The sequence below is a fragment of the Legionella stuttgartensis genome (genome assembly GCF_977063405.2).
This window is the reverse complement of sequence record NZ_CDRUHA020000093.1, coordinates 403,700-461,370: the sequence shown is the minus strand read 5'-3', so window position 1 is coordinate 461,370 and position 57,671 is coordinate 403,700. Positions and strand designations below refer to the sequence as shown.

The window sequence follows — 57,671 nt, the reverse complement described above, 5'->3', positions numbered from 1 at the left end:
TAAAGGTCGTGTGCCTCTCATTAAGAGATGTGTTTCACTTCCTAGACTGTTTAATACTCCTGCTAGTTCCACTCCGATGTATCCACTACCAATGATTGCTACTTTTTCAGGTTGCTTGGTCAAGGCAAAGAAACCATCCGAATCAATTGCATGTTGAACGCCATGAATTACTGGTAGGGAAGGCTCGCCACCTGTTGCTATGATGATATGTTGCGCCTGATACAGTGTGTCATTTACCTGGACTGAGTGCGTATCGTGAAAAGTGCCAGCACCTTGAAGCAAAGTGATGTTATATTGGGTAAAACGTTTTGCGTAATTTTCCCTGAGTCGCTCTATATAGGCATTCCGTTTATTAACTAGAGTGTTCCAATCAAGTGTTGTGGCTGTTAGGGAAAAACCATATTCAGGTGCATGATGGATCATTTCATTAATCATCGACGCATTAAACATAATTTTTTTGGGGACACAACCTAAATTGACGCAGGTACCCCCTAAATAACTAGGCTCTACTACAGCAACCTTGGCTCCATATTTGGCAGCTCGCACAGCACTGGCGATTCCGCCACTGCCCCCACCGAGAACGATAAGATCAAATTGTTGGTTTTTCATAGACAATTTTTGAAAAATAAGTTTATATTATCAGGAACCGTCCAACCAACCAATATAAAATTCCCAATAAATATTTGCCTCATGGGGATGTTTTCCTAGTGTTTGTTTTTTCTGCCTATATTTAAACTGATTTGTATAAGTAAGTACTACAAATACAGCGTTCGATACTGAATTATCTTTTTTTAAAAAATTTGTAATCAATTATTTCGGATCTCTTCCTTGAGCATGATCAGGATTAGGTTTAGGAGATTTTGAGTTGCAACTGAAGCTTATCCTAGTTTTTCCTGCAATAGGATCGGAGATTTTGATCAATGATCTTTAATAAGGAGATTAATATGCCAGCACCTGTCATTAAGATTCGACGTGTCGTGGTTTTAGGAGATAGTTTATCGGATAGAAGTACATTTGATAAACGCATGCTTTTCGGTTTTATGCCTTTGGGTGATCTTTATGGGGTTGGTTTTGATGCACCACGAGGTCGGTTCACTAATGGATTTGTTTGGGGAGACTACTATGTTACAGCGATTATCGGGCAATTTGAGATAGATGAAGCACGAAGAAAACTTAACCTTGCGCACGATGCTCGTGGAAATGCAGATGTTGCAGATGCTATTTTAACGAATGATTTACATTTACGGAAAAAAAATCAAAAAGCATTTAGTTTAAATAATGACAAACATATTTTATATAAAGGATCTCGATTTGCCAGATTTTATTGTGAAGCAGGATTAACATCCTATGATTACAAGTCACAATTCACCCTTAATCCTAAAGAAGAAGTCGCTCGATTAATCGTGGCTCATTTAGAAGAGAAACGAAAACTACTCATTGCAGACGATAAAAAATATAAAGTTAGTGCCCAAGAAAAAGCCGAAACGTTAATCATTGAATGGTCTGGTGCGAATGATTTAATTACGGTGAATTCTGAACCGACTTTTCTTGAAGTAGATAATGCAATCAATGCCCGAATAGAAAATCTTGAGATTTTGATTCAACAGGGTTATCGAAATTTTGTTTTATTGAATCTTCCAGATCTCTCTTTAACACCAAGATTTAAAAATAAAAGTGTTAAGGAACAAGAAAATGCCGCCAAGTGCTCGGTGTATTTTAATAAACAATTGGCAGCTAAAGTACAGCAAATTATTGAAAAATATAAGGACTTAAATACGGCTTTGAATCTTTCGGTTTTTGATGTCAGTACGCAATTTGAAAAAATTTATACTCATTGTGAAGAGTATGGTTTCGAGAAAAGTAAATTAGAAGCACCTTATATTGAGTCTGAGCAATTTAAACAAAGCCAAAAAAATCCGATGCATCAAAAAGAACATATTTCCCCAGCAGATGGTTATATGTTTTGGGATGACATACATCCTACGATGGATACTCATACTTGGTTAGCAGTGCAATTTAAAGAGGCATACAGAACGATTTTTCAATTTATTCCTCCTGAACCTGTACGAAAATGCTGTAAAGATGCGGAAGATGCCTCACATCAATTTTCATCTGGATCTTATACGCATTTACCTCCGGATGTAGTAAAAATAATAAATAACCTTCATCGAAGTGCAATTAGCTTGGGGCAATCGTTTTGTGCATCACGTCGTGCACGAGGCGAGCTATTAAAGCAGTTTATTTTTAATTTACAGTGTCAAAGTGGGAATTTACAAGAGATAGATGCTTATATTAAAACATTTACTCAAGATCCTGAGAATATGAAAATAATAAAGCACAATAGCTCTTTTTTTGATTTTTTTGCATGTAAAAAACCGATTTATCCAGAAGATTATATTAGTGAACTAGGTAAGGTGGTTGTAGAAAATATGAGTCTCAAGCTGCCCGCAATATGATTAAAACATAAATTTTGGCCCCGGGTGCGTGTAGCGAAACCCGGGTTATGTTTCGCTACACCAAGGGTATGATTCTTTATTCTGCGCTTATTTTAAATTCCACATCAACATTGCCACGAATTGCATTAGAATAAGGACAAACTCCGTGAGCTTTGGCTACTAATTCTTCCGCTTCTTTTTGATTTAAGCCGGTAATGTGAGTATGCATTTCTACTCCAAGCTTATATCCTTTTTCAGGTGTGGGGTATAAAGATACTTGAGAAAGAATGGAGACATCTTGCAGAGGAATTTTCTGTAAACTAGCAACATGGCGCATAGCACTCTCAAAACATGCGGCATAACCTGCGGCAAATAATTCTTCTGGATTTGTGCCACCGCCTTGACCACCTAATTCCACTGGTTTGGCGAGGTCAAGTCGCAATAATCCGTCGGAGGTTTCTATATGACCATTTCGGCCGCCGTGCGTTCGTGCTGTTGCAGTATATAGTGCTTTCATATTTTAGTCCTTTAATGATATCTGATCAAAGTTAGAGTTGATTTATGAATTTGTCAATCAGGAAACTTTATATATTTTATTGCATTCTTGATTGGGTACTGTGGGACTTTTTACTCCATAAAACAACCCTTTATCCATATAATTACATACTTGTTTGGTATTTAACTGATTAAGGCATTGGGATAGTGTTTTGTGGCAATGTGGAAAAATAGCCCCAGGAGAGTTAATCGCCTGATATTGTTGGTTTTTCCAACTGCTTTTGTCACTTGTATAATAAGTAGTAAAATTATTTATTTTCAGATTATTGTCCAAGCTAAATATTTTTATCGCTGGGTAATTGTGATGGATGCGGCTGACAGCAGGAGTTGAATAAGCATATATATTACTGCCATCATTTAGATGGATTTTTCTGAATCCATCCATATGTGTATGAGAGGTGAGTAGAGTAATTTCTCCATATGATTTTTTGTTGTTGTTTAATATTTTTATAAATTCTTTCAAGTAAGTCTCATGCCAAATAGGTTCCCCACGATATGAAATTCCTGGTGGTTCATGCATAGCAATTAACAGTTGTTTGGCATGATGTTTTTTTAATTGTTGATTCAGCCAAGCGAGTTGAATTAACGCATCATGCTCCTGATTAGGATACTTAGTAAGGATGGGTGTTCTTGTCCATTGAGTTGCATTTAAAGCAATCAACATAATTTTTTTATTCCCAGGCAGTACATAGCTCGAATAATATCCATCTTGATGCATATGACTGTCATCAATAATTAAGTCTTTACAGTGCGCACAAGCCCCATCCCAGTCCGTAGCAAAATTTAATGGAGAAACGCCATTTGATTCGAAGGGTTGGTAATTACCAAGTAACGAGTCGTTGTTCCCTGTAATATAAAAAATAGGTTTCAGTTCCTTATCGTTTTCATATAATGCATCAAATACAGTTTTTTCAAACTCTCCTTTTTTAGGAGTATTAAATAAAGAGTGAGTGGGTAAATCGCCTAAGAAAAGAATGAAGTCTACTTTTTTGCTGAGTTTTTCATATTCCTTCATGGTAATTTTTAGAAATTCTGTACCGGTATCCTCTCCATCACGAGATTGATTAGTACTGCCGTAATGAATATCACTAATCGTTAAAAAACTTGGAGCTGCAAATACAGAATGAAAGAAGCAAAAAATCAGTAGAATAATTTGAACTAATGAATTCAATTGAATCTCCATTGCTATTTATTCAGGGATATTGTGTATATTAAATCATTTAGGCTGAGTGAGGGTAACGAAACTCAGAAATTTTTGATTTTCCCGAGTTTCGTTGCATGCCATCCGGATGCATTCCTAGGCAGCTTCGCGGATACTCCATACTCTTTGTATTTGATTGGGCGTATCGGGTGCTTGTACCCACAGTAGGGCAGGGCTACCCGAAGGATTAATCGGTAGCGTCTTGGAAGACAACATGACTGCAAAAGGATATTTTTTTACTACAGATTGCAGGATTGCCCATACTTTCCCTGGATCCGCTTGGTTATCGTTTACGATGAGTTCATTGCCTCGATATATTATGTTAACAGGTTGCCCTCTCAGCGCTGTTCGTATTGCGGACTCCAAACGTCTCCATCGAGCTTGATGTACCTTTTGTTTTTCAGCTTGGGTAGGATTCAGTTGGAAACTAATGCGTTGATGTGGTGAAAAAACTCGACTCAAACGACTGCTTTCAGGGTTTTTCTGTAGAAAGTAAGTAATAATTGCATCCAAAACCGGGCGTCCGGGTCCGGAGGCTTTTCCTGGTTGTCTGTTCACATACATTGCAAAAGCCAAAGTATGGCCACTGGCCGTATATAAATATCCTGAAAGACTGTTTATTCCTGTCATGGTACCGGTTTTAGCACGCACAAAACCTTGTTGTATGGGAATACGAAATCTTTTTTGCAAGGTTCCATCTCGTCCAGAAATGGGTAAAGCGGATATGTATTCATACGATAAAGGAAAACGCTGATATAAAAATTTTAATAATGCAATGGTTTGCTCAGGGGTTACTAAACTGTATCGTGATAGGCCTGAGCCATCAGTAAAAATCGCATTCGAAAAATCAATTCCAGTTTGTGATTGTAAAAAGTTTTTGATCAAGGGTTCAGCTCCTCGCCAGTTGACTGGAGCACCTTTGAGCTTTTCAGCAGCATGTAAATAAAGACTATCTGCATAGAGATTATCAGAGGGTTTTAAGGTGTCTGCCATTAATTGTGATACGGGTTTAGAGTGTTGGGTCGCAATTAATAAAGAACCTGCTGGAGTTTTACCTAACTGTACTTGACCATTGAGTTGGATATTAGCTTTGATCAATTGGCTTTTGATCATTGCTTGAGCATACATTAATGGGTTTTTTATAGCCAAACGTTGTTGTACTGCCCATTGTCCTACCCCGACGCAACCACGAACTGTTAAATGATTGTCTTGATCCAAACTAAAACCTACTCCACAGCCTTGAGCGCTGGCTTTAGTTGTCGCCTGGTTATTTAATGTAATAGCGCCACCTCCATCGTCTGCTTCAACGATCGCTGGATCTCCTACCTGAGCACCAGGGTTTACCGTAACGGTTAAACGATTGGAATCAACCATAACAGGGGCATTGGGGGCACCATAGCTGTAAGATAAATCTGCTGTTAACCAACCTGGTGGATAAGGGTCGACTCCAGCAAAACTGCTATCGATGTATACGTTACCCTGGATGGTATTGATATTCCATTCTTTTAATGAGGAAAGTAGTGTATTTAAATCATTGCGGGTAAATGAAGGGTCTCCGCTTAATTGCACATAAACGTTACCTTGGAGTACGCCTTGTTGTATGTTACCCGCACTCACATTCAATTGGTTTTTAAAACGATAATCTGGTCCAAGAACCATTAAAGCGGCTGCTTCCGAAAAAAGTTTCATATTACTTGCAGGGATATACAACCGTTCTGTATTACGGCGATATAAAGTTTGACCGGAAGTCAGGTCAAGAACGACAATTCCGAGATTAACATTCGGGTTAATGCGGTTAATTAACTTATCTACTTCGCTTTGGATACTGGCACCTTCTGATAGTGCTGATAATGCCAATAAAAACGTGCCAGTTAAGGTCCTTTTCATCGATATCGTTCCTTTTGCTTTACCATATGCTTAATAGAGAATTGATAAACATGTCTAATCATATCGCAAGCCCAATCGCTCCAAAAGTCCTGCAAGAGTATCATTATCAAAAAATTTAACTTGCAGCCATCCGCCATCACCATTATCGTTTATTATTTGAACAGGGGCCCCCACTTGCTCTGCCAATATGGCTTGTAATCGCTCAATGTCTCGATCTTTTTTAGCGTTTTGGGGAGGAGAACCTTCTTTGCTTTTTTGCGTTTTAACTGCCTGTTCTAACTGTCTCACAGACCATTCTTGCTCTATAGTTTGTTGGGCTAAATATTCTTGTTGCGTTGGGCTCAGCCCTACGAGAACTCGCGCATGCCCCAAAGATAAGGTTTTATTCCGAATTAAATTTTTTATTTGTTCACTTAAACTGAGTAGACGAATAATATTGGCAATATGGCTACGCGATTTTCCTACCAAAGTGGCTATTTCATCTTGATGATAATTAAACTCATCAATCAAACGTCGATAAGCGCTTGCTTCTTCAATCAAATTTAAATCTTCTCGTTGAATATTTTCAATCAGAGTGAGAGCGCATGCTTGTTTGTCACTATAATTTCCTATCAGACAAGGCACTGTTTGCAATCCTGCTATTTTTGCAGCACGCCATCGCCTTTCACCAGCAATGATTTCATAACGCTGTTTTGCGATTGGTCTTACGATTAAGGGTTCTATCAAACCTTGTGAGGCAATTGATTGGGCGAGTTCTTTTAATGCGATGTCATTAAAATCTTGTCTGGGTTGATAGTGTCCCGCTTGAATGTTTTCTATAGGTACGTGCTGAAATTCAACGTGCATCGAAAATAGTATTAGATGAGATTGTTATAAATTGTTTCATATTTTCGGAGGAATGGAAATAGGACTGGGTGTAACATAACCCAGATTTCACTGTGCGTTAACCCAGGCTAAGCTCCTATTTATAGCAAGCCATATATTATGGCTGAAATTGAGATGATACCCATGATCGTTGTAAATATATTGCTTACAACATGTGTGCGATATTTTTTCATTGCGGGAATTTTGGCCGTTGCATACATAGGCATAACAAATAACAGGATAGCAATAACTGGCCCACCTAGAGTTTCTATCATTTTTAAGATGTTGGGATTGATTGTTGCTACAATCCAGCAGGTAATTACCATAAAAATTTCTATGATGCGCTGCAATCTACATTGACTTATCTCTTTTCCAGCTTGTTTTAACAAATTGACGATAATACTGCTCAAACCTTCTTTTGCGCCTAAATAATGACCAAAAAACGATTTGGAAATTGCAATAAACGCAATAATAGGAGCAATACAAGCAATTAGAGGGGTTTTAAAATGATTGGCAAGATAAGAGAGGATCGATATATTTTGTTGTTTCGCTTGCAAAAGGTCCTGAGGTGAGAGACTAAAAACACAACTAAATACGAAGAACATCACTGAAAACACCATGAGTAAATGGCTGTAGCGCATGATCGAGAGACTATTAGTGTCTGCATTAATTCCATGTTCCTTTTTTTGATTAACCGCAAAAGATGAAATAATTGGTGAGTGATTAAAAGAAAAGACCATGACTGGAATGACCAACCAGAGCGTCATTAACAGACCATGTCCCCCATTGGCATGTAATGAATTGCTTTGTTGTAAAATATCACTATTCCAGTTGGGTATTAAATAAATAGACAAAAATAATAATATTGTTGCAAAAGGGTAAACCAATACGGACATTGATTTAACAATTATTTCTTGTCCAAAACGGACAATAGCCATGAGTGCCAGGATAAGGATTATGGCTAAAAGTGCTCTTGGCGGAGGGGACATGCCTAACTGATTCACCAGAAAACTTTCAGTAGTATTAGTAATTGCCACACTGTACATTAATAAAATGGGGTAAATTGCAAAAAAATACAAACCCGTCAATATTCTTCCTGCAAAAGTACCAAAGTGCTCTTCAACCACATCGGTAATGTCATTTTGTGTCGAGGATCCGGATAAGACGAAACGGCATAGAGCCCGATGTGAAAAATAAGTCATGGGGAAGGCAAGGATGGCCATTATCACTAAGGGCCAGATCCCATTAAGCCCGGCATCTATGGGAAGGAAAAGGGTTCCGGCGCCTACTGCAGTACCGTAAAGACTTAACATCCACACGGTATCATGTTTGGTCCATGAATACTTTTTATTAACTGCTAAGGGTGAAAGTATTGCTGCAGCTTCATTTGATGACATTAAAAAAATCCTTTATACCGAACACTGTGTTCAATATTAACACTGTGAAGCTAATATTTCAACAGAAGCTTCTTCATGCTACGGATGTTTCTGCATTTAATATTCTAGTTTTGTCCCATAAAGTCGGTCTCCTGCATCACCCAATCCTGGAATAATATAGCCTTTCTCATTGAGTTGTTGGTCTATTGCTGCAGTGTAAATGGGAATTTCTGGATGCTCTTCATGAAATGCTGAAATTCCTTCAGGAGAGGCTAACAGACAGAGAAATTTGATTGATTTAGGATTGATTGCCTTAATTTCTTTAACTGCGGCAATTGCTGAGTTTCCAGTAGCCAACATGGGATCAACTACAATCACATCACGATCTCGAGTATGTTCTGGAAGTTTAATATAGTACTCAATGGCTTCCAGCGTTTTGGGATCTCGATATAATCCAATATGCCCAATTCGTGCAGTAGGCACCAGTTGCAACATCCCATCAACTAAACCATTACCCGCACGCAAAATCGAAACAAAAACTAATTTTTTACCTTTTAAAACAGGTGATCGCATCATGGCTAGAGGCGTCTCGATCTCTTCATATTCTATTTCTAAATCACGGGTGATTTCATAAGCGAGTAACATGCTGATTTCATGCATCAACGTACGAAATTTGACAGTACTGGTATCTTTTCGGCGCATAATTGTTAATTTATGCTGGATTAATGGGTGCCTCACTACAACTATATGTTGATCGTTCATTCTAACTCCAAACTGCGGTTTTATGTGAAAAATTTGTAGCTTGGGTTAGGCGAAGCGGAACCCCGGAAATCTGTGGTAGGAAATCCGGGTTATGCTTTGCACCTTCACCCAGGCTACCATACATCCAAGCTACAATTGTCTTAATTTAAAAAACGGTACCATCACTAATGATTTGGATAGGTGGAATACCTTGAGGACGCTTTTGTTTCGCAATTCGTCGTCCGGCCTCCCAGGTTCCTCCTTGCAAAATTTTAGCCAAAGGGAGTTCATGGGCATTCTTTTGCAATTTTTTTCTGATCAAAATAGCTAATTCATCCAAGAGTGAAATGGTTAATGCTCGCCACTCCACTATCATTTCTGCATCAGGTGGCAGTGCTTTGTTTAGAACTTCTTTGTTTTTAATTTGCAATAAACCACAATCGATGAGTAAACCACCATTTCGATACTCAGGTAAACCAGTGAGTTCCTCCAAATGAGTGACTGTAATTCCCGCTTGTTCTAAGGGTTCAATCAAGGAATAAGTAAGCCACTGGGATAATTTATGAAATGGAATGTATTCCGATCCAGGTTCATTTGTTTTTAGAGCATTATATTGCCACACATCTCCAAGAGGGACTCCATCGAATGAAAGCCTGGCTGGCCATACTTCATTGAATGTATTGAGTACTTCATGAAAAATTTGAGCGGCCGTCAGTTTGTTATTTACTGCTAAAGAACTTATATAAGTATAAAAGTTACCTAAGCGATTTTCAGCTCCAAAATGATGTTGATCCTGTTGTATTAATGCGCCAAGCCGATTGAGTAAGGCAACTCTTCCGGAAAGACCTTCTAGTGGATTATCGGGAGTCACTTGGAAACCATGACGCAACTCATCTTCATTAAATGCCAATAAACGCTCTGCATCCACTCTTAACGGTTCAGTTGGGTTGGCACTGAAAATACCTTCTTGGTAAAGAGATAAACTGGCTAAGGCTAAGCCTTCTGAGCGTGAATATTCGATACCTGTCTTGGGTTCTTTATAGCGCCAATGTTGGCCGGCACCGGCATCTAGAAAGACACTGAGAATAACCAACTCATAAAGTATTTTTCCGTGTTTCTCCGCAGGCAAGGTATTTAATTGTTCTTGCATTTTTTGTATTCGATTAATACCTCCTGCTTCAAAATGACGCCAACGACTGTGATAAGGAATATCAAGATTTGGATAATTATCTTGAATAACCTCAATAACAAAAGAAGCGGTACGGGTCATTTTTTCCGGGTCTAAGGAGAAATAAACGGATTTGTCTTCTTTCACACGCTCTAAAATCGCTAGCGAGCGCGCACGTATGGTTCGTGGATCCTTTAAGGTAGCTAACACGTGTGCAGTTTCTTGTTCATTACTCATTAAGGTCACGTCCTCTAGTTCTTGCTAATTCATTAATATCCACGATCCTATCCGGTGAATAATAACCCGCCGCACGTTTGGCATTCATTTCTACTTGTGCATCAGGAGGAACGAGTTCATCAGGAATGGTTACTCGCTCTACAACCTGAATTCCAGATTTGAGTAAGGCATCATATTTCATATTGGACATGGAAACGAAACGATGAATTTTGGTGATGCCAAGCCAATGCAAAACATCGGACATTAATTCTTGAAAACGCATGTCTTGAACGCCCGCCACACATTCCGTTCGTTCAAAGTATTTAGCAGCGGTATCGCCACCTTGTTGTCTTTTGCGCGCGTTATAAACTAAAAATTTGGTTACTTCACCGAGCGCTCTTCCTTCTTTGCGATTATAAACAATCAAGCCCGCGCCGCCGTTTTGTGCCGATTCAATCGACAATTCGATTCCATGTGTCAAATAGGGTCTACAGGTGCAAATATCCGATCCAAATACATCAGAGCCATTACATTCATCATGAATTCGACAGGTAAGCTCAATTTTCGGATCGTGAATGGTGGTTACATCACCAAAAAAATAGGCAGTCATTCCACCTATAGGTGGTAGAAAAACATCATAATCAGAACGTGTTACCAACTCGGGAAACATCCCTGCTGTTTGCTCAAATAGAGTGCGACGTAAAAGTGACTCTGAAACCCCAAAACGCTCCGCAATTCCGGGTAAATACCACACTGGTTCCAGCGCGACTTTAGTAACCGCTACGTCGCCAGATTCTTTTAATATTTTTCCATCGGGTTTAAGCCGACCTTTTTGAATGGCTGTATGCAATTCTGGAATATTGATATGCGCTTTAGTGACGGCAATTGTAGGGCGAATGTCATATCCTGCATGAATTTCTTCTGCGAAAACACTGGCTACAAGATGTCCCCAAGGATCAAGCGAGACGATTTTCTGAGTATCGCTCCATTGTGGATGCGGGCCTATAGCTACGGGTGGTGTTGTGTCAGTAAGATCGGGTACATGCTCGGGGTCCAATACTCCCGCAGCGACAGCAAGTGCTCGATAAACTGAATATGAACCGGAGTGGGTACCAACCGCATTGCGATTTTTTATATTAGTGAGGGACGCTATTACTGGACCTCGTTCTTTAGGATTTTCTGCGCCCCATTTTATTTTTAAGGGTGCAGCAGTATGTCCGGAAGGATGTGACGATAAAACAATATGTCCTTTGGATTTTTTCTTGGACTCATCTTGAACCATAATGCTAATCCTTTAAATGATAACTACTCGATAAATTATCATAACAGAAGAAATTAATTGGTAGAAAGCACTATTTTCCTTATTGAATAGAGAAACTTGAGTCATTGTACTGGGTTAAGATTCTCGTTATTATGGTTTGTTTTTTATTAATTCCTCTAAAATAACACTAAGTTACGCGCCCGGGATTTATTTCACTATATCCAGGATGCAATTTTTTGATTTTTACTTGAAACGATTATTGTTAGGAAATACAACATTATGACTACCTTAATTCTTTGTTTGTTCATTGCCATATTAATGCCTTATCTTCTCAAGATTATTGTCGCCAATTTTATGCAAAAAGAAGGGAAATACGATAATCATTATCCAAGAGCTCAACAGGCAAGATTACAAGGAATGGGGGCAAGAGCTGTTGCCGCTCATCAAAACAGTTTTGAATCATTAATCGTATTTGCTACTGCTGCATTAACCGCAATGGCGACAAATCATATCGGCACAACGATTCAGATTTTGGCGATTGTTTATATTATCTCCCGAGTTATTTATTGTTATTTTTATTTAATGGATAAGGCTTCGTTAAGATCGCTCACCTGGTTTATTGGTTTTCTTTCGTGCTTAATTATTTTGGGACTATGTATGGTGTGATTTTGTTATACTATGGGCTTCATTCGGCTAGGGGCCATTAATTAAGAAAGTTGAAAAGGGTTTGTTGATGCACAAAGAAAATGATGTTCAGCAGGTTTCATTACAGCCATTGCTGGTTTTTGTGGTTTTAATGCTTATGGTATTGATGCAGATGACTACCGATCAGTATATTCCTTCATTACCTGCAATTACCAAGATTTTTAACAGTAATGAAGCATCTATTCAATTAACCTTATCTCTTTTTATGCTCGGCTTGAGCATTTCTCATGTGTTTTACGGCCCTTTATCCGATAAAATTGGTCGTAAACCACCGCTTATGTTTGGTGTCGGTCTCAGTATTTTAGGTAGTTTAATTTGTTTTCTTGCGCCTTCGGTTTTGGTTTTGATTATTGGCCGCTTTATTCAGGGATTTGGTATTGGATGTTGTGGTTCAGTAGGCCGTTCTTTAGTACGTGATCTCTTTACTGATAGAGTCTTATCCAAAATTGGTTCATATGTAGGTATTGTGAGTGTTTTTATTATGGTTGCTTCCCCGGTTCTTGGAGGTTATATCCAGGAACATTTTGGTTGGCGTACCAATTTTTTATTTTTGTTAGTATTTGGAATTGTTATATGGATCTTAGCTTTGTGTACTCTTCCTGAAACAAATAAAAACCTTAATCCTGATGCAACCAAATTAAGGGTAATGCGCGACAATTATTTTACCTTATTAAAATCCAAAGTTTTTTTAGGTTATGCATTATGCGCTTGTTTTGCTTGTGCCGGTTTAATTGGCTATCTCGCGATCGCTCCGTTTCTTTTTCAGGATACATTGGGACTTAGTCCCATAGAGTTTGGTCAATTGACTATTTTTATTGCCGGTGCAATTTGTATTAGTGGGATAATTAATAGCCAATTGGTGATGAGCAAAGGAGTATCCTACATGGTATTTATCGGGAGTGTGTTTATGGTGATTGGTGGTTTGACCATGCTCTTTCTCGCTCTTTCAGGAATACAGAATGTGCTCTCCATTATGATTCCAGTGGCATTGTTTAGCATGGGGATGGGATTTACATTTATCAATGCATTTGCTGGTGCGTTCCATCCATTTCCTCAAATGGCTGGAACAGTGGGTGCCTTGTATGCGTGCATGCAAGACTTAAGCGCTGCGTTATCTAGTGGTATTATCGCTCTGGGTAAATGGTATGGGCAATCTTCATTGGCTATAATTTTACTTATTTTAGGGTTAGGTTCTTTGGCTTCGTGGTATTATCTGGCCTCACAAGAGCATTAAGAGGTGTTGTTTATGAAAATTACTGAGACAGAATTAAAAAATATTATATCTAAACTATCAGGTGCAAAAGCAGAAGAAATTCATGATGATACGGCATTAATTGAGGACCTGCATTTAGATTCATTGAAAATAGTAGAGTTATTGGCCATTCTTAGTGAAGAATATAATTTAACAGTGACCGAAGAAGATGCAATGAATTTTCATACTTATAAAGATTTATTTGACTTTACTCAGGCGTAACGATACGCCATCCGGAAAGTAGTGCTTCCAATTCACCTTAAGTTTTCTACTTCATCCACGGAGCCCTAAGTGCTGCGACTTGTTCGCAGCATCCAGGAAAAACACCTGGGTACGGCAAATGCGTGCACCCAGGCTTCTATTTAAGGATTTAGAACTGAATCCAAGGTGTTTTCCTCATTCTGCTTCATTAAGTAGGTGAGTAGCATGCAAACGACGACCATTCCTACTAGAGCTGCTCCTCTAAAAAAAGAAAGATTCTGGCCGGAAGATACTGATTTTAATTGTGCTTTTTCGGCAGATAATTTACCAATTTTATACCACTCATGTTCGGGCGAGAATAATATAGAGTTGGGCTCAATTTTTTGATAGCGGTTGAGTAAATTAAGCCATTGCTCTTTGTGCTTTTTTTCATAAATTTGAGCATCCACTTTATTAAGTTGAGTATTACTTTTTAGAGATTCGGATTCTTGCAAAAACCCACTACATTTTTGATGTAATTCACGGATTGGTTGTGCAAATTCCTCTTTGCAATAACGAGTAGTTGCATTACGTTTTAAGATGGGAAGGGCATGTTTTAGACTTGCTTCTTCCAATTCTAGCGAAGGATTTTTAGCGAGTTTTATAGCGAGATCCAGAATGTAAAAAGCAATTGCAACACTATCATATTCGGTTTGCTTTTGTGTTTCAGTTACCGGTTTTGACGAAGAAGAATATGGGATGTTGGCTGAAACTGCGATCTCTTTTAATTGTTTGATTTGTTCATTGACTCGCGCCATAAGGGGTGTATGAATATTATTTTCATCGAGAAGCCAGCCTGCATATCCTCGGAGATGTTCTTGTTCAAGATAAAATTTAACTTGCTCAAATATTGAGGAAAAGAGTTCTGAGGAAAGAGGTTTATCCCCGCTTGCATGTTCCATTTCATCCATAAGTTGACCCGCAAAATCAAGCAACTCATTTACTTCTTGAAAAACAAGTTGTCCATTAAGACGAGCATCTGGTCCTATTCCTATTTTAGGTAAGGCAACATATTTTTTAATTTGAATATCAATTAACTTACATAAAAACTCGAATAATTCTTTTTGACTGTTCATAGTTATTCCATCCTGAATTTTGGGCAGATAGATTATCTGATGACTTTAATTGACGCAATTAAATCATGCTAGATCTTATTTTCTTTAAAGAGATATATAATAAGAGAAGGAATGCGTCGCTTCGTCAGGAATAACATGGAAACAAATCGCGGATTATCCGTAACGACCCAATCAGTTCAGGTTATAGAAAGCATTAATCACTTCCATCAACAAGTCTTAGGAGCAGGCAAGGAGCCGCACTTTATTTTAGATGCGGTCAAAAATAATCCTGATAATTTGCTCCTCCAAGTCTATACGGCTGCATTTTATCTTTATGGCCAGACTGATCCAGCTACTGCTTTAGCAAAAAAACATTTAGAGCACGCTGAAAAATTATTGTCTTCGGTTAATTTAAGAGAACAATTAAGCTATCAAGCAGTTAAAGCTTGGATGAATTTAGAGTATGAAACTGCGATAACTATTTTAACGGCTTTAACTGCGTTGTATCCGCGCGATACTTTAGCTGCTAAATTTGCTGAGTGGTTATTTTATTGTTCAGGACAAGCATATAATGGCCATCACTATTTGAAATTTTGCGAACGAATAGCTGCTCATAATCAGGATGAATCCCATTTTTTAGCCATGCATTCTTTTGCAGCCGAATTATCGGGTCACCTATCAGATGCGCAACGTTTTGCAGAACAGGCTTTGATTCTGCAGCCTCTTACACCTTGGGCGCACCATACTCTAGCTCATATCTATCTCAACACAAAGAATAGTTCGAAAGGGATAGCGGCCTTAGAAACGTTTCGCGGGAGCTGGGAGCAGATCTCAACACTTCTTCGTGGGCATAATAGTTGGCATTTGGCTTTATTTTATCTTACATTACGACAAGCAGATAAGGTGATGGATTTATATCCTGTAATTTTTGGTACTTCTCCGGAAATTATTACCGAGCAAATCGATGCTATTTCATTATTATGGCGTCTGGATATGGCAGGATTACCGCAGTTCGATCAATTTAATATCGTTGCCAATTATCTGGATGACAATCCTTTTACTCATTACACGGGTTTTAATACGGTCCATTATGTATATTGTCTTGCACGTTTAGGCAAGGAAGATGCGGTTCATAAATCGCTGGTCTCGATTGAAAATTATGCTAAAACCCTGCCTCAAGGCTACAACCAATCGCTGTGGCTTTCTGTTATTCTGCCTTTAAGTAAAGGGATTCATGCGTTTGTGAATAATGATTTTCAATTGGCCTATGATTGCATGACTCCATGTATCTCCAGACGCACAGAAATCGGTGGCAGTGATGCCCAGTCAGAAATCATTGCGCAGACTTATTTGCTTTGTTTATTACACAACAAGAAAAATAAAGCGGCAAAAGAATTTTTTAACTTCCATTTGGCGCATTATAAAGGAACACCACTGGCTGAATTTTGGTTTGATTCGAAGCTAAGGTTTTAATGAAAATAGTAGCCTGGGTTAGGCGATGCCGTAACCCGGGAACATTAAATAACTTCTAAAAGAGCACAAGCAGCAATACCTCCACCACCTGCAGCCACTAATAACACTTTATCTTTTGCTTTAATGTTTGCATGCTCGCGGAGGTATTCCAGAGCAATACCCACACTTGAACCTGAAGTATTACCCGTTTCTTCTACGGTCTTGATGATACGTTCTTCAGGAAAGCCTAACTGTTTGGCAACGGATAAAACCAAATTTTTATTGCCTTGGTGTGGGACCAACCATTGAATATCTCCAGTGGTAAGGTTTAATGCCTTCAAGAATTCTTCTGCTCCATCAACCATTCCATGAACTGCTTTAACAAATAGTGCAGTATTTTCTTTAATTGTGATGTAAAACAATTCTGGACTTGTACAATTCGCAGCGGGTAACCGCGAACCTCCGGCGGGGGTGGATACCGTATCGCTGACTTCTCCATCAGCAAATAAAGCTGAAGCAAGGAAACGAAACTCTGCATGTTCCTTATCGGGAGATACCACACAAGCGGCAGCTCCATCACCAAAAAGAACGCTTGTAGCAAAATTATTTTTATTTAAAAACTTAGAGCGAATTTCACTGGCGATTAATAAAATGGACCCCTTAGTTGCCTGAGCAATAGCAGCGCTTGTATGCAAGCCAACAACAAAACCTGCACAGGCGGCCCCAATATCAAAAGCACCGGTATTGTTTAAACCAAGTCGGTGCTGTACTAAGGGGCTGGTTGGTGGTGCTGGATAATCTCCAGATATAGTAGCCAAAATAATTTGGTTGATTTTATCTTTTTCTGCAGGTTTTGCCGTGAACAATTGTTCTGCTGCAAGAACTGCCAAATCACTACATGCCTGATCTTCATTGGCCCAGCGCCTATTTCTAATGCCGGTCGAAAAGCTAACCAATGTTGGACTTTGTGTGCTATTCATCCAGTTAAGCACGTCTTGATTGCTCATAACCGTTTCGGGCAATGCAATAAATGGACCTTTGATGTATATGTTTTTTTCAGCACGTAATAAATTCATGATGATAATAGTCCTTCAGAACGCATTAGAGGTAAACCACCGCTTACAGTAATTACTGAGCCGGTCATAAATGAGGTTTTGGACAATAATGGATCCATGGCTTCAGCGATTTGGGTTGCTTCTCCCATCATGCCCTGAGGTATAATTTGTGCCATTTTTTCTTGATAGGCAGGCCTTTTCCAGAATTGCTCGGTTCTAGAGGTTTTAATCAAACCGACACGCACAATATTGGATAAAATATTATTGGCACTGTAATCTACGGCAAGATTTAAAAACAATCCTTCCAGCGCGGCTTTGGTCGCACAATAAGCACCGTAGCGACTGGTTCCTGTAATTGCAGAAAGACTGGAAATTAGAATCAATCGTCCAAATTTATTGGCTAATAAAGCGGGTAATAATTGATGAATTAACCAAATATTACCATGCAAATTATCATCGATGTAGGTTCGCAATGCAGGATAGGATAAGGCATGTAATTTACGTAGCTGACTTACACGCGTAAACGCATTAAGAATGATTCCATCTAAAGGTTCCTGCAGTAGATTTTGCAGATCTTCTTTACTTGCTTCTGGATTGGAAAAATTATATACCAAACCGCTAACCTGCATGTCCTGTTGTTTGTAGTGCTCTAATGTGTTGTTTAAACTGTCCTTACTTGAACTGGTGATGATGATTTTATCACCTAATTGCAGTCGTCGTTTGGCTATAGCTTGAGCGATATCCGATGAGCCGCCTGTAATTAAAAGATTCATTTTGCCCCCAGTTCGATTAAATGTTTTTCTATATTTCCGATTGATTCATAATGTTCTTTTATTAAGGGGATAACCGGGATCTTGATTTTGAATTCTCGTTCCAACTCGATGATGAGTAAGGCCAACATTAGGCTATCTAAGCCTCCTTGTTCTAGGGAAGCAGATGAATCTTGAGGAAGATTGTTAAGTCCAATCTTTGCTAATGTATTGCGAATTCGTTCAGTGAGCATGGATTTTTTCCTTCTGACTTAAAAGTAGCGCTTTTCTATCAAGCTTCCCATGTTGATTACGTGGTAATTTTTTCAATAATTGCACCGTAATGGGAAGTTTTCTGGGTAAAAAATGTTGTTTTAGTTGTTCAGACAGTATTTGTTCAGTGGTAGTGGCGCTAAAGTTATCTTGTTCCAGACACGCAAGTAAACGGACACCATATAACTCATCAGTTAAAGGGATAACAATAACTTCCTTAATTCCTTCAATTTGACAAATCTTATGTTCAATATCAATTAAATTGACTTTTTCACCGCCTATATTGACGATATGATCCAACCGTCCTTTAATTGCGACCAAACCGGAAGGTAATTTCTCTGCTAAATCGCCAGTAAAAAACCAACCCTCGTCCATTCGGGATGGTTTGTCTTCTCCCAAATAGCCTAACATAAGCTGACTCCCTTTAATGAGTAATTCATTGTTTTCTGACAAACGGATCTGCCAATCACCTACTGGATAGCCAGCAAAGTCTTCCAGAAATAAGGGATCTTTGTTGGAGTAAGTTAATACGCGCGGGGCCGCTTCAGTTAAACCATAATTATTATAAATTGTTGCATGGGGAAATGTATGGATCAGACTTTGACGCAATGTAATGCTTAAGGGCGCTCCTGCAGAGACGATCGCCTTTATTTTGGCAGCGCTCTCTGGAAACAGTGTCCCCATTTTTTGAATCGCAACCCAATGAGAGGGAACACCGCTCCACATTTGAGGAACAGTGTATGTTTCTAATAAGGTTTTAATATCCGTAAATTGGGTAATCAATTGTGTCTTTATTCCAGCGATTAATCCAGGAAGCAATTGACCAAGCAGTCCAAAAGAATACGACAAAGGTAAAAATAATAATTGATCGTCTATGCTTGAGAATTCGAGCGCATTAATCACTGCCTTACAATTTGCAATAATATTTTTTAGTGAAAGTTGCACTGCTTTCATTTGCCCTGTGCTTCCTGATGTAAAGAGTACTAAAGCAAGTTCCGGGTGATGTTTGATGTGCTTATTTTCCTGGATTTCTATGAGTGTACCTTGCTCATCCACCGTCATATTCGTACTTAAAATATGACGTTTCTCCTGACCCAATTCTTGAGGAGCAAAGAGTGCAACCGGTTTTCCAATGCTTAAAGCCGCGATTAGCTGAATCACAAACGAAGGTTGGGGTATGGCGTGTAAAACCAATATTCCTGAGGGTAGTTTTTTCAACTGTAACGACATTTTTTGGATGGCAATCTCTAGTTCAGCAAAACTTAAATGCTGAGCTTCGAAGCTTAGTGCAACTCTATTGGGAGTGTCTGGAGAGAGAAATTGCATATCTTAATCCTCAACCTTATTTAATCGCCAGCTTGCGATTATAGGTAATGTTTTATCTAATAAATGTTTTCGACAGAAATTTCGACGAACTTTCCCACTAGTTGTATGCGGCATGGCTTTAAGAGGAATGAGAATAATATTATGAATTTCGAGTTGATGCGTCTGATAAATCAGTTCAAAAATAGCATTGAATAAATTATCTTGCTCCTCTGGTGACAAAAAACGATTTTTTACCTCGCACATGACCGTAAGCTCATATTCATGTTCTCTTTGAATGACAAAAGCAGCACATTTACCCAGAGCCCCATCCACCGATGAATGAAGAAGAGAGTATTCTATATCTTGCGGGTAATGATTTTTACCATATAGGATAATCAAATCTTTAATACGACCAGTCACATATAATTCCTCTTCATGTACAAACCCTAAATCGCCGGTTCTTAAATACACTTGATTGCTTGGATCATCGGAAATTTTACCATGAAATGTATGTTGGGTTTCTTCATCCTGTTGCCAGTACCCCTGGGCTACGCTGGCACTATGCACCCAGATTTCACCAATTTGATCATTATCACAAAGAGTAAGTGTTTCCGGATCTACAATTTTTACTGTTTGCATAAACCGTCCACAACTAATCAAGCTGTGGCTCTGAGGACTTCCTTCTGCTGCAAAATGGACACGATGATCCTGGTACTGCTCTTTAGACAAAGTGAGTTCGTGGTAAGGAGTACCAGGAGTGTTTCCTGTTACTAATAAGGTTGCTTCAGCTAAACCATAACAAGGAAAGAAGGCTTCTTTGCGAAATCCATAATCTTTAAAGGCTTGATGAAAATGTTCTAATGTTTCTTTTCGAATAGGTTCAGCACCATTCGATGCAATTTGCCAGCAGCTTAAATCGAGTCCCTGTTTTTTTTCTTCTTTAATGCGTTTGACACAATAATCGTAGGCGAAATTAGGGCTACCACTTATGGTCGCCCTATATTTGCTAATGTTTTGTAACCAAGAAAGCGGATTTTGTAAAAATGAAAACGGGGACATTAGATAGGTAGGTACTCCCGCATAAATAGGGGTTAAAATATAACCAATTAATCCCATATCATGATGAGGAGGGAGCCAGCTAAACGAGATGGTTTCCTCATTTAACTGGAATGCATTGGATATTTTGTGAATATTATCTAGCAAATTGCGGTGTGTGACCATGACTCCTTTAGGATGCATCGTTGAACCTGAAGTGTATTGCAGAAAGGCAATGTCGTGTTCGTGAATAAGGGGTGGCTGCCAAAAAGAACTCATATGCAATTCCATGTTTTCTATAGCCAAGCATGGAACTTTATCCAGATGTGGTTTTCCATTTCGATCCGGTGTGGCAAATTTAACCAAATGATCCGCCGTCATCATCACACATACTGGTTGTGCATTTTGAATGATGCGATGTGCCTTATCCACTAATTTTGCTTGAGCAGGAGGATAAATAGGCACAGCAATACAACCTGCGTAAAGACAACCAAAAAAAGCCTGAATCAGTGGCAGTCCTGGAGAGAATAATAATAAAATTCTATCTCCAGGCTTTGCTCCTTGTTGATGTAATTGTACTGCAATGGCCCTGGCCCGTTCATCCAATTCACCAAAAGTCATTGGTTCTTCTAAATTTCTATTTAGAAAAGTACAACTCGTTTTTTTTGGGGTATGAACGGCTCTGTATCGAACCGCATCAACTAATGACACACAGTTGAAAATCTCTTTATTCATTAGCGATCCTTATGGCTTATGGAATTCGAGAACTTGTCCCGCATAAGAGAGACCACCTCCTACACTCATCAGGAGTATTTTTCCAGGTCGATCAAAAATTTTTTCTTCAATTGCTCTAGCCAAAGAATAGAGAACAGAGGCACCACCAATATTACCAATTGTGTCAGAGTCCCAAATAATGGTTTTGTTCATCATTTGGTTTTCTTGGAGCACTTCGGTGATTAATTTGCGATTGACTTGATGAGGAATAATCCAGGTAATGGCGTTTCTATCCTCTTCGGTAGGTAATAAATGGGCAAGCATCTGCTTGTATTTAGTATAAGCAAGTTCTTTCATCAGTGTCTCATCACCAATTAAGTGATAGCCTACAGTATCGATTTGTTCTTTAGTGGGTGGAAAAACACCTTGAGTGGTAAATGCTTCGACATATTTTCCTTCCGTAGAAAAAAAGGTTTTCTCAACGGTAAATGCACCAGTTTCCTTTTGTTCCATGAGCAAGGCTGCAGCACCATCACCTAATCCTATCCATGTTTTTTCATTTTCAGGATCGATTACTTTAGATAATGTTTCAGCACAGCTAACCATAACATTAGGGTATCCTAAGGCCATTAATGCGTAGGCAAGATGAAGTGTAGACAGAGAAGTGGAACAGCCGGTTTTTAAATCATAAGCAGGAGCATCTATTTCTAACTCCCCAAGAACGGCAGCAGCTTGTGAACCTGTAAAGCGTTTATTGGTTGTAGATCCGAGTAAAAAAGCATGTATTTGGGGGAGTGTATAATTCGCAAATAATTTTTTCACTGCTTCAGTCGCTAATGATTCAGCAGTTAATTCGCGAGATTTATCCAAAGATTCCCAGGGTTTATGACACCAATAACGGGAGTAAAAACCAAATTCCTCACCGATTTTTTCAGCAAACTTTTCTAAAAAAGATAAAGAATGTTCTGAAGTTCGTGGAAAATTTTGTAAAATTTCCAGATTAGTAATAGGAGGGGAGTCCGGTAGGACTCGCGATGCGGCTGTAATATCAAATCGAATGTTAGGATGCAAAATTTCCATAAATTACCTTTTATTATGTCTTTAATTTGCCTTTTTCAGCAGTTATTTAAAATTTTAGAATTCAATGTGGCTAAATTATAGCTGTTTTTTAGGAAAAATTGACCCATGTAATTACGAAGTGTATATTTTATATAAACAAAATTTAAGGTTGAGCGTGATATGTCCTCATCGTCTGTTGATAAAACCACGATGAAATGGATAGAAAATCTTATTGACGAGCATAGTTTTCTTCCGTTCCTTGCAGATTATATTCCTAATAATCAACCCCATTTACAATTTGGGGCTGAAGTGATTACGGGGTTGGCCAAAGTAAATGACCGACCTGTTGCAATATATGCCCATGATAATTCAGTTAATCGAGGGTATATTACGAGCCAGGGCGCAAAAAAAATACTGCGCCTTATGGATAGGGCTAAAGATTTACGTATTCCAATTATTGCTTTTTTGGCGTCTCCTGGAATTTCTTTAGAAGAAAATTTATTAAGCGGTGATGAATACACACAAATTATCGCTCGTAACATTAACTTATCCGGTGTAATCCCACAATTTGCGGTGCTTGTTGCTCCCACTCTTGGGGCACCTGCTTATTCTGCAGTACTCATGGATCTGCTCTTTTTTAACAAACATCGCAGTTACCTGATGGTGACGAGCCCGATGGTCGTTCAACAAGCGATAGGTGAAAAAGTAAGTATGAGTGAATTAGGTGGGACCGCAATGCATGCAGGGACGACAGGTATTGCTGATTTTGTTGATGACAGTATCAGTGCACAAATCAATCATGTGAAAACCATGCTCAACATTTTTCCATCACATAGTGGTGAATGTCCTCCTATTCATTCAGTGCAAGAGCCTATACATGCTTTGCCCAATATTCCAACTGATCCGAGAATGCCATTTAATATGCTCGAATTGATTCAGGCCATTGTTGATAATTCGGAAGTATGGCAATACAAAAGCAACTATGGCCAAGCCATGATTTGTGCTTTTGTACGTATTCATGGGCATGTCGTAGGCATCGTTGCTAATCAGAGTATTCGTTTTAGTGGTGCGATTGATTCAGATGCAGCGCAAAAAGCAGCTAAATTTATTCGAATATGTGATGCCTATAGGATTCCTGTGCTGACGTTAATTGATGTTCCCGGATTTATGCCTGGAAAGCGTGAAGAACAAAAAGGTTTGTTACAACACGGAGCGAGGCTATGTGCTGCGATGCAAACTCGGGTGCCTAGAATGAGTGTAGTTGTGCGTAAATGTTATGGGGCTGCAGCATTTTTGATGATGCAAACTGCATCGCAACAAGGCGATCTTGTTTTGGCCTTGGAGACTGCAACTCTTGGGGTAATGGGTAAAGAAACGACGAAAAAGGTGCAAAATACTGATGGGCAAGTCTCTGCTGAGACGAAACCCCCGCTTACTGATAAGCTGCATCTGGATCCTTCTTTAGCGGACGCTTATGTGTCTGGTCTAATCGATGAAATTATTACTCTGCAGCAAATTCGTGGAAGATTAGGCCAACATTTGGAATATGTATATCGTAAATTAGAGGAATTGCCGATTGCACGACATTCTATTGTGTAGAACGAGCGTGGAGTGTATCCCTCATTCGCCCGCCCCACAGGGAGAAGGGAGTCCGGGCTACCCCCTTCACTCATGAGAGACGGTAGAAAGAATCCCCTCTCCAATTCATGGGAGAGGGGCAGGGGTGAGGTTATAAAAACAACACGTGTAAGGACCAATATGTCTTACCTTAACTTGCAGCAATTAATTAATTCATTTGAAGCTTATTTGGGAAATCCAGAAAAACAGGATACGCCCCTCAATTTTCAAGAAAGCTTGCATTATGATGAGCAAGAACAACTTGCCTGGCCCCAAATTAAATTGATCCAACAATGGGGGTTTATGGAATATCTAATCCCTCAATCTCTTGGAGGGCAATTTGTTTCACTCGACGTCGGATATTTTCTAGCAAAATCAATTTGCAGACGAGATCTAACTACCGGTATCGCTTTAGGTTTGCCATTCTTGGGGGCATTACCGCTTTGGATTGCAGGAAGCGAAAATCAGAAAAAAAATTTGGCCTCCTCTCTTCGGCGAGGGGAAATCACTGCCTGTGCTTTGACCGAAGAGGCGCATGGTTCTGATATTATGGCAAATGAAGTATTTGCTCATCCTTGTAAGAGTGGTTGGGAATTATCTGGAAAGAAGTGGTGTATTAATTTTGCTACTTTAGGGCATAGTGTGACGCTTCTTTGTCGTACTCATCCTCGAGGAGGGCCATTAGGCTTCTCGGTTTTTTTTCTAGATAAAGCGACAATTCAATCTGGGTTTATACCAACACCTAAACTTCCTACGCTTGGGGTTAGAGGCTTAGACATCAGTGGTTTTTCTTTGGAGAACGTTTTTTTGCCTCAAGATGCATTGGTTGGGGATGAAAAACGAGGATTAGAAATTATCTATAAAACCTTACAGGTTTCTAGAACTTTATGTGCTTCTTTTTCTGTGGGTGCTGCAGATACTGCTTTGCGACTAGCTCTTTCTTTTAGTCAGCAACGACACCTATATGGTAAAACGGCCTATGAAATTCCCGTTGTAAAACAGCGCCTGGGAGAGCAATTTACCCAGTTGCTTATTGCCGATTGTACTGCTTTAGCAGTCTCCCGCGCTTGCTCCGTCATTCCTGAGAAATTATCATTTTGGTCTGCCATCATTAAATTCCTTATTCCCAAAATAACCGAAGAAGTAGTCGATCAATGTGCTACAGTGATGGGGGCGCGTGCTTATTTGCGCACCACAGAGTGGGCGATGTTTCAAAAAATCAGACGTGATATCCCAGTGGTCGGTTTATTTGATGGAAGTAGCCAGGTTAATTTATCCGTGATTGCAGGTAGTTTATTACCACAAGCTGGAATGAGAGGAAGTTGTTCTTCAAATCAGGCACAACAATTGGAGCCAATTTTTAATCTCAACATTATTTGTCCCAAATTCACTATGGATCGTTTAGGTCTCTTTACTCATGGTGAAGACGATATTTTGGCTGGTTTGTCCATTTTAAAATCAACGCAAATTGCTCCATTAATTAAAGCGGTTCGTACTGAGCTCCAACAATTAGATCAGCATGTAATCACTTTGCAAGATCAAAAACAGTTTGACCCGCGCAGTTTGACTGCTTTTCGGTTGGCAGAGAAGTATTGTTGGATTTTTGCAGCAAGCTGTTGTATTCATTTTTGGCATTATAATCAGAAATTAATGTCTGAAGAACTAGGGGGCGTTGAGTGGATAAATTCGGCAATTCAACTTATTCTTAATAAATTAAATACACACTCAAATGTGGATAATAAATTGCAAGAGTCTATGGCGGATCATTTAGCTTTATTTAATGAGCAAAATAAAATGCTCTCTGTGCTTCCAATAAAAATACCTGGTTAAAGTGCCTCGCCAACTTTAGCTTTTGCAGTTATTATTATTTATTGTATTCAATGAGGTTCGCAATAAGAATGAATTGGAAAAGATTATTAATCGCAGCAATTACTCGAAAAAAATATCAGGCCTTCATTGAGGATACGAAATATCCTGAGCGTTCGCGTGAAAAGTTGTGGACTCGAGAGATTGTACCTTTATTAAAAAAATCTTCTTATTGGGGTGCTGCATTGAAAAGCATCCAAACTTTAAACCTGGATGATTTTCCAATTACCACCTATGCAGATTATGAAGCAGAACTCTTGGCTGCACAATATAGCCTTATTCAGCCCTTTAATGGGGAAAAATTGATTTTTTGGTCAGAGACATCAGGAACAGCCGGTGTTCGTAAATACTTCCCAATTACTCACTCGTTCCAAACTCAGTTTCAACGTACCATGCCGCCTTATATTTATAATATGACTCAGCGTTTTCCCGGGTTATTTCAAGAAAAAATATTGTATCTGGTGGCTGTGGATGCTCATCGAACATCTCCAGCTGGCATTCCTTCGGGTTGGATTAGCAATTTCAATTATCGTAATTTACCTTCTTTTATTAAGCGTTTTTATGCGCTACCTGATGAAGTACTCGATAATACAGAAGTCTATACACAATGGTCTGCTTTGTATGCTTTGGCCTCAGACCTTAGTGCCATATTTGCGGTAACTCCTATGGTTATCGATGCGTGTTTTGAGCGTTGTCTTAAAAACTTTAAGCAGTTTTTACCTTATTTATTAGGTGAAAAAGCAATCCCTGACTTTTTGCCGCCGATTCAAATTACGAAAAAACGTCGGGAATACTTGCGTCAATTAGCACAACAAGATCCCAAATCATTCAAAGAGTTTTGGCCGTCATTAAATGTAGTTGGATGCTGGATTTCTAGTCTTTGTGAATATCCCGCACTTGAATTGAAAAAATTGTTAGGACCAGGGGTAGATATGATGGATGGCACTTTTTCCGCTACGGAAGGATGGCTTACTGTTCCATTAGACAATCACCCCGGAGGATTTTTACATCCTAGTACCCATATTGTTGAGTTTATCGAGGAGGGTAAGCCTATTGAAAAAGAAAATCTTTTACAATCTTGGGAATTAGAGCAGGGCAAAAATTATGAGGTATTTTTAACTACGGCGATGGGTTTTGTTCGCTATCAGTTAAAGGATGTAGTGAAATGTACCGGCTTTTTAAATAAAGCACCAAGGCTTGAATTTTGTTATAAAACCCAAATGCTTAAATTGGAAAGTTGTTCAATCTCAGGTCACGAGTTGCAGGAAATGTTGCATTATATTTCTTTTGAGATGGCGCCTCACTGGTATTTTGCTCGTAATAGTTTGGGGAATCGGATTGTTTTGGTTACTGATGATGCCATTCAAATAACAGACTCCATATTATCAAAAATGCATGAACGTTTAATGCAAATCAATGAACCCTATGCTCACGGTGTGATGACTAAAGAAGTGTTGCCCATGGTTTTATTCCAATTGCCCAAAGATGAGTTATTAATAGATAATCATGCTCAGACCAAACCCAAACTTATTTCTCAGCAAGTAATTACTGAAAAATGAATTACAATGGTTCTGCATCGCTTTAATTTTACTATCGTTTCGCCCTCGAGCAGGCTGTTATCAAAGAGGAACATCATATTATGACTGAGAAGAATAAAACCAAGGCCAAAAAAAGAACGCCCAAAAAGACTGAATTGAGCTTATCTATGCTCATCATCAGTGATATCGTTTCAATCTTATTTAGTTTGATGCCTGCGGTAGCCGCTTTTAGTTTAACCGGTTTATTTATTTATCATGGTTATAATTACACCTGGTTGGTTCTTCCTTTGGCCCCTTTTGTTTTATTTGCTTCTTTTATCACTATTATTGCAGTAATTAGATTGTGTTTACCGCGCTTAAAGCCCGGACGTTATAAACGTGAAATGAATCGAATGACCGTTGCATGGTTTTGTCATTTTGCGCTCGCTCGTTCTGCTAAAGTGGTTGGTTTGATTCCTTTGTTGCAAACATTCAACATTGCTAAGTTTTTTTATTGGCGTGCGCTGGGGGCCAAAGTTTCCTTTCAAATTGTAAATTCTTTTGATATCGATTTTGTCGATTGTCCCTTAATTAGCATAGGAAAAAATGTCACTCTTGCGAGCCAAGTGTCAATTAGTTGTCATTCTGATGTGGGAAACTTACTTTTTCTTGCTCCTGTAATCATTGAAGATGATGTTTTTATAGGTATGGCCACAACTATTGGTCCAGGAACGACAATTAAAAAAGGGTGTTGGATTGGTTATGGGAATACGTTCGTCAATCAAATGGTTGAAGAAAATAGCCGATTTGGAAATATCAGGCCCACCCCGGATATACAATAAAAAACGCCCAGCGAAATGATATTCATTGATACGATATTAAGTTCTACGGAGCGATTATTGTTAATAGACTGGGTTGAGCGCCTACCTGAAATACTATTGGCATGTATGGAAGGTTGAACAAAAAGAGAACAGCTATAAAGAATAATGCAGAACTAATGTTACCTATCCGTACCCATTTTTGCTCCATAGTCTCAGTGAACCAGGCCGTAATCGCATAAGTTAAACTGAATAAGATTCCAGTGATGATGCAAATGAGCACATTAACGTCCTCGGAATAAGATTGGAAAATTTTATGCGTCATCATTAAAACTAAAAGGAATAAAATTACGCGATAAACACGTAATAACAATTTAAGCCAGGATGGAGCCCCTGATTCTATACTTCCATCTTGGAAGTAGGCATTAAAAAATATAATTCCTAAAGCAGTTAGTGGGATTAAAATAATTAAAGGATTGATGTATTCTTCACCACCACCTGCGGCGTGGCTTAAATAAAGAATAAAGTAAACCGTACTTATGAGTGCTAAGAAAGGGAATAAATAGTACATCATTCTTAAGAGTAAAAAGCGTAAATTATAGATAATATTGATATTTTGCTGACCGATTCCTAATCCTATAAAAAACAAAGTGGTATGGGAAATCAATTGAAAATGGATATTATTAGAATATAAGCCCCATAAGAAATCACTACCCACAGTTTTGAAAATAAAGGCGCCCAACAGAATCAGTAGATTGGCTAAAGCTGAAAACAAAGAGGCGACAAAAATCAAGGGAATCGTATTCCATACAGCAGCAAATAAACTGTTGTAAGTGATACGCCACGTATTATCATGATGGTACGCATAGTGAAATGCATGCACCATATAGACAAAGAGTGGGAAGGCGCACACAAATGTTAACCAGTGCTCAAGATGTCTGGATGGAACGCTTGCTTCTAAGGGCAGTAGAGGCAAAGACAAAAATAGGGCGATGATGAAGCTGCTTACAATTAAACGAAAGCAGTTTTTTTCATTGAACGCCAGCGCATATAAAAGAGCAAAAAGGCTAATCAAGGCATAATCAAATACTTTAGTAATTTCATTACGGATTAATCCGTCCAGTGCGAATCCTAGGAGTAAGCCAATTAGAGTGAAGAGATAGATTCCTTTTTTTGAGAGCATTTTTTTCTCCATAAGCTATGAATTTAGAATAGCTGATTTTAAATAAACTTGCATTTATTTCGTTGGTACACATTTTGGGGTTTTTATTAGAACAATTGATAGATATCATGGTTTTATTTTAATCTGCGTTTTTGTAGAATGAATTTTAGTAATTGATTAACTAACTGATTGAGTCGCTATGCTGAGTAAAATCGAACGTTTTAAAGAATGGCGTGGGAACAAATCGGACGCAGAGCAGGATATCCTTGAAACTGCACTGATTATAATTAATTATGTTAACTCAGTAGATAATCTTGATGACATCAAAGCGAATGCCCAGACAAAATATTACGAATTTGATCAATATCATAAACGCTCATGGGGAACGGCAGTTTTTATCAAACTATTTATCGATGAAGCAATTACTCACCTACCCAAGACAGCGGAAAAAGAAATAGCCCTTCTGACTCATTGCAGTGAGGTTGTCGCCAACTTGTACGAAAATTGGAAAAAGAATACTGCAGCAAATATTTTCACTTTAATTGGAAATATTGAAAAATTATTGTCCTTAAACAGTGTGCCTTTTGCGGATAAAAATCAATATAAAACGTTTCTTCTTTCTGCAGCTATGTTATTCCATATTATCAAACTTGGAATTTCTGAAGTTGAACGTGATTGGAAGGCACAAATGGTTCTTTCTGTTTTAATCGATCTGAAACAAATCAAGCCCAAGATCGATCTTTTTTTGCAAAACATAGAAGAAAGGGTGGCGAAATTAACACAGCCAGAACAAGAAAGCCCTGCACAAAGTATTGCCCCCGATCCTCTAAAACCAGTGAAAGATCTCTTTGCAAATCGTTATCTTAAGGTCATAGGAGTTAATCCTGTAACCTCAAAACAACAAAAGAAAACCGGGCCATATGGCTTTATGCGACATGTACCAGTAGCTCCGTCACATCCTCCAGTACGAAACATTCTGGAGAGTCTTTCTGTTCTTGAAGCAGATATGGAGAAAGTTACGTCAGGTATTTTTAGCGTGATCGATCTAAGAAGTAAAAAAGCAGAGATTGAAGAAAAAAAAGAAATAGTGAGGGCACTGTTTTTAGCGGCAGAAGAAAATGATTTTAAGATCACAGGGAGAAAAAACTTTTTAGAGTTTATCCAAGGAAAAGAACCATCAATTGAAGTGCTTTTAGAAAATTCAGAGGAGCATCGCAAACAAAAATTTATTGAACAAATCGAACAATTAAAAACCATGGGGCAATCCCCTGATCTGTCTTCAGAAGTGATACAAGGCGTAAGCTGGGTGGCTACACCAATAACCGTTGTTTATCGAACAGCCACCCCACAGAAATTGCAAAATATGATTGAATCCTCTCTTCCCACTACGTTGGATGGTTCATGCAAGACTGAATTTAAAGAGATGATAAAAGCATGTTTGTTGGATTTAGAAAGTAAACTAAGGAGAAAAGAACAACAAATTGCTACTATAAATAATCGTTTTTTTAATCAAGATGAAGAATTGAAATCGTTGATCGCAAGTGAAAGTTTGGAGCGACTTGCTGTTTTTCAACACGCAAATGAGGAAATGAAGGAGGCGATACAAGCCAGCTCTAAGTTACTTGCAACCGTAAAAGCAAACTCACTATTTATCCATGACCTTCAACAAAAGAGCCAAATCTTAAGCGAATTTATTAAACTTCATGACGGTTTTTTTGTGAAAATTAGCAATTTTCTAGCGCAATACTTTACTTGCTTTAAAACTGAGACCGCAAGAATGATAGATGATGCTGCTCATTTAAAAATTAAAGTCGACGAACTTGCAGGTGAATATCGAGGCGTTGTAAATCAGGGAATATGGCAAATTGACCAAATCTCATCTTTGGATGAGCGTTTTAAGACGCATATAAAAAATCAATTTAAGGCAGAGGAACTCGAGATAAATCACGAAAAACAAAATCACCTGAAGCCGAATAAACGTACGGTGCGGTTATTAATGAGCGGTTTATCGAATTTGTTTGCTCCAAAACCACAACCCCTTAAAGAACAAAAGAACAAAAAAGAATATGATAAAGAAGAGCCTGTTTTAGGTAACGCTCTCTAAAGTTTTTGAGCTCTCAGACTTATTCGATGCTCATAATCAGGATCAATCAATTGCTAACGCTACTTTGCATATTGTAATCAAATTCTTTTTCCCATAACCTTATAGATGCATATTACTTGGCAAATCTTATATGAATTATGAGAAAGTTTCGGTATACATTAATGAAGCGGAACAATGGCAGAATAGACCTTTGTATTTGGAACTCCTCAATCTGCTTAAAAAGCATAGTGTAGTAAATGGAGTAATATTTCGAGCGGTAGCGGGATTTCCTTTAGCTGAACGTGCTAAATCCTCTCTTTTTCATCTAAGTAAAAAATTACCTCTGATCGTGCAATTTATTGATAGTGTGGATGGGGTTGATGCTCTGTTACCTGAATTAAAAAAGATGGTTCCACATCATTTCATTATTCGCAAACCAATAGAAATAATAAGTTGGGGCGATATTCCATAGAAAACGTTATTTTAGGCATTTGCTCGGGCGGGAAAGAAGATCAAATGTTCTTTTTTTATTATGGTAATTAAGAACTCTAAAGCTACAGTAACTTTTTCGGGATGATCAAAAAATTCGATAATGAGAGGAAGAGAAAAAGATACATCCAAAAAAGAATCATTGTGTATTCCTGTTTCGCCACTAAAACCACTTATTGCACGAAAAACACTAATTCCTCGAATTTTAGCCTCGTTTTGTAAGTAATTTAAAATTATAGGGACATTATCGGCTCTTTCCAAAGTGTAAATTCGTACTACTGTAACTTCGACCGTTGCAATATCAAGTTTTTCGTTCACTCTTGATTCTCCATAACACTTCTCAAGTTGAATATTATTATCATATGGCATCGTAGGAAATATTAATATCCCAAACGTACCTCTAAATATAACTAAATCTGTTGAAAGGTGAAGAAAAATTTCGATACACTTGTCACTATTGATTCTTTTCGATTTATTGTAGAGTTAGTCATAAGAAGTAATTCAGTAAAACAATTTTAATCGATTAATAAAGGTACTCATGAAAAGGATATTTAAAGTCTCAAAAAGGGAGATTAATTTACCTGTAATTGTCATCGTTTTGAGTATCTTAATTGGCATTTACCATCTCCTGTCCTTTTTAATTCCTTTTACTAGTCATGCATTTGTGGTTACTAATGTTACTCCGATTGCAGCAGATGTTTCGGGCTTTATTACAAAAATCTATGTTCAAAATGGAAGTCCTGTAAAAAAAGATCAGCCTTTATTTGAAGTCTATCGGAAACCTTATCGTTTAGCTTATGATTCAGCAAAGGCTAGATATGAAGAAGCAAAAGAGCGCATTAAAGTCATTGAGCGGCAAACACAAAAAACAAAAACATTATTGGATGCAGCCAAGTATGAGTATCAAAAATCTCGATTTGAATATCAATTAAAAAAAGCACCTAGTGTACGCGAAGCTTTATCAAAACTTGAAGTACGGAAGCTTGATTATGATTTGCATTCAATTAAAAATAAAATGGATTCACTTAACAAACAAATTGCAGTCGAAGACCAGCAAATAATCCAACAAAGAAAATTAATTAAAGCGCTCAAAGCAGAAAAACGCAAAGCGAAAGTAAATCTTGATTTGACTATTGTTAAAGCACCTACTGATGGAGTAGTTGATAATCTTTATATTGGTCCAGGGACTCCTGTAAAAATACACCAACCATTATTTTCCTTTATTAATACATCAAGATGGTGGATACAGGCTAATTTTTATGAAACTGATATACGCAGAGTAAGGCCGGGCGATAAAGTCTATATTATGCTTCGCATGTATTATTTCAATAAAATCTTCCATGGCAGGGTAGTAAACACGATATGGGCAGCAGGGCGACAAATTACTGATCCACGCACGCAACAACAAATGGTTAGCAGTAATAATCAATGGTTATTAGAGCCACAACGTTTTCCAATTCAAATAGAGATTCTTGATCCAGATCCTAAATTTCCATTACATCCTGGTGCTAGTGCTTATGTTTATATCGAAACTAATTCGCATCATTGAAGATTATGATCCCTATGGAAATCATCGTGTTAATGGAGTGAAAGTTACTTATGTATTGCTTATTCTTTTTGCAGTTAATTTTATTTTTTCCATTCCTAACCCCTATTTTTATTATTTTTACATTCCAATTACCGCAATGGCAGCTGAGGTAGTAGGTGACACAATAAAAAGAAAAAATTTGCTGCTTTTTTATTGCATGTGGTGGTCTGTTATTAGTGCGTTTCTTTTTGATATTTTGTCCATTAGTGTTTTTTTTCCTATTTTTGCGTTCTTCTACTCGTTTTTTTTGTATATGATTGCTATTAAAAGCCGGATGCATACGATCGTAATTGCGCCCGTTGCCCTAAGTCTCGGCGCGTACTCATTGCTGTATAAAGAGATAAATACCAGTTTTTATGTCATTATTAATAATTGCTTGAATACTTTTATCGCGATGGCAATAGTTTTTGCGGCTTTAGCTTTTTTTCCTAGGAGTTATTATTATCGTTTATGGTTAAGGGCTTTGCTCTTACTCATTTCCCAGATTATTGAGCATTTATCCTTAATGGTAGAACGTAAAAACATTGTTTTTAATCCAGTGAGAGGTCATACAAACCATTTAATTCGTTATGCCTCGATGTTGCCTCGAACATTTCCTCTTCGCTCCATCTGGAAAATTAATTTACTTATTAATCACTTGCACTTAATTGTTTGTGTTATTGAATCAGAAACAATCATTTTAGAAAGTGAAAAAATCAATTTATTTATTGAGAAACTTAATATTTTAAAACGTGCAATTGAAAAGGAGCAGCCGTGTGAGTTAGCTGAAACGCCATGGAGCATTTTAAATAAACTTATATCTTCTTGGAATTATCTATGTTTAAAATTGTAGATTATCGAAAAGCTAGAGCATTGCAAATTTGTCTCGTTTTCTCAACTGCTTTGGCAGTTCAAAGTGTTTTAGGATATTCACATGCTGGATGGATTGGTTTTGCGGTAATGATGATTTACGCAGGATTTGATAGAGGTGCAAGTTTGCAGCGTACGACCCATCGTTTTTGGGGAGCGGTTTTGGGGTTGCTGTTGTCTTATATGCTATGGTTTATAGGACAAATTGATTTTCGTTTTATCCTAATTATTATTCCTGTTATTGTATTTATGGCTTACTTTTCTTTGGGAAAGCGTTATGCATTTCCTACTATTTTCACAGTAACGCTAACCTCATTAGGTACAGATTATTATGGTAGAAATAACTATGCTGTTCCTAATTTCTTTTTTGATTATTTATTATCGACAATTGTCGCATTTTTACTTTGTTTTATGTTTGAAACGTTGGTATTTCGCAATAGCCAATTATCGAGAAAATTTTATATTGATTTACAAAAAAGAATTATTACTCATTTGAATAAACTCTTTGATATAGTAACTCAAAAACCATTGCGAGATAGTATTTATTTAAAAGAAAGTATTGTGCTCAACACCAGTATGTTGGATTTATATGCTTTTGTTGATGCAGCCAAGCATGAACGGAATTTAGATGTGAACTTTGCAAATGAATTAGATTCTTTTGGCTCTGTAGTTCAACAAGCATATCATAATATTCGAAGGCTTTTTGTTTTAGGAGCCCATAGAAATGAAATACTGAAAATAGAAACGCGAAGTATACTGGAACAACTTACTCGGATAAATCAAAGCCAAAGAATTAAATATATTGGAGAATAACTTGATTAGGATGATTGGCTTACTGATTTTGGGCATCACATTGAGTTCTTGTACTCAACATCCGTCTAAGCCTTTACTTATCCCTAATCAATGGTCCGTTAAAGACTCTAAATTCATAAACTCCGATGAGAATTTGCCTTGTTTTCCATGGTGGAAGCAATTTAAAGATCCTAATTTAAATTCGTTGATTGACAAAGGTTTGGTCAATAATAACGATGTGAAAGTCGCTGTCGCTCATATTGAAGCAGCACAAGGTGAATTAAAGCGCGTACAACTGAATTGGATTCCTGAAGTTACGGGGAATGCAGGTTACTCCTCGTTCCCTTATTTAGGTTTCCCTGGTGTCCTACTTACGGTTGTTCCATCTTATACCATCAATATCTTTAAACAGATTAAAGAACAACAGAAAGCCAGATACGAATTAAAAGCAACAAAAGCAATGTATTATGGCGTTCGACTTGCTGTAATAAATCAGATTGCCAGCAGTTATTTTAATTATCAAAGCCAAATGGAACAATTATTTTTGTTACATTCTTTATCAACGGATCTTTCTAGATTAATTACTATATCTCAGTCTATGTACCAAGGTGGGTTATTTGCACGAACCCAACTAGAACTTGCCAAAACGGAGCTTTCATTAATTCAAGCTAAAGAAAGAATAGTGCAACAAAACATCGTGATTAGCGAAAATGCCTTGCATTATTTACTGGATGAAAATCCAGGAAGATTGCCGATGAAGCGTCACTTTAGAGATTTAAATAGTCAACAAATGATCATTGGTGCTCTTCCACTAACTATTATTGAAAATCGGCCTGATATGATGGAAGCCAAACAAGAGTTTTGTGCCGCCAACGCAGGTATTGGTATCGCTTTTTCTCATTTCCTACCCACAATTAATTTAGCTATGGCACGTGGAGAAATTGCTAAAGTTGCCAATGGAGGGCAGTTAGGCCAGGCGATTCATTTTAATCAGGCTATTCTCGAAGTTCCTTTTTTACGGGCATCGGCTTTTGGCCAATTACAAAAAGCTAAAGGACTAAATAAAGCATCCTATTATCGTTACACGGATACCTTACGCAAAGTACTTAGAGATGTAACGAATGATATATCAGCGCATGAACTGTATACCAAGCGACTTAATGATGTAATGAGGGCTGAGCGCGAACTAAGGAGTGCGTATCGATTAAATAAGACTTTATATCAAAGAGGTATTATCAGTCATCTTGTTTTAATTGAAGAAAAAGTTAAATTAGATCAACTCGCTATTGAAGTGAACCAACACAAATTGGAACAACTAATGACTATCGTTAATCTGTATCAGGATTTAGCGGCAGGGTATAATTATGGCTCTTTTGCTCTGAAATAGTCTGGTGAGAATCGTGCTATTTGACTTCTAATCCTATATGTTGCTCTTCGACATGGATTTCTTTTTTCTTGTTCACATTAAAAAATAAAACATTATCATGATGCTGTTTTACGGTAGAACGATGGGCGATACTAATAATTGTGGTGTTCGGCAGAAGCTCTTTGAGACGGCAATATACTTGTTCTTCCACATGTTCATCTAAAGAAGCTGTGGCCTCGTCCAGAAATATCCAGTCGGGCTTTCTTAGTAATACACGTGCAAAGGCAATTCGCTGTTGCTCACCCAATGATTTAAAGCCAACATGTTTATCTAATTTGTCTGTAAGGGTTTCCAAATTTACGGCTTTTAAAGCTGAAATCAATTCACTATCAGAATAAACACAATGTGCATCAGGATAAGCAAGGACCGCTCTCAGAGTATCATTAGGAAGAGTGGGTTTTTGCGGTAAAAAATAGACAGACTCTAGGCTATTGGGAATTAGGATTTCTCCTTCACCAGATAACCAAGTCCCCGCGATTGCTTTAAACAAGCTGCTTTTTCCAGTTCCTGACGGTGCTTGAATCAGGGTATGAATTCTCGGTTTAAATTGTAAATTAAGACCTTTGATGATTAATTCATTACTGCCGTGTAAGTGAAGGTCTAAGTTTTGTACGATAAGATTCTTATTTTGATGCCCTATACTGCGAATTATGTTCTTAGTGGATTCACCCTCATTATTTTTTTCCAAGGTTTGTTGTAATGTTATAATACGGGCTAAACTTGTTTGGAATTTATTAATCGTTTCAAAAGAGTTGATAAACCAGTTTAAAGAACGGGTTATCATAGAAAAATAATATCCTGCAGAATAAAATACATCCAAGGTAATTAAGTCTGTGAAATATAAAGGGGCTGCCGCAAAGACTGGAATAATTGCTTGGAGTATCCCATTAAATAAATTAAATGAGGAGGTTTCATTTTGAATGGATAATCGTTTTCTAGTTTTAGTATTTAATTCATCTACCTCCTTCTCCAGTCGGGTTTGGTAGTATTTCTCCGCATGTTCAATTGCGATTTCTTCCGAGAAAATTTTAATATGTTGCAAATCAGCGCGTAAATTGGATTGAGCAATGGTCTCTTCATTGGTTGATTCGCGTAACGATCGATTTATAAAATAACCCATGAGCGAAGTTGCAATCCCGACTCCTAATGCCACTAAGACTAAAAATCCAGGAATTATTATAGTTCCCCCAAAAAGCATAAAGGATAATGAGCCTCCTGCTAAACTTAAAAGTACAGTATAAATGGCGAGATTAAAAAAGTTATCGATAAACCCTAAGGATAAGTCCAGGAAGGACTCAACAACTTTATCAATGTCTTCTTGAATACGTTGTTCCGGGTTATCAATGTCACCATAAATTCGTGAAATTTCCAGATAATTCGTCTTATTATTTAAGTACTGATCTATTATTTTTTTAGTTAACCAGGAGCGCCAACTTACGTACAATTCATTTTTTAAAAAATTAGTTAAATAATTAAAACCAGCCATTGCCCCCGAAATTAAAAGGCCAGCTCCTAATCCCATTAACAAAGCAGCGGTATCTTTAACTATAAATGCGGCAAAAATATATGGAAAACACCACCACCCTAAAACAAAACTAAGTCCAATCATTGTGATGATGCTCAAAACACAACCTGAAAATAGAGCCCATGCTTTCCATTTATCATTAGAATTTAAAAAATAATCAGGCAAAAATCGCAGTGATTTTTTGAAATAAGAGGGCTCATCTCTCGAAGAAGTAGTCATTGAAACATCAATTAAGTTAAAAAAAAGACAACATAATGCATATAGAGCAAAGGATCAATGGGATTTTAAAAAGGGGAGGAACGGAGAAGCTAAATGAGCCAGTTTGCTTAATAAATTCAGTGATTTTTTAAGTAGACATAAGTATTATGATCCTCATTATTTTTATGAGAGATTAGATGAAATATAAGCCTAATTATTTTAAAGAATCCAAGCCAATTAAATCATTCAAATGGGTTATGGATAATTGTACCGTCAAGGTTACTACAGAAGAACAGCGGGACTTTATTAACAGTCCATTTGGCCAGCAGCTTATGGATAAACTTTTCGATAGCCCAAACTGGGAGCAATATTTAAAAGTAGCTCGACAAATAGAGGAAATAATGGAGTCTTTATCGGAGAACTATAATTCTTCATTTGGTTGTCGTCACTGAGGCGCTCTGGCCAACAATGATAAAGTGCTTGATTTTTAAAAACTTAATGTTTAAAGTTCGATCAGATTTAACTGCATTAAGGAGGATAAAAATGTTCGGTTTTTTTAATAGGGAAAATAGTTGGCGGGCAACCATGCAAGTTGCAAATGGTATTGCCCTATCGATAGCTGCTTATAATTTATTGTCTAATCCAGAAACAATTTGGGAAAATGGTTTTGAGATAGTAATGCTTGGGCTTAATGTAGTGACCTTCAGTAGCAATGATAATGCTTTAACCAGTATAGGAAACGCTGCTCTTAATTTTACAGGTTTGGGCACTGATTATGCGGGAGCTACAACGGGTTGCACTGCAAATTCGCTTCCAATTACCGCAGCAAAAGCGTTATTGCATATGACCAATGCAGTAACGAGTATTTGTTTCAAATATCAGCCCAATCAAGAAAATACTTCAGAAACTCATTCCGAAACTCATACAAAAACGCTTTAATCGACTGAGGTTGAGCGGGAACGTTCAACCTCCTCAATAAATTCAAATCGTTTAAAAATAAATCACTTAACGTTTCATGTTGCAATGAAAATTTTGAGCTATATTAAAAATACAGGATTTGAACAAATAAAAATAAGGACAAATCATGAGCGCTCTTCTGCTATTATTTTTAGCAGTAACTATAAGCTATTTTCCGCAACTTCCTTTAGAGCTTCCCCAAACACGGACTATGAAGGATGATGCTCGTTTCATCAGTGAAATAGCACCGTTTCCGGGCCTCGAGCAGATTAACGATCTTTACTTAAATGATATTAAGTCATTGTTAACTCATGAAGCGCCTAATTTAAATCCCCTAGTAATTAATAAAGTACTGACTACTCTCAAATGTGCTACAAACTATAATGTGGTGCATAATAATATTTTAACCATTATTGATTATTCATTGCCTTCCAACGAGAAGCGTTTCTGGGTTTTTGATTTAAAAGCAAGAAAGTTATTGTTTTACACCTATGTTTCCCATGGCATCAAATCTGGAGCATTGTTGACCAATTTCTTTTCTAATAAATTTAACAGTAAAGCAAGCAGTATTGGAGTGTATCAAACCCAACAAGCTTATTATGGCCGTGATGGTCTTTCATTACGTTTGGATGGCTTGGATCGTAGTTTTAACGATAATGCATCTGGTCGGTCTGTTGTGATGCATTCTGGTTGGTATGTAGAAGAAGGGTTTATTAAACGATATGGACGACCTGGACGAAGTTGGGGATGTCCTGCACTTCCTTTAGCGACCTCCAATGGAATTATAAATACCATAAAGGATAAATCATTATTGGTTATTTATTATCCGAGTGATGCGTGGTTTGCCAAATCAAAATTTTTAAATTGTGATAAAACTGCCGTGTCTCAAAATACGAATGATCCAACAATACAAGTACCTGATTCTGCTCCTGATGAACATCGCGATGCTATTTTATTTGTAGGAAGTGGTTATAAAGGCAGTAAAAATGCCGAAAGTAAACCTGTTGCCGTCATTTCAGCAGATACTTATGAACGTGTATTTCATACTACCGCACCATTGACGCGAATGTTACGACGTCAGATTAATAATGGAGAGTACATTGCTTTGAATGCAACAGAACTTTATTACTTGGCTAATAACAATAAGCCAGATACTGCAACAGGCCAAAATGAGGGACTGAATGCCATTCATTTCGTCATACCTGTACTGAAAATAGTTCGGGGTGGTTATTATGAAACACAAATGCAGATCGTCAATTTAGGTAAAATCAAAGAAGTTAAAATTAACGGAGGTTTATCCAAAGAAAACGAACTCGCAAATAGCTTCACCGTTTATTTTGAGGGGAGTTCAAGCGTTAATTTAAATGCGCATAATGAATTTATTCGCTGGGTGGGATTGTAGTATTAAAACTTGATTAGTGTAACAACCCGAGAAGATAGGGTTCTCGGGTTGAAGATTAGGCTACATTAGTTCATTAGTTGAATCATCGAGTTCAAGCCACATAGCGTTTAAGATAGCAAAACAACAGGCCAGACCAGTACCCAAAATCCAGGAAAAATACCACATAATAAACCTCCTAATAAGCCGTATCTTGATTTTTAGTAATTGTTTGCTCAGTTATTTTTCCTCGTAACACACGATAAACCCAAGCTGTATAAAGCAAGACAATAGGTAAGAAAATAACAGTAGCTGCTAACATAATAAACAAGGTTAATTGACTGGAAGAACTATCCCAGACCAATAAACTTTGTCCGGGATTTGAGGAAGAGGGGAGTATGAACGGAAACATACTAACACCTACCGTAGTGATAATCCCGGCAACAGAAAGAGCACTGCAAATAAAAGCAGTTTTAACATGTTTTGCGGCAATAAATGCTAGTAAAACCGCAATTATTCCTATTCCTGGAGCAAGTAACGTTATGGGAAGACTTTGGTAATTAGAAAACCAAGCATCTGCTTGTTGGATAACCGTTTTGTAATGTGGGTTTGATGGGCCATCATGCGCTAAAGCGCTGGTCAAACTATAACCATCAATACCATAATGAAGCCAAATCCCCGCTCCAATAAAGAGCAACATGGTCAATAGAGCAGATATTTTTCCTGCATTTCGAGCTCGCTCTTGTAGGTATCCCTCTGTTCTTAGGTTTAGATAAAAAGCACCATGCATGGCGAGCATCAGTACAGAGAGTAGGCCACATAGTAGCGCAAAAGGATTCAGTAAACCAAAGAAAGTACCCGTATAAAAGGGTCGTAGATATTCATCAAAATGAAAAGGAACGCCTTGCAACACATTGCCAATAGCAACCCCAAAGATCAGCGCAGGCACAAAGCCTCCGACAAATAAAGCATAGTCCCAAAATGAACGCCATTGAGGATTAGTTAATTTGGAACGGTATTTAAACCCTACTGGACGCAAGATTAGGGCCAATAATACCAAGAGCATTGCAAAATAAAAGCCTGAGAACGAGAGGGCATATAAGATTGGCCAGGCTGCAAAGATTGCACCCCCACCTAGAATAAACCAGACTTGGTTTCCTTCCCAAGTCGGTCCAATGCTATTAATTAATATGCGTCGTTCCGTGTCTGTTTTTGCAATCCATGGTAACCACATAGCCACACCCAGGTCAAAACCATCCATGATCGCAAAACCAATCAGTAATAAACCGAGCAGAATCCACCATATAATTCGCAATGTTTCATAATCCAAAGGCATAATGAATCTCCTAGTGAGCCATATTATCAGGGCCAAGACGGATGTACTTAACCATCAAGAAAATTTCAACGACGGCAAGAATTGTATAAAAGAGGATAAAACCCGTTATTGAGGTTAATACTTGAGCATTATTTAAAGTAGAGGTCCCCATAGCTGTGGGTAAGATATCCTGGACGACCCAAGGTTGTCGTCCGTATTCTGCAACCACCCAGCCTAGCTCTGCAGCAAGCCAAGGTAATGGTAATGAATAGAATGCCATACGCAAATACCAGCGGGTAGTATGTAATCTACGTCTCATAGACAAGTAGAAGCCTACTGCAAATAAAAGAATAAAGAAAAATCCGCAGGCAACCATGATACGAAAGGAGAAAAACAAAGGAGTGACTCGGGGCTTCAGATCATGGGCTGCTTGGTTAATTTGATCTTCAGTTGCGTCAACAACTTGTTCAGTATATTTCTTCAAGAGCAGACCATAGCCTAAATATTTATTGTGTGCGGTAAAATCAGCTTTTGCTTGTTCGTCATTAGGATTTTTTTGTAATCGAGTCAACGCTTCATAAGCAAGTATTCCTTCTTTGATTCGTTCTTTTCCTTGTTCGATCAACTCTGAAATACCTTCTAGAGGTTCTGTGAATGTTCGGGTTGCAATTAATCCCAATGCATAAGGAATAGTTATTGCATAATCAGTGGTCATTGTTTCTTCATTAGGAATACCAAAAACTGTAAGACCTGCTGGAGCCTTTTCCGTATGCCACATCGCTTCGATTGTTGCGAATTTCATTTTTTGGTTTTGATTATCAAGATAGCCGCTTTCATCCCCTAACACGACTACTGCTAAAGCGGATGCAAGTCCAAAACTGGCAGCTACAGTTATTGAACGTTTGGCAAAGTTTATGTTTCTACCGCGTAATAAGAAGTAAGCACTAATGGATAAAACAAAAATTGAACCTGTAACGTAGCCAGCACTAATCGTATGAACAAATTTAGCTTGAGCAACTGGATTAAACATCACGGCAACAAAGTCTGTGACTTCCATCCGCATGGTATGGAAATTAAATTCCGCACCAACAGGGTTTTGCATCCAGCCATTAGCAATCAGAATCCATAATGCTGAAAGATTGGTGCCTAAAGCAAGCAACCAAGTGCAACACATATGTTGGAAGCGACTTAATCTATCCCAGCCGAAAAAGAACAAACCGACAAAAGTGGCTTCTAAAAAGAAAGCCATAAGCCCTTCAATAGCCAGTGGAGCACCAAAAACATCGCCAACATAATGGGAATAATAGGCCCAATTTGTTCCAAACTGAAATTCCATGGTCAATCCGGTAGCGACACCTAAAACAAAATTAATACCGAAGAGAATTCCCCAATATTTGACCATTTGTCGCCAAATATCACGACCCGTCATTACATAGATTGTTTCCATGATGGCTAAAAGGAGGGACAAACCCAACGTGAGTGGGACAAAAAGAAAATGATAAAGTGCTGTTAGAGCAAACTGTAAACGGGATAGATCGACCAGGTCACTACCAGGAATCATTACTCACCTCGCATGTTTTGTACTTTATTGATAAACTCCTTAGATTCCCCTGTTTGTCTTAGAAAATACTAAGGAATTCCCTAATTTATTATTTTTCAGAAGAAAGATATTCTTTTGTTTGAATTGTTCCTAACAGCCATTGTTCATTGCTTTGATGTGGTTTTTCCACGTTCTTAAAGCAAATTATCCATAATAAAATCAATAAGCTAAATTTAATAATCAAGGTTATAAGAATATCACGAGTTAGTGGTTTAAGCATGTTCTTTAACCCCCTTTTCTTGACTCAGCATTCCATATTTTAAAGACTCTGCAATTAAGGAGGCTTTTTCAATGATTTCTTCCGCGATTTCTCTAGGCAAATGGTGTACTGCTTCTTTCTGGAATAAATCGAGCCAACGGACAAAGTGTGCTTCTTCAAAATGGGTGAATTGTTTTAATAGGACGTGTTTTTGATAGGCATTACCGTGATACTCATTGGTTTTCAACATGATGCTATTCCAAAATTGACACAGTAGAGGGATGTGCTTACCCCAATCAACTTGTGCCACATCATTAAAGATAGGGCCAAGGACCTCATCTCTTTGTACGTTTTGGTAAAAATGGGTCACGAGCTTTTCGATATGTGTTTTATTCAGCTCAGTCATGTCACTATCTGCTGATATAAATTAGGCTAATCATACTTAAGTTTCATTTTAAATACAACTTTAAATAGTACCAAATTTGATTATTTTCTTGTGGTATTAATTAACTCAAGTAAAGCGATTGCATTATTGTACTTTTCGTCTTTAGCACTGTATAACAAAGTCACAGTTTGGCGTTTTGCTTTGGTAGTGATTGTTGTGATTTGCTCTTGCTTTTTAGCCAGTTCATTAATGTAACGTTTTTTAAATTCTTGCCATTTTTCAGGTTCGTGATCGAACCATTGGCGTAGTTCGTTACTTGGTGCGATTTCCTTCAACCACAAATCTATAGCAGCGGTCTCTTTCTTTACTCCTCGAGGCCATAATCGATCAACCAATATTCTGTATCCATCTGATGAATCAAGTTGCTCATAAATTCTTTTAATTTTAATTTCATGCATCAGATTCTTCTCCTTGAGGAGCCAGATTGAGTAATGGGTAAAGTTCGACTTTGTTTAGAATAATGTCCGCTAAGCTAAATTGCTCTAAAATTGCAAAAAAAGCGCTTTGTGCTTCAAGAAGAATTTTTCGCAATTTACAGGCAGGTGCAATGCAACAATTTGCTTTATCTTTGTTAAAACAAGGTACTAAATCAAAATGCGGTTCAAGCTTTAAAACAAGAGCTTTTAAATTAATTTCTGCAGGATTTTCAGCCATGACAATCCCTCCATTTTTTCCTCTGGTTGTTTTAATAATCCCCAGTTTTGATAAGTTATGAATTATTTTTATCAAATGATTATGTGAAATGGCATATGCCGAGGCAATATCATTAATGGTGCAAGTATTTTGTTTGATCGCGATATAAATTAAAGCGCGCAGTGAGTAATCAGTAAATTGAGTGAGTTGCATTAAACACCCTAAATAGAAAGCAGGAACTTATTATTTCTTTTTATTAGATGTATTTCAAATGCAATTTCGAGGCACAAAAAATCGACAGAGATACTATTATTAAGACGTACTTGAGCTATAATTAAACTCATGGAGATTAAGAACGGGGAATGAGTATGAGCAGAAATATTATGAGTAAAATCATATGCATTGGAGTTTTTGCTCTAAGCCTCTTTGCTTCTGGAGTGAGTTCTGCAGGCGGGGGTTGGCATGGCGGCGGCTGGCATGGCGGTGGAGGCGGTTGGCATGGTGGAGGCTGGCATGGCGGTGGTTGGCACGGCGGAGGTTGGCACGGTGGTTACTATAATAGCGGCTGGCACGGTGGTTATGGGGGCTGGGGGACTGGTGTTGTAATTGGGGTTCCTTACTATAACGACTATTACTATCCCTCATGTCAAACTGTTCGCGTATGTAATCGATATGGACATTGTTGGTTACAAGAGTCTTGTTATTAAAATTATAAGAGCAATTTAATTTTATAACCCACGGGCTGAGTTTTGTGGGTTTTTATTTTAAAAAACCACACGCAAAGGTTTTCATGTCATACAATACCCCATATTGATGAAAAGTTTATAGTATCTATTGGTGAAAATTGATGCTATTTTTGATTACTTTTCGTATCTTTATATGAGTCTCCTATGAATTACACAATAGAATATCTGAAGCATATAAATTGGGAACAGATTGCTTTTGCATTATTTCTACTTTTTTTTGGTTATTTTTTTGCAAAAAAAATCAGTCACTGGGTTGAAAAAATAATTGAAAATCGATTTTCAAAACACCTCGCTATGTTATCAAGTCGAGTGATTTATTATGGGTTTTTTTTGCTGTTTTCGATTTCAGCATTGCATGAGATGGGGTTTAAGTTAACCTTATTACTAGGTACCGCGGGGCTATTTACTGTAGCTTTAAGCTTTGCTTCACAAACGGCGGCATCCAATCTTATTAGCGGTGTGTTTCTTTTATTTGAGCGCCCGTTCAAAGTAGGGGATGTGATTTCCATTAAAGATACTAAGGGAACAGTAGAAACTATTGACTGGTTATCAACTAAAATCAAAACCAATGACAATCGTTTGATTCGCATTCCCAACGAGGCTTTAATCAAATCAGAAATTACCAATTTAAGTATATATCCTCAAAAACGCGATGAGATAATACTTAGAATTGATGCAGTTCATGATGTCCATAATATTAAATCATTACTCCATAGAATTTGTGAGGAATGCAACCATATTTTACCCACACCCAACCCCCAAATTTTATTATCGCAGATGATTGATAGAGGAGGGGTTGAACTTAAAGTATTGTATTGGTCAAAAAGTGATTTAGCTACAGTACGCGATGAAGTGCTTTCTGCAATTAAAATAACATTTGAACGAGAAGCAATTACCTTTGTTAATGAACGAATTTACATCCCGACGCTTCCTTCATCTGCAACACCATTACCGCTATAGTTTGCAGAAAAAAGACGAAGCGAAATCTAGAACATTTCTTTGTGTGATTTTTTAAACAGATTTCGCTTCGTTTTATCTAATTTACACAATTAAGCCCACTTGCGAGTCACGCATACTAGGTGTATGTTGAATAGGAATGGATTGTAAGTTGGGAGTTGAAATGGAATCAACGATCGAAATTGTTGGCTATGTTGCCTGTTGCTTAGTGTTAGCGACGTTCTATGTCAAAAGGATTTTGACATTACGACTCATCGCAATTTGCTCCAATGTAGCCTTTATTATGTATGCGCTTGGTAGTACTCTCTATCCGATTTTTGTTCTGCATGCGTTATTACTACCTTTGAACTTATATCGGATTTTTGAAATAAAGAGAGGTACATTTAACTCATAATGATTGGGAATCTATTTTTTTAGAGGATCAATGGTTAAGAAAACGTAAATAATAGTTACAAATGTTTAAAGAGGTCATGGCATTTTCTTCAAAATTATTTTCATTATTTGAAAATGATAAAGTGAGAATTTGCCCTGACTTAAAAGTACCAAGTGCATAAATTTTGCATGAAAGAACAGCATTAATTGAAAAAATTCTTACGGTAATTATAAGGCCGCATACTTCCTCATGAGCTAGAAAAACTGTGGCTTTCATAATAGGCTTTAGTTCTTGAACTCTTTCTTGAGCTATTCATTTATTTTTCTGTTCGTGTTCAAGAAGCCATTGTTTGCGTGAGATTCCTCCACCATACCCCCCTAAATTTCCACTGGAGTTAATAATTCGGTGGCAAGGAATAATAATTGCAAGCGAATTTGCACCATTAGCATTGGCAACTGCTCGGTATGCAGTGGGTTTTCCTAGAGTTTGAGCTTGTTCTGCATAACTTCTTGTTTCGCCATAAGGAATAAGTGTCAAAGCATGCCAGGCCATTTTTTGGAACGGGGTTCCTAACATTTGGACGGGAGTGTTAAACTTTTTTAAAGCCCCAGAAAAATAAGCTTTGAGTTCTTTTTCAATCGAACGAAGTGGGGCAGTATCCCCTGGGATAATGGCTGCGTTCATTTTATTTCTTAGTCGTTCTACCTCACGCTCTAAACCTCTTCTATCCACGAACTCCAAAAGATGTAATGCCTCCTCATCAGCTACTGCAAGCAGTGGCCCAAGAGGTGAATCGAACCAAGAGGCTTTTAAAACAGTAGGATGTTTTGATAATTGCGAAGGAGCTGCTCCCATTATTTTAGAAAAAGCATCGCGAAAACCACTACCGGATTCATATCCGACATTTAATTGTGTTTCAATCACTATTGTACCCTCACGAATTTGTTTCATGGCTATACCCATTCTTCTTGCCCGCGCGTAGGCAACAAAAGTCATGCCAAAGCGTTTTTTAAATTGTCTACGTGCCGTTGATGTATCAATTCCTAATGCGGCGAAATCCCTGTCCCTCCATCTCTTTTCAGGATTAGCTTCTACAGCTGCAACTAATTGTTGAATCAAATTAGAAGCCTGATTAGGATAAACTAGGGGTTGGCAGCGCATACATGGTCTATATGACGCAAGGAGTGCCTCTTGAGCTGTGTGAAAAAACTCACAATTTTCAAATTTTGGTTTTTTTGCAGGACAGGTTGGTCTACAAAATATTCCAGTCGATTTAACTCCAACATAAAATAGACCTTCATATTTGGAGTCTTTAGCAAGTAAGGCCTGGTAATATTCTATTTTTGCTCTATCAGTTAACATGAATTGCTCAAATCAGTTGTTTCAATAGTTACTATAGCTTTTTTAAAAAAAAGAGCGACCGAAATTCAGGCATCGAATTTAAGGCAGTATCTAAGAGTCATTCACGGCCAAGCCATTCTGAGGAGTTTACGACGAAGGATCTCCTGATTTTTACTCATACCCATCTTTTCGAGGTCTCTCACTGCGTTCGGGATGACGTATCCTCCGCTATTGTAACCTGGATGGCAGCATAGCAGAACCCGAGTTTTTTAAATATTGGGCTAGGTGTTATTGAGTCCGCTAAAACAAAGAGGTTTATCTATTATCCCTTGAGCAGGCAAATTAAGTCGCACCATGCCGCACTGATCTGTCCTATAAAAGGGAATGTGTAATGAGCTCATAGCGGTTAAAGTTTTAGCATGAGGAAAATGAAAACGATTATCATAGCCTAAAGAGGCTATGGCATAACGTGGCGCAACTTCGAGCAAGAATCGATAAGAAGAAGAGGTTTTACTACCATGATGAGGGACAATTAAAACATCGGATGCCAGTTGTTCTCCATAGGTTTTTATTAAATAATCTTCGGCTTTTTTTTCAATATCTCCGGTTAATAATACCTTTCCAGCTTTAGTGCTTACTTGCAGAATACAGGAGTTATTGTTTTTATTTTTGAAATGAATGATGATTGGCAAGAAACGAAAATGAATACCATCCCACTGCCACTGCGGATAATTATGACATGATTCCCCATGACCATAATAACGAGGCTCATTGACTAATAGTTGCTCTACGTGCATTCCTTTCTCAAGGGACTTGAGCCCTCCACGGTGATCTTTATCTGGATGACTAATGACCACGGCATCAATTTTTTTTATTCCTAGGGTTTTAAGATAGGGTAAAATCACCATATTCCCTAGATCATTTCCTTTGAAAAATCGATCTCCAGTATCATAGATCATGACATGATGTTGACTTCTTACCGCAACTGCCAAACCTTGACCTACATCTAAAATATCAATTACAGCTTCTCCTGGTGATAGTGGAGTACGGGATGGAAAAAATGGAAGCAGTAACCAGAGTAGGGTAATCCATTGAAAGGGTTTAATGGGTAATAAAACCCACATTAGTAAAGCGCCCATCAAAATAATCACGAATTCAATGCTATGAATAGAGCAATTAATATTAATAATTTCTAAATGTTCAATAAGGCTTAATCCTTTAAATAACAATGCAATCAGCAACGATAAGAGTTTCATTAAGAGGAGGGCAATATTCCATGAACTGAGTGCCATCGTTATCAACGCTATGGGTACGATTAAAAAGCCAACCAGAGGAATAGCGAATAAATTTGCGATAAATCCATTAATTGAACCATACGAGTACCAGTAGAGGGTTAAAGGCATGAGTCCAATTAAGCAACTTAATTGTAAGGCTAAACTTCCTTTATATCCTTTTAGTCTCCAACGCTGTTGAGTTAAAAGCAAACATGCTACGGCGAGAAAGGAAAAATAAAAACCTTGCATGAATACTGCATGTGGTTCGATACATAAAACGCCAAAAAGCGCGTACCGCCATATTTGCCAGGCCGAAAAACGTTGTTTGCCTAAACGATAGAATGTATAAAAAAAACAGCCGATGAGTGCTCTTTGTACTGGGGGAGCAAATCCTGCTAAGAAGGCATATAACACAGCCGCCAGAAGACCGCTGACACTGGCTACATAGGGGGCTGGAACATACAAACAGCATAGGGCGCTTTGCGACCATAGCCAACGAATTAGCCAATAAATCATTCCTGATATCAATGCAATATGTTCTCCTGAAATCCCAAATAAATGGGTTGTTCCTGTACGTCTAAATAAATCCCAATTTTGTTGGCTAATATGGTTGGTCAAATTTAAAGTTAATGCTTCAACAATTCCTGCTGTGAATTGGTTGGGCGCCAATTGGTTGAGTTGATGACCTAAATGCTCACGTACTCGAAGCCAATTAAAATGAGAATGAGATTCTGAAAGCAATTGATTGTTTTTAGAAAGAATATAACCCGTCCAATGAATATGGCGTGTATTAAGTGCGCCAACATAATCGGCGCTTCCTGGATTAAGATAATTTCTCGGTTTTTTTAATTTGACAGTAAACTGCCATCGTTGCCCTACGCGTAATTCAGGAGCATTGTTATACCAAGATAATTGGATTAATCCTTGAGCTGGATGCTGCTCATATTGCTCAAGGGCAAATAAAAATTGGGTTTTAGAAAAATCTTGGTTAGGAATAGATGCAATTGTTCCTTGAATTGTCACTTTAGGTATGACGGGAATATTGGGCAATCCTTTAGTTAAATTAAGTGATTGATGCAGGAATGCCAGTAAAACCCCTAAAATAAAAAAGAGGATCAAGGAATACTTTGGACTTAGGAAAAAAACGAGTAGGCTAATTAGGGGTAAAGTACGGTTAAACGTATATAGATAGAGTATGCCTGTGAAAAAGCAAAAAATTTCCATTTCATTTTAAGTTGGACTGTCCGTTAAGCGAGATAGTAGAGAATAGGTTTTTGTTTGTAAAGTAAATTTTACTGTGGGGAGATAAGGTTCTAACTTAGCTTGGACTCCAACAAATAGTTTGTGCGGCTCCGGATGAGTCTACAGCTGTTTTCACATTCGATTGATTGATACTCAAACTGGCACAGGTTTCATCTTTAGTTTGGTAACCTATGGGGGTTGCGGTTAGCGTATAAGTAGTGTTTCCTATGTGCGTTAAGCGAATACTGTAAAAATCTTGAATCGATCTTTGCGGAAATAAGGGTAATGTATTGCAGGGCGCATTGTAAGAAAAATTTTGGGCATAACACCTTTCCAGAGTGATTTGAGCTTGTGCTAATGTGGCTATGGCATCGGAGCGATGTTTTTTTAGCAAGAAATGAAGGTAGCTAGGGTAGGCGATTGCAGAAAGGATGGCCATAATAAACAGGGTCATCATTAATTCAATTAAAGTGAATCCTTGGCTTCCTATTGGTTTTTTGTCCATCCTTGTTCGCACCAGAAGAGTAGATTGTTTTACGCCAAGTGAGCACTGGTAGTGCCCCTTGGTTTTTTAATCCCATTCGATAAATTTCTCAATATCTGCGTTTGCAACCTTGTATTGCTGAGGTCGTTTTTTGTTCTGCGCAAGAGCATGAGGTCTATTGCATTGAATTTGATTTTTAAATGTTTTTAATGCATCTTCTAAATTAACAAACTCATAACCATTTTGTTTATACAAATTGATGATATCAGGCAAAACATAAGCATTAAGTAAATTAGCGTGAATTAATAAAATTTGGGCTTGCTCCGTATTTTGATGGAATTCATTATGTTCTTCAGCACGTAGGGTTTGTTGCCAAATAAAATCCAGATAAAACGGCTTCAACTCGTCAAGATAAGTGCGTCTGTTCATTTCAGGAACGGATAACAAGCGTTGATTAAAGACAAAATCTTTGGAATCAATAGTAATAGGGGCAACCTGATAATTTTTTCGCGCAAGATAACAAAGTATGTCTTCTTTTTTTTGTCCAGAACTCATCGCCAAGTAAGGATAACGAAAATATTTAGGCTTCGTTAAAACAGGATTTAAAATGTTGTCAGCACCTCGAATTTCTTGAATGTATTCTTTGGTATCCATTTTATTTAAATTTGCATGGGTAAGGGTGTGGTTACCTAATCCAAAACCAGCATCGCGAAATTTCTGCAGTATTTCCCAGTTATTTTTGCGTACCTCACTGGCAATAATAAATCCAGTAGCAGGAATTTGCTCCTTAGTCATGGTTTCGATCATCATATTCAAATGAAAGTTTCGATATTCACCAACAAAAGGTAAATCATCGATGGTGATAGATACTATTTTTTTGGGGACAATCGATTTTTTAGAGGGCTCTTTTTTTCTATCGTAATTCTCTTGAGAATGATCCTCTGAATCTAAGATGCTACTAACATCATTAACAGTGTCCTTAGAATTGCGATGCTCAAATGCAAAACTGGTGCTTTGACTCGCTATTAGAAGCAATAAAATAAATGATATCTCTTTAATAATTAATTTAATTTTCATTAGTGCAAGGTACAAACAAATAGGGAAACCGACATTGTAACAAAAAAATAGCCTAAATGGCTGCTCTGAGACAGGTTGGTTACAAAAATATTAAGAAGATAAGATAGCCAAATGTGAATATTTGGCTACCTTATTTCAAAGGGACAAGTTAAAAAAGCTTGAAGATTAATACTAGTTTTTGGTAGGTAAAACTGTATGTTCTAGTTCTTCATCATCACTTTCTTCTTCGTCGGTGGCCTTACTTCCAAAGAAGGTTTTACCGATTGTAGAAGACAAACTGCCTAAGTATCCTTTAGACTCTTTAGATTCTTTTTTGGATTCTTTTTTAGTTTCTTTTTTAAATTCCTCTACAGCACCTTTTAATGAGGCCATGCGACAATCATAGATCATATCAATAAGTAAATTAAAAGATTCTTTTAATTTAAAGTTTGCAATTGCTGAAAAAATATGGTTGCTACGAATTGCCTTTTTGCCATCATTTTTCGGCGCGATGGTCATAAATTGCATGAATTGGGTTGCTGATGTAATCAAGGATTCAACATCTTGCGGTTTTACTTCGTCTACAGCAAGTATTTTGTTTAATCCATTGAAAATAATCGAATTTTCTTTGCTGGAGATGTATGAAGATGCATACTCAATTTCGATTTGTTTACGAACTAGATGCATGGCTCCAGCGAGAATGGCAACTTTTTCAGCTTCATCGATTTCTGAAAGGTCCAGTGTGTCTCTTATTGTCTCCAAAAAGGTAAGTTGAGCAATGCGTTCTGTTGATTTTAACTTTTCAACTTTGGGGATGCTTTTATCTGCAAGATCATCTTCGATTAAATCTTTAAGAGCCGCTTTGAGTTTATCCCAACCAGAAAATCGATTGGTTGCAGAGGCAGGTGATTTTTTTATTGCTTGGTAATGACTGAGTTCAGCAGGTGTTTGCGCATCATTAGTAAAAGAAGCAACGATTGCCTTTTGGGCGTCTTTTTCTAGTTTATAGGAGATCTGCATCAGCTGATCTAATTTTTCAGTTGGAATAGCAGATAACATATGGTGTTTTGCAAATCCCTGACGCGAATCATGTCCTATAAAAACCTGATTTAGGACTGCGTTTATTGCGGTACGGAATTTAGCAGTTTGATATATGCCAGGTCTATCTTCTTCTTTGGTTTCAACACCGATGCCTATTGCATCGTTTAGGCGCTCACTAAGTAAACCCGATGACTCTAACATGCCCCGGTTTTTTTCGATGTCTACGAGTACCGTTAACATTGCGCCATAAAAAGCATTTATTAGATTTGTAACAGTATGCTGAGCTTTTTCTCTTTTTTGTTCTTCTTGTATACTTGGAGAGAACTTCTCTTTTTCTGAAGTTTTTCTTTCTTCGTACTTTTTGATTATCTCTAGGGATGGTGCTGCTTGTTCTTCTAGTTGAGAAAGTACTGTTGAGAGGTATTGAAATTCATAGACTCTATGAGGGTTGGGAAGGTCTTCAATTTTCCCCTTTTTTTCACGTTTTAATATAACTCTAACGGTTTCATCAAAATTGCTTCTTAATTCACTTAGTTCCTTTAATACAAACGTCATGTTAGTCTCCAAATGTCCAATGGATAAATGTAAGATCTTCTTACAAGGCCTCAGTGTAAACTAAAGTAAACCGCTCGTCATGTATTTTCATTATACAATTTCATTCTTTTCATGAAAAATTATAAAATTCAATGTGTTAACTACAAAATTGCGCATTAAAATGATGCTGTTCTTTATCAATGTACATAAAAAAATTGTATTAATTAAAATAAAGGGTAATATTTCTGTCATTTTTTATTGAGTGCTAATCAATGTAACTTGATGAAGCGAGCTGAAATTTCAGATTCATAGATTTTGCTTACTTGCAAGAGAGAAATTTTTAATGAGGATCTGTTTTGAATATTGAAAACGACAATCAGTTGCAACAACAATTTTTTTATAATGCACAATTTGCATTAGTCTTTCTTCTGGTCTGTCGAATAATTTCCATTTGTTTTATTCCATTAAATGATGTTTCCGAAGCACGCTATGCCGAAATTGCACGAAAAATGCTGGAAACTGGAAATTGGGTGACGCCACTTCATGATTATGGAGTTCCTTTTTGGGCAAAGCCGCCGTTGTCTACCTGGCTATCTGCTTTTTCAATGAAACTTTTTGGAGTTAATGAGTTTGCTGTTCGATTACCCGGTTTGTTTCTATCTTTGATTACGATTTGGCTTATTTGGTATTTGGTTAAAAGGCATAGCGGTGATGTCATTGCCATGGTCACAACCTTGGTGCTTTCAGGAACACTGTATTTTTTTCTTGATGCAGGAACTGTAATGACGGACCCCTCTTTGGTCCTTTGCATTACTTTGGTCGAGGTCGCTTTTTGGCGGGCCGTGGTTGATGGAAGCAAACTTTGGTCTTATGTTTTTTTTGTAGCTTTGGGACTTGGTTTATTAGCAAAAGGTCCTGTTGCTATTGTTTTATCAGGAATGCCCATATTTTTTTGGGTTTTATTACGGAAGCAGTGGCGTAATTTATGGGAAAGATTACCTTGGATAAAGGGCATAATACTCATGCTTGCAATTGCACTTCCTTGGTATATTTGGGCAGAAATAAGAACGCCGGGATTTTTAAATTATTTTATTATTGGTGAGAATTTCAATCGATTTTTAAAACCAGGATGGGTAGGTGACAAGTATGGTTTTGCACACCAACAAGCCTGGGGAATGATTTGGATATATGCGGTAATAGGGACCTTGCCTTGGTGTGTGCTCGGGGCTGCATGGTTTATTAAATACAAGCATAATGTGCGCAAAGTATTTGTCGACAACAACGGGTGGTTAAGTTACTTTTTTCTATGCACCATAGTTCCGATCGTCTTTTTTACTTTTTCCCGGAACATTATTTACACCTATATTTTTCCAAGCCTTCCTGCTTTTTCAGTGTTTTTTGTGACGTACTGGGATCGTGTGGGGGCCATAACCAGAGCAAGGCAGCTTATTATAAAGCTCTCTGTACTCGTCGGAGTACTGTTCCTTGCAGCAACCCTTGCCTACAATGCCACTCCACAAGCAATATCCAAAACAGAAAAATATGTAGTTGCCGCCTGGTTAAAGCAACATCCCGAAGCTGGAAGCTATCTTATTTATTGGAATTTCAAAACTGAATTCTCAGCTCAATTTTATTCAGGAGGTCGAGTAAAATTTGCTTTAAATAGTAAAGAGCTTTGCCGATTGCTGGACAATGGACGAGAAAATTATCTGGCAATTAAGCCATATTATATCACCGATGTTGCACCGGAATTGTTTTCCAAAATGGTCCTAATTCAACGAGTTCACTCTGGTGATAAGCCATTTTTATTGATGCGAATTCCAGTTTCTGCAAAAAATACGTGTAAAAACATAACAACAGCAGAAGCGGAATATTGGAAATATTATTATCTTGAACAAGGGGAAATTGTACACCACGTAGTGACTCCAAGTTTGTTCAATAAAGATACCAATTTATTTAGAGTTTTGATATAATCGGGCGCAATTTTTAAGCCATAAGGAGTAACTGTGTCGCAATCTGTTGCAGTGGATTCGAGAACTTTTGTGCCCCGTGGTGATTTAATGGCCTGGGTTGTGTGCCTATCGGCAGGACTCTTTTTTTTATATGAATTTTTTCAACTCAACATTTTTGATGTAATCAATCAGCCTTTACGGGATGATTTTCACATCGATGCAACTCAATTAAGTTGGATGTCCAGCGCTTATTTGTGGGCAGATATTCTATTTCTTCTTCCAGCTGGAATTATTCTGGATCGTTTTTCTACACGTACTGTTATTTTAAGCGCGATGTTTATTTGTGTACTTGGTACGGTAGGTTTTGCGTTAACTCACTCGTTTATTTTAGCTTCGTTCTGTCATTTTCTTTCCGGAATAGGTAATGCATTTTGCTTCTTATCCTGCGTCGTCTTGGTATCGCATTGGTTTCCACCAAGAAGGCAAGCTCTTGTGATCGGATCTTTGGTTACAATGGCCTTTGTTGGCGGTATGATGGCCCATACTCCTTTTGCGTATCTTTATGAATTATTTGGATGGCGTAAGGCTTTGTTAATTGATGGGGCAGTGGGTGCTGTATTGCTGCTGTGGATTTACTATATGGTAAGCGATAAACCCGCAGAGTCACCCATGAAAATTCGTACCAATCAGGGGCAAGTTATTTCGGGATTTATCAAAGCATTCTCTAATTCACAAAATTGGTTGGCAGGTTTTTACACCTCCTTTCTTAATTTACCCATTATGGTTTTATGCGCTTTATGGGGTGCGAGTTATTTGCAGGTCGTTCATCATTTACCCGAAATGGCGGCCAGCAATGTCGTCAGTTTGATTTTTATGGGAAGTGTTATTGGTTGCCCATTGGCTGGATGGTTGTCTGATTCTCAGGGGCGTCGAAAGCCTTTAATGATCGGGGGAGCTATTGCAACCCTTATCATTGTAATTCCTTTATTCTTGGATATCGTTTTATCGCAGTTTGCACTTAGTATTATCTTTTTTGCCTTAGGATTTTTTACCAGCACACAAGTAATTTCTTATCCTTTAGTGGCTGAAAGTAATTCTGCTGAAAACACTGGGGCTGCTACAGGTATTGCCTCAGTAATTATTATGGGTGGTGGGGGCGTAGGACAAGTACTCTATGGTTGGTTAATAACCCACCATGCTGGGTCGGCAGCAACAACTTATTCTGTGGTAGATTTTCAATACGCCATGTGGATGTTCCCAATAACTACGGTTGCGGCTTTAATTGCCGTATTAATAACCCGTGAAACATATTGCAAGCGATAAAGCTGAGGAGTAAAGATGCAAGTGGTGGATGAGTTTCCAGGATATAATGAGATGAAGTCTTCATTATTACCCTGGCTGGTGTGTTTTGCTGCGACCTTATTCTTTTTTTATGAGTTTATTCAGGGGAATATGTTTGCATCCATTGCTGCAAATATCATGCAGGATTATCAGATACAAGCTGATAAAATGGCGTGGTTATCAAGCATTTACTATCTTTCTAATGTATTGTTTCTTTTTGTCGCTGGGATGGTTCTTGACCGCTTCTCCATTAAGAATACTTTATTAATTGCTAT

General features: G+C 37.8%; 54 protein-coding genes (2 of these 54 running past the window's edge). 23 read left to right on the top strand and 31 right to left on the bottom strand.

Going from position 1 to position 57,671, the window contains the following annotated elements; all coding sequences use genetic code 11:
* Window positions 1–609: the 5' end (the start) of a glutathione-disulfide reductase gene (gene gorA / locus ACWTEW_RS32235; RefSeq protein ID WP_454782052.1), read on the bottom strand. 750 nt of this gene lie to the left of the window's left edge; the window shows 609 of its 1,359 coding nt (coding positions 1–609); its start codon is at window positions 607–609; the stop codon falls past the left edge of the window.
* Between the two features lie 335 nt (window positions 610–944).
* On the opposite strand from gorA, the gene ACWTEW_RS32230 reads away from it, so the two are divergent.
* Complete coding sequence (locus tag ACWTEW_RS32230; protein ID WP_454782051.1) at window positions 945–2,456, top strand: SGNH/GDSL hydrolase family protein; 1,512 nt, start codon at window positions 945–947, stop codon at window positions 2,454–2,456.
* A gap of 76 nt (window positions 2,457–2,532) precedes the next feature.
* Here the strand turns inward: ACWTEW_RS32230 and ACWTEW_RS32225 are convergent, their stop codons facing one another.
* The 8 genes from ACWTEW_RS32225 to ACWTEW_RS32190 form a co-directional block, all read right to left on the bottom strand.
* Complete coding sequence (locus ACWTEW_RS32225; RefSeq protein WP_454782050.1) at window positions 2,533–2,952, bottom strand: organic hydroperoxide resistance protein; 420 nt, start codon at window positions 2,950–2,952, stop codon at window positions 2,533–2,535.
* 57 nt (window positions 2,953–3,009) lie between these two features.
* A complete protein-coding gene (locus tag ACWTEW_RS32220) occupies window positions 3,010–4,161 on the bottom strand; it encodes a metallophosphoesterase (protein ID WP_454782049.1) in 1,152 nt (383 codons plus the stop codon).
* Between the two features lie 126 nt (window positions 4,162–4,287).
* Complete coding sequence (gene dacB / locus ACWTEW_RS32215) at window positions 4,288–6,078, bottom strand: D-alanyl-D-alanine carboxypeptidase/D-alanyl-D-alanine endopeptidase (protein ID WP_454782048.1); 1,791 nt, start codon at window positions 6,076–6,078, stop codon at window positions 4,288–4,290.
* Between the two features lie 54 nt (window positions 6,079–6,132).
* Complete coding sequence (locus tag ACWTEW_RS32210) at window positions 6,133–6,924, bottom strand: ParB/RepB/Spo0J family partition protein (protein WP_454782047.1); 792 nt, start codon at window positions 6,922–6,924, stop codon at window positions 6,133–6,135.
* Between the two features lie 119 nt (window positions 6,925–7,043).
* Window positions 7,044–8,339 (bottom strand): serine/threonine transporter, encoded by a 1,296-nt coding sequence (locus ACWTEW_RS32205; RefSeq protein WP_454782046.1) that lies wholly within the window; start codon window positions 8,337–8,339, stop codon window positions 7,044–7,046.
* 96 nt (window positions 8,340–8,435) lie between these two features.
* Window positions 8,436–9,080: a uracil phosphoribosyltransferase gene (gene upp / locus ACWTEW_RS32200; RefSeq protein ID WP_454782045.1), complete on the bottom strand. Its 645-nt coding sequence runs from the start codon at window positions 9,078–9,080 to the stop codon at window positions 8,436–8,438.
* A 145-nt stretch (window positions 9,081–9,225) separates the two neighbouring features.
* Window positions 9,226–10,464, bottom strand: coding sequence for a URC4/urg3 family protein (locus tag ACWTEW_RS32195; RefSeq protein WP_454782044.1), 1,239 nt, complete (start codon window positions 10,462–10,464; stop codon window positions 9,226–9,228).
* A complete protein-coding gene (locus tag ACWTEW_RS32190) occupies window positions 10,457–11,725 on the bottom strand; it encodes a GTP cyclohydrolase II (protein WP_454782043.1) in 1,269 nt (422 codons plus the stop codon). The genes ACWTEW_RS32195 and ACWTEW_RS32190 overlap by 8 nt, the downstream gene beginning before the upstream one ends.
* Before the next feature lie 258 nt (window positions 11,726–11,983).
* On the opposite strand from ACWTEW_RS32190, the gene ACWTEW_RS32185 reads away from it, so the two are divergent.
* From ACWTEW_RS32185 to ACWTEW_RS32175, 3 genes are all read left to right on the top strand, one after another.
* Window positions 11,984–12,370: an MAPEG family protein gene (locus ACWTEW_RS32185; RefSeq protein ID WP_454782042.1), complete on the top strand. Its 387-nt coding sequence runs from the start codon at window positions 11,984–11,986 to the stop codon at window positions 12,368–12,370.
* A 67-nt stretch (window positions 12,371–12,437) separates the two neighbouring features.
* A complete protein-coding gene (locus tag ACWTEW_RS32180) occupies window positions 12,438–13,643 on the top strand; it encodes a multidrug effflux MFS transporter (RefSeq protein WP_454782041.1) in 1,206 nt (401 codons plus the stop codon).
* Between the two features lie 12 nt (window positions 13,644–13,655).
* A complete protein-coding gene (locus ACWTEW_RS32175) occupies window positions 13,656–13,883 on the top strand; it encodes an acyl carrier protein (RefSeq protein ID WP_454782040.1) in 228 nt (75 codons plus the stop codon).
* Between the two features lie 140 nt (window positions 13,884–14,023).
* Here ACWTEW_RS32175 and ACWTEW_RS32170 read toward each other — a convergent pair whose 3' ends face one another.
* Complete coding sequence (locus tag ACWTEW_RS32170; protein WP_454782039.1) at window positions 14,024–14,977, bottom strand: hypothetical protein; 954 nt, start codon at window positions 14,975–14,977, stop codon at window positions 14,024–14,026.
* 135 nt (window positions 14,978–15,112) lie between these two features.
* On the opposite strand from ACWTEW_RS32170, the gene ACWTEW_RS32165 reads away from it, so the two are divergent.
* Window positions 15,113–16,429: a tetratricopeptide repeat protein gene (locus ACWTEW_RS32165; RefSeq protein WP_454782038.1), complete on the top strand. Its 1,317-nt coding sequence runs from the start codon at window positions 15,113–15,115 to the stop codon at window positions 16,427–16,429.
* Between the two features lie 44 nt (window positions 16,430–16,473).
* On the opposite strand, the gene ACWTEW_RS32160 is transcribed toward ACWTEW_RS32165, so the two are convergent.
* From ACWTEW_RS32160 to ACWTEW_RS32135, 6 genes are read right to left on the bottom strand one after another with little or no spacing between them, the layout of a single operon-like run.
* The gene (locus ACWTEW_RS32160; protein WP_454782037.1) at window positions 16,474–17,484 is read right to left on the bottom strand and encodes a 3-oxoacyl-ACP synthase III family protein; all 1,011 of its coding nucleotides are present in this window, start codon (window positions 17,482–17,484) and stop codon (window positions 16,474–16,476) included.
* Window positions 17,481–18,236: an SDR family NAD(P)-dependent oxidoreductase gene (locus tag ACWTEW_RS32155; protein WP_454782036.1), complete on the bottom strand. Its 756-nt coding sequence runs from the start codon at window positions 18,234–18,236 to the stop codon at window positions 17,481–17,483. The genes ACWTEW_RS32160 and ACWTEW_RS32155 overlap by 4 nt, the downstream gene beginning before the upstream one ends.
* Window positions 18,233–18,466 carry an acyl carrier protein gene (locus tag ACWTEW_RS32150; protein ID WP_454782035.1) on the bottom strand — a complete coding sequence of 78 codons (234 nt, stop codon included), beginning with the start codon at window positions 18,464–18,466 and terminating at the stop codon, window positions 18,233–18,235. Before ACWTEW_RS32150 ends, ACWTEW_RS32155 begins: the two co-directional genes overlap by 4 nt.
* A complete protein-coding gene (locus ACWTEW_RS32145) occupies window positions 18,456–19,811 on the bottom strand; it encodes a class I adenylate-forming enzyme family protein (RefSeq protein WP_454782034.1) in 1,356 nt (451 codons plus the stop codon). The genes ACWTEW_RS32150 and ACWTEW_RS32145 overlap by 11 nt, the downstream gene beginning before the upstream one ends.
* Before the next feature lie 3 nt (window positions 19,812–19,814).
* Entirely contained in the window at window positions 19,815–21,560 is a 1,746-nt protein-coding gene (locus ACWTEW_RS32140; RefSeq protein ID WP_454782033.1) for a fatty acyl-AMP ligase, read from the bottom strand.
* A gap of 9 nt (window positions 21,561–21,569) precedes the next feature.
* Window positions 21,570–22,619, bottom strand: coding sequence for a 3-oxoacyl-ACP synthase III family protein (locus ACWTEW_RS32135; protein ID WP_454782032.1), 1,050 nt, complete (start codon window positions 22,617–22,619; stop codon window positions 21,570–21,572).
* A gap of 159 nt (window positions 22,620–22,778) precedes the next feature.
* On the opposite strand from ACWTEW_RS32135, the gene ACWTEW_RS32130 reads away from it, so the two are divergent.
* From ACWTEW_RS32130 to ACWTEW_RS32115, 4 genes are all read left to right on the top strand, one after another.
* Window positions 22,779–24,197 (top strand): acyl-CoA carboxylase subunit beta, encoded by a 1,419-nt coding sequence (locus ACWTEW_RS32130; RefSeq protein ID WP_454782031.1) that lies wholly within the window; start codon window positions 22,779–22,781, stop codon window positions 24,195–24,197.
* Between the two features lie 159 nt (window positions 24,198–24,356).
* Entirely contained in the window at window positions 24,357–26,045 is a 1,689-nt protein-coding gene (locus ACWTEW_RS32125; RefSeq protein ID WP_454782030.1) for an acyl-CoA dehydrogenase family protein, read from the top strand.
* A 68-nt stretch (window positions 26,046–26,113) separates the two neighbouring features.
* A complete protein-coding gene (locus ACWTEW_RS32120) occupies window positions 26,114–27,640 on the top strand; it encodes a GH3 family acyl-acid amido synthetase (RefSeq protein ID WP_454782029.1) in 1,527 nt (508 codons plus the stop codon).
* 80 nt (window positions 27,641–27,720) lie between these two features.
* Entirely contained in the window at window positions 27,721–28,440 is a 720-nt protein-coding gene (locus ACWTEW_RS32115; RefSeq protein WP_454782028.1) for a hypothetical protein, read from the top strand.
* 43 nt (window positions 28,441–28,483) lie between these two features.
* On the opposite strand, the gene ACWTEW_RS32110 is transcribed toward ACWTEW_RS32115, so the two are convergent.
* On the bottom strand, window positions 28,484–29,599 hold the full coding sequence (locus tag ACWTEW_RS32110; protein ID WP_454782027.1) for a hypothetical protein: 1,116 nt from the start codon (window positions 29,597–29,599) through the stop codon (window positions 28,484–28,486).
* 178 nt (window positions 29,600–29,777) lie between these two features.
* On the opposite strand from ACWTEW_RS32110, the gene ACWTEW_RS32105 reads away from it, so the two are divergent.
* Together ACWTEW_RS32105 and ACWTEW_RS32100 are read left to right on the top strand one after the other, a co-directional pair.
* The gene (locus tag ACWTEW_RS32105; RefSeq protein ID WP_454782026.1) at window positions 29,778–31,682 is read left to right on the top strand and encodes a hypothetical protein; all 1,905 of its coding nucleotides are present in this window, start codon (window positions 29,778–29,780) and stop codon (window positions 31,680–31,682) included.
* A 130-nt stretch (window positions 31,683–31,812) separates the two neighbouring features.
* Window positions 31,813–32,133: a DUF190 domain-containing protein gene (locus ACWTEW_RS32100; protein WP_454782025.1), complete on the top strand. Its 321-nt coding sequence runs from the start codon at window positions 31,813–31,815 to the stop codon at window positions 32,131–32,133.
* A gap of 11 nt (window positions 32,134–32,144) precedes the next feature.
* Here ACWTEW_RS32100 and ACWTEW_RS32095 read toward each other — a convergent pair whose 3' ends face one another.
* The gene (locus ACWTEW_RS32095; RefSeq protein WP_454782024.1) at window positions 32,145–32,468 is read right to left on the bottom strand and encodes a DUF190 domain-containing protein; all 324 of its coding nucleotides are present in this window, start codon (window positions 32,466–32,468) and stop codon (window positions 32,145–32,147) included.
* A 220-nt stretch (window positions 32,469–32,688) separates the two neighbouring features.
* Between ACWTEW_RS32095 and ACWTEW_RS32090 the strand changes: the two genes are divergently transcribed.
* From ACWTEW_RS32090 to ACWTEW_RS32075, 4 genes are read left to right on the top strand one after another with little or no spacing between them, the layout of a single operon-like run.
* Entirely contained in the window at window positions 32,689–33,699 is a 1,011-nt protein-coding gene (locus tag ACWTEW_RS32090; RefSeq protein ID WP_454782023.1) for an HlyD family secretion protein, read from the top strand.
* Window positions 33,668–34,570: a hypothetical protein gene (locus tag ACWTEW_RS32085; RefSeq protein ID WP_454782022.1), complete on the top strand. Its 903-nt coding sequence runs from the start codon at window positions 33,668–33,670 to the stop codon at window positions 34,568–34,570. The genes ACWTEW_RS32090 and ACWTEW_RS32085 overlap by 32 nt, the downstream gene beginning before the upstream one ends.
* Window positions 34,555–35,400: an FUSC family protein gene (locus tag ACWTEW_RS32080; protein WP_454782021.1), complete on the top strand. Its 846-nt coding sequence runs from the start codon at window positions 34,555–34,557 to the stop codon at window positions 35,398–35,400. Before ACWTEW_RS32085 ends, ACWTEW_RS32080 begins: the two co-directional genes overlap by 16 nt.
* Window positions 35,401–35,410: 10 nt before the next feature.
* The gene (locus ACWTEW_RS32075) at window positions 35,411–36,766 is read left to right on the top strand and encodes a TolC family protein (protein ID WP_454782070.1); all 1,356 of its coding nucleotides are present in this window, start codon (window positions 35,411–35,413) and stop codon (window positions 36,764–36,766) included.
* A gap of 16 nt (window positions 36,767–36,782) precedes the next feature.
* Here the strand turns inward: ACWTEW_RS32075 and ACWTEW_RS32070 are convergent, their stop codons facing one another.
* Window positions 36,783–38,549 (bottom strand): ABC transporter ATP-binding protein/permease, encoded by a 1,767-nt coding sequence (locus ACWTEW_RS32070; protein WP_454782020.1) that lies wholly within the window; start codon window positions 38,547–38,549, stop codon window positions 36,783–36,785.
* A gap of 176 nt (window positions 38,550–38,725) precedes the next feature.
* Here ACWTEW_RS32070 and ACWTEW_RS32065 point away from each other — a divergent pair, with 176 nt between their 5' ends.
* The 3 genes from ACWTEW_RS32065 (at window position 38,726) to ACWTEW_RS32055 (ending at window position 40,887) form a co-directional block, all read left to right on the top strand.
* Window positions 38,726–38,980: a hypothetical protein gene (locus ACWTEW_RS32065; RefSeq protein ID WP_454782019.1), complete on the top strand. Its 255-nt coding sequence runs from the start codon at window positions 38,726–38,728 to the stop codon at window positions 38,978–38,980.
* 91 nt (window positions 38,981–39,071) lie between these two features.
* Window positions 39,072–39,467, top strand: a complete 396-nt coding sequence (locus ACWTEW_RS32060) for a hypothetical protein (RefSeq protein WP_454782018.1) — start codon at window positions 39,072–39,074, stop codon at window positions 39,465–39,467.
* 145 nt (window positions 39,468–39,612) lie between these two features.
* Window positions 39,613–40,887 (top strand): murein L,D-transpeptidase catalytic domain family protein, encoded by a 1,275-nt coding sequence (locus ACWTEW_RS32055; RefSeq protein WP_454782017.1) that lies wholly within the window; start codon window positions 39,613–39,615, stop codon window positions 40,885–40,887.
* A 60-nt stretch (window positions 40,888–40,947) separates the two neighbouring features.
* Here the strand turns inward: ACWTEW_RS32055 and cydX are convergent, their stop codons facing one another.
* The 7 genes from cydX to ACWTEW_RS32020 all read right to left on the bottom strand — a co-directional run bounded on the left by cydX (window position 40,948) and on the right by ACWTEW_RS32020 (window position 45,268).
* Window positions 40,948–41,055, bottom strand: a complete 108-nt coding sequence (gene cydX, locus ACWTEW_RS32050; RefSeq protein WP_454782069.1) for a cytochrome bd-I oxidase subunit CydX — start codon at window positions 41,053–41,055, stop codon at window positions 40,948–40,950.
* A gap of 7 nt (window positions 41,056–41,062) precedes the next feature.
* The gene (cydB, locus tag ACWTEW_RS32045; protein ID WP_454782016.1) at window positions 41,063–42,199 is read right to left on the bottom strand and encodes a cytochrome d ubiquinol oxidase subunit II; all 1,137 of its coding nucleotides are present in this window, start codon (window positions 42,197–42,199) and stop codon (window positions 41,063–41,065) included.
* A 10-nt stretch (window positions 42,200–42,209) separates the two neighbouring features.
* On the bottom strand, window positions 42,210–43,739 hold the full coding sequence (locus ACWTEW_RS32040) for a cytochrome ubiquinol oxidase subunit I (RefSeq protein WP_454782015.1): 1,530 nt from the start codon (window positions 43,737–43,739) through the stop codon (window positions 42,210–42,212).
* Between the two features lie 88 nt (window positions 43,740–43,827).
* Window positions 43,828–43,998 carry a cytochrome oxidase putative small subunit CydP gene (gene cydP, locus ACWTEW_RS32035; protein WP_454782014.1) on the bottom strand — a complete coding sequence of 57 codons (171 nt, stop codon included), beginning with the start codon at window positions 43,996–43,998 and terminating at the stop codon, window positions 43,828–43,830.
* Window positions 43,991–44,383, bottom strand: a complete 393-nt coding sequence (locus ACWTEW_RS32030; protein WP_454782013.1) for a group III truncated hemoglobin — start codon at window positions 44,381–44,383, stop codon at window positions 43,991–43,993. The genes cydP and ACWTEW_RS32030 overlap by 8 nt, the downstream gene beginning before the upstream one ends.
* 80 nt (window positions 44,384–44,463) lie before the next feature.
* Entirely contained in the window at window positions 44,464–44,820 is a 357-nt protein-coding gene (locus ACWTEW_RS32025) for a DUF488 domain-containing protein (protein WP_454782012.1), read from the bottom strand.
* A complete protein-coding gene (locus tag ACWTEW_RS32020) occupies window positions 44,813–45,268 on the bottom strand; it encodes an Rrf2 family transcriptional regulator (RefSeq protein WP_454782011.1) in 456 nt (151 codons plus the stop codon). Before ACWTEW_RS32020 ends, ACWTEW_RS32025 begins: the two co-directional genes overlap by 8 nt.
* Before the next feature lie 170 nt (window positions 45,269–45,438).
* On the opposite strand from ACWTEW_RS32020, the gene ACWTEW_RS32015 reads away from it, so the two are divergent.
* On the top strand, window positions 45,439–45,762 hold the full coding sequence (locus ACWTEW_RS32015) for a hypothetical protein (RefSeq protein WP_483099567.1): 324 nt from the start codon (window positions 45,439–45,441) through the stop codon (window positions 45,760–45,762).
* A gap of 183 nt (window positions 45,763–45,945) precedes the next feature.
* Entirely contained in the window at window positions 45,946–46,761 is an 816-nt protein-coding gene (locus tag ACWTEW_RS32010) for a mechanosensitive ion channel family protein (RefSeq protein WP_454782009.1), read from the top strand.
* 682 nt (window positions 46,762–47,443) lie between these two features.
* Here the strand turns inward: ACWTEW_RS32010 and ACWTEW_RS32005 are convergent.
* The 5 genes from ACWTEW_RS32005 to ACWTEW_RS31985 form a co-directional block, all read right to left on the bottom strand.
* Entirely contained in the window at window positions 47,444–48,493 is a 1,050-nt protein-coding gene (locus ACWTEW_RS32005) for a bifunctional transcriptional activator/DNA repair enzyme AdaA (protein WP_454782008.1), read from the bottom strand.
* A 260-nt stretch (window positions 48,494–48,753) separates the two neighbouring features.
* Window positions 48,754–50,970, bottom strand: coding sequence for a DNA internalization-related competence protein ComEC/Rec2 (locus tag ACWTEW_RS32000; protein ID WP_454782007.1), 2,217 nt, complete (start codon window positions 50,968–50,970; stop codon window positions 48,754–48,756).
* A gap of 94 nt (window positions 50,971–51,064) precedes the next feature.
* Complete coding sequence (locus ACWTEW_RS31995; RefSeq protein WP_454782006.1) at window positions 51,065–51,493, bottom strand: type IV pilin protein; 429 nt, start codon at window positions 51,491–51,493, stop codon at window positions 51,065–51,067.
* A 66-nt stretch (window positions 51,494–51,559) separates the two neighbouring features.
* Entirely contained in the window at window positions 51,560–52,549 is a 990-nt protein-coding gene (locus ACWTEW_RS31990) for a polysaccharide deacetylase family protein (RefSeq protein WP_454782005.1), read from the bottom strand.
* Between the two features lie 171 nt (window positions 52,550–52,720).
* Window positions 52,721–54,124, bottom strand: a complete 1,404-nt coding sequence (locus ACWTEW_RS31985; protein WP_454782004.1) for a hypothetical protein — start codon at window positions 54,122–54,124, stop codon at window positions 52,721–52,723.
* A 335-nt stretch (window positions 54,125–54,459) separates the two neighbouring features.
* Between ACWTEW_RS31985 and ACWTEW_RS31980 the strand changes: the two genes are divergently transcribed.
* The 3 genes in view from ACWTEW_RS31980 to ACWTEW_RS31970 are tightly spaced (at most 33 nt apart) and all read left to right on the top strand, a layout consistent with a single transcriptional unit that may run on beyond the window.
* Window positions 54,460–56,076, top strand: coding sequence for an ArnT family glycosyltransferase (locus ACWTEW_RS31980; protein WP_454782003.1), 1,617 nt, complete (start codon window positions 54,460–54,462; stop codon window positions 56,074–56,076).
* 33 nt (window positions 56,077–56,109) lie between these two features.
* Window positions 56,110–57,378: an MFS transporter gene (locus ACWTEW_RS31975; RefSeq protein WP_454782002.1), complete on the top strand. Its 1,269-nt coding sequence runs from the start codon at window positions 56,110–56,112 to the stop codon at window positions 57,376–57,378.
* A 15-nt stretch (window positions 57,379–57,393) separates the two neighbouring features.
* A protein-coding gene (locus ACWTEW_RS31970) for an MFS transporter (RefSeq protein WP_454782001.1) crosses the window boundary here: on the top strand, window positions 57,394–57,671 show its 5' end (the start). 1,003 nt of this gene lie beyond the right edge of the window; only the first 278 of its 1,281 coding nucleotides appear in the window; its start codon is at window positions 57,394–57,396; the stop codon falls past the right edge of the window.

Excerpts from the sequence above, each read along its gene's own strand:
- ACWTEW_RS31995 (WP_454782006.1), bottom strand. The coding sequence starts at position 51,493 with ATGGACAAAAAACCAATAGGAAGCCAAGGATTCACTTTAATTGAATTA.
- ACWTEW_RS32205 (WP_454782046.1), bottom strand. The coding sequence starts at position 8,339 with ATGTCATCAAATGAAGCTGCAGCAATACTTTCACCCTTAGCAGTTAAT.
- ACWTEW_RS32140 (WP_454782033.1), bottom strand. The coding sequence starts at position 21,560 with ATGAATAAAGAGATTTTCAACTGTGTGTCATTAGTTGATGCGGTTCGA.
- ACWTEW_RS32125 (WP_454782030.1), top strand. The coding sequence starts at position 24,357 with ATGTCTTACCTTAACTTGCAGCAATTAATTAATTCATTTGAAGCTTAT.
- upp (WP_454782045.1), bottom strand. The coding sequence starts at position 9,080 with ATGAACGATCAACATATAGTTGTAGTGAGGCACCCATTAATCCAGCAT.
- ACWTEW_RS32030 (WP_454782013.1), bottom strand. The coding sequence starts at position 44,383 with ATGACTGAGCTGAATAAAACACATATCGAAAAGCTCGTGACCCATTTT.
- ACWTEW_RS32020 (WP_454782011.1), bottom strand. The coding sequence starts at position 45,268 with ATGCAACTCACTCAATTTACTGATTACTCACTGCGCGCTTTAATTTAT.
- ACWTEW_RS32110 (WP_454782027.1), bottom strand. The coding sequence starts at position 29,599 with ATGCTCTCAAAAAAAGGAATCTATCTCTTCACTCTAATTGGCTTACTC.
- ACWTEW_RS31985 (WP_454782004.1), bottom strand. The coding sequence starts at position 54,124 with ATGACGTTTGTATTAAAGGAACTAAGTGAATTAAGAAGCAATTTTGAT.
- ACWTEW_RS32180 (WP_454782041.1), top strand. The coding sequence starts at position 12,438 with ATGCACAAAGAAAATGATGTTCAGCAGGTTTCATTACAGCCATTGCTG.
- ACWTEW_RS32195 (WP_454782044.1), bottom strand. The coding sequence starts at position 10,464 with ATGAGTAATGAACAAGAAACTGCACACGTGTTAGCTACCTTAAAGGAT.
- cydB (WP_454782016.1), bottom strand. The coding sequence starts at position 42,199 with ATGCCTTTGGATTATGAAACATTGCGAATTATATGGTGGATTCTGCTC.
- ACWTEW_RS32210 (WP_454782047.1), bottom strand. The coding sequence starts at position 6,924 with ATGCACGTTGAATTTCAGCACGTACCTATAGAAAACATTCAAGCGGGA.
- ACWTEW_RS32060 (WP_454782018.1), top strand. The coding sequence starts at position 39,072 with ATGTTCGGTTTTTTTAATAGGGAAAATAGTTGGCGGGCAACCATGCAA.
- ACWTEW_RS32145 (WP_454782034.1), bottom strand. The coding sequence starts at position 19,811 with ATGCAATTTCTCTCTCCAGACACTCCCAATAGAGTTGCACTAAGCTTC.
- ACWTEW_RS32075 (WP_454782070.1), top strand. The coding sequence starts at position 35,411 with ATGATTGGCTTACTGATTTTGGGCATCACATTGAGTTCTTGTACTCAA.
- ACWTEW_RS32120 (WP_454782029.1), top strand. The coding sequence starts at position 26,114 with ATGAATTGGAAAAGATTATTAATCGCAGCAATTACTCGAAAAAAATAT.
- ACWTEW_RS32170 (WP_454782039.1), bottom strand. The coding sequence starts at position 14,977 with ATGAACAGTCAAAAAGAATTATTCGAGTTTTTATGTAAGTTAATTGAT.
- cydP (WP_454782014.1), bottom strand. The coding sequence starts at position 43,998 with ATGCTTAAACCACTAACTCGTGATATTCTTATAACCTTGATTATTAAA.
- ACWTEW_RS32015 (WP_483099567.1), top strand. The coding sequence starts at position 45,439 with ATGAGTAAAATCATATGCATTGGAGTTTTTGCTCTAAGCCTCTTTGCT.
- ACWTEW_RS32165 (WP_454782038.1), top strand. The coding sequence starts at position 15,113 with ATGGAAACAAATCGCGGATTATCCGTAACGACCCAATCAGTTCAGGTT.
- ACWTEW_RS32100 (WP_454782025.1), top strand. The coding sequence starts at position 31,813 with ATGAATTATGAGAAAGTTTCGGTATACATTAATGAAGCGGAACAATGG.
- ACWTEW_RS32005 (WP_454782008.1), bottom strand. The coding sequence starts at position 48,493 with ATGTTAACTGATAGAGCAAAAATAGAATATTACCAGGCCTTACTTGCT.
- ACWTEW_RS32135 (WP_454782032.1), bottom strand. The coding sequence starts at position 22,619 with ATGGAAATTTTGCATCCTAACATTCGATTTGATATTACAGCCGCATCG.
- ACWTEW_RS32185 (WP_454782042.1), top strand. The coding sequence starts at position 11,984 with ATGACTACCTTAATTCTTTGTTTGTTCATTGCCATATTAATGCCTTAT.
- ACWTEW_RS32225 (WP_454782050.1), bottom strand. The coding sequence starts at position 2,952 with ATGAAAGCACTATATACTGCAACAGCACGAACGCACGGCGGCCGAAAT.
- ACWTEW_RS32010 (WP_454782009.1), top strand. The coding sequence starts at position 45,946 with ATGAATTACACAATAGAATATCTGAAGCATATAAATTGGGAACAGATT.
- ACWTEW_RS32040 (WP_454782015.1), bottom strand. The coding sequence starts at position 43,739 with ATGATTCCTGGTAGTGACCTGGTCGATCTATCCCGTTTACAGTTTGCT.
- dacB (WP_454782048.1), bottom strand. The coding sequence starts at position 6,078 with ATGAAAAGGACCTTAACTGGCACGTTTTTATTGGCATTATCAGCACTA.
- ACWTEW_RS32090 (WP_454782023.1), top strand. The coding sequence starts at position 32,689 with ATGAAAAGGATATTTAAAGTCTCAAAAAGGGAGATTAATTTACCTGTA.
- ACWTEW_RS32085 (WP_454782022.1), top strand. The coding sequence starts at position 33,668 with ATGTTTATATCGAAACTAATTCGCATCATTGAAGATTATGATCCCTAT.
- ACWTEW_RS32025 (WP_454782012.1), bottom strand. The coding sequence starts at position 44,820 with ATGCATGAAATTAAAATTAAAAGAATTTATGAGCAACTTGATTCATCA.
- ACWTEW_RS32190 (WP_454782043.1), bottom strand. The coding sequence starts at position 11,725 with ATGGTTCAAGATGAGTCCAAGAAAAAATCCAAAGGACATATTGTTTTA.
- ACWTEW_RS32230 (WP_454782051.1), top strand. The coding sequence starts at position 945 with ATGCCAGCACCTGTCATTAAGATTCGACGTGTCGTGGTTTTAGGAGAT.
- ACWTEW_RS32070 (WP_454782020.1), bottom strand. The coding sequence starts at position 38,549 with ATGACTACTTCTTCGAGAGATGAGCCCTCTTATTTCAAAAAATCACTG.
- ACWTEW_RS32115 (WP_454782028.1), top strand. The coding sequence starts at position 27,721 with ATGACTGAGAAGAATAAAACCAAGGCCAAAAAAAGAACGCCCAAAAAG.
- ACWTEW_RS32130 (WP_454782031.1), top strand. The coding sequence starts at position 22,779 with ATGTCCTCATCGTCTGTTGATAAAACCACGATGAAATGGATAGAAAAT.
- ACWTEW_RS32105 (WP_454782026.1), top strand. The coding sequence starts at position 29,778 with ATGCTGAGTAAAATCGAACGTTTTAAAGAATGGCGTGGGAACAAATCG.
- ACWTEW_RS31990 (WP_454782005.1), bottom strand. The coding sequence starts at position 52,549 with ATGAAAATTAAATTAATTATTAAAGAGATATCATTTATTTTATTGCTT.
- ACWTEW_RS32065 (WP_454782019.1), top strand. The coding sequence starts at position 38,726 with ATGAAATATAAGCCTAATTATTTTAAAGAATCCAAGCCAATTAAATCA.
- ACWTEW_RS32155 (WP_454782036.1), bottom strand. The coding sequence starts at position 18,236 with ATGAATCTTTTAATTACAGGCGGCTCATCGGATATCGCTCAAGCTATA.
- ACWTEW_RS32000 (WP_454782007.1), bottom strand. The coding sequence starts at position 50,970 with ATGGAAATTTTTTGCTTTTTCACAGGCATACTCTATCTATATACGTTT.
- ACWTEW_RS32150 (WP_454782035.1), bottom strand. The coding sequence starts at position 18,466 with ATGCTCACTGAACGAATTCGCAATACATTAGCAAAGATTGGACTTAAC.
- ACWTEW_RS32160 (WP_454782037.1), bottom strand. The coding sequence starts at position 17,484 with ATGAATTTATTACGTGCTGAAAAAAACATATACATCAAAGGTCCATTT.
- ACWTEW_RS32055 (WP_454782017.1), top strand. The coding sequence starts at position 39,613 with ATGAGCGCTCTTCTGCTATTATTTTTAGCAGTAACTATAAGCTATTTT.
- ACWTEW_RS32175 (WP_454782040.1), top strand. The coding sequence starts at position 13,656 with ATGAAAATTACTGAGACAGAATTAAAAAATATTATATCTAAACTATCA.
- ACWTEW_RS32080 (WP_454782021.1), top strand. The coding sequence starts at position 34,555 with ATGTTTAAAATTGTAGATTATCGAAAAGCTAGAGCATTGCAAATTTGT.